Annotated in this window: 56 protein-coding genes and 1 tRNA gene (1 of these 57 only partly in view); 34 read left to right on the forward strand and 23 right to left on the reverse strand. The window is 70.4% G+C overall.

Annotated features, from left to right (window positions below; genetic code table 11):
• The 9 genes from ACFFQA_RS37510 to ACFFQA_RS37550 all read left to right on the forward strand — a co-directional run.
• Positions 1-896: the 3' portion of a cell division protein FtsK gene (locus ACFFQA_RS37510; RefSeq protein ID WP_377862575.1), read on the forward strand. It extends 463 nt beyond the left edge of the window; only the last 896 of its 1,359 coding nucleotides appear in the window; its start codon lies off the left edge, out of view; the stop codon is at positions 894-896.
• A 70-nt stretch (positions 897-966) separates the two neighbouring features.
• Positions 967-1,158, forward strand: coding sequence for a hypothetical protein (locus tag ACFFQA_RS37515; protein ID WP_377862576.1), 192 nt, complete (start codon positions 967-969; stop codon positions 1,156-1,158).
• Positions 1,159-1,163: 5 nt separating this feature from the next.
• On the forward strand, positions 1,164-1,535 hold the full coding sequence (locus tag ACFFQA_RS37520; RefSeq protein ID WP_377862577.1) for a RapZ C-terminal domain-containing protein: 372 nt from the start codon (positions 1,164-1,166) through the stop codon (positions 1,533-1,535).
• Entirely contained in the window at positions 1,535-1,933 is a 399-nt protein-coding gene (locus ACFFQA_RS37525; protein WP_377862578.1) for a hypothetical protein, read from the forward strand. Before ACFFQA_RS37520 ends, ACFFQA_RS37525 begins: the two co-directional genes overlap by 1 nt.
• A gap of 34 nt (positions 1,934-1,967) precedes the next feature.
• Positions 1,968-2,939 (forward strand): hypothetical protein, encoded by a 972-nt coding sequence (locus ACFFQA_RS37530; RefSeq protein ID WP_377862579.1) that lies wholly within the window; start codon positions 1,968-1,970, stop codon positions 2,937-2,939.
• A gap of 81 nt (positions 2,940-3,020) precedes the next feature.
• On the forward strand, positions 3,021-3,257 hold the full coding sequence (locus tag ACFFQA_RS37535; protein ID WP_377862580.1) for a hypothetical protein: 237 nt from the start codon (positions 3,021-3,023) through the stop codon (positions 3,255-3,257).
• A gap of 65 nt (positions 3,258-3,322) precedes the next feature.
• A complete protein-coding gene (locus tag ACFFQA_RS37540; protein WP_377862581.1) occupies positions 3,323-4,654 on the forward strand; it encodes a replication initiator in 1,332 nt (443 codons plus the stop codon).
• The gene (locus ACFFQA_RS37545) at positions 4,647-4,919 is read left to right on the forward strand and encodes a helix-turn-helix transcriptional regulator (protein WP_377862582.1); all 273 of its coding nucleotides are present in this window, start codon (positions 4,647-4,649) and stop codon (positions 4,917-4,919) included. Before ACFFQA_RS37540 ends, ACFFQA_RS37545 begins: the two co-directional genes overlap by 8 nt.
• Positions 4,920-5,122: 203 nt before the next feature.
• Complete coding sequence (locus tag ACFFQA_RS37550) at positions 5,123-6,121, forward strand: tyrosine-type recombinase/integrase (protein ID WP_377862583.1); 999 nt, start codon at positions 5,123-5,125, stop codon at positions 6,119-6,121.
• 71 nt (positions 6,122-6,192) lie between these two features.
• Here the strand turns inward: ACFFQA_RS37550 and ACFFQA_RS37555 are convergent.
• A tRNA-Pro gene (locus tag ACFFQA_RS37555) sits at positions 6,193-6,266 on the reverse strand.
• 244 nt (positions 6,267-6,510) lie between these two features.
• Positions 6,511-6,645, reverse strand: coding sequence for a hypothetical protein (locus tag ACFFQA_RS37560; protein ID WP_377862584.1), 135 nt, complete (start codon positions 6,643-6,645; stop codon positions 6,511-6,513).
• Between the two features lie 94 nt (positions 6,646-6,739).
• On the opposite strand from ACFFQA_RS37560, the gene ACFFQA_RS37565 reads away from it, so the two are divergent.
• Positions 6,740-6,961 (forward strand): hypothetical protein, encoded by a 222-nt coding sequence (locus tag ACFFQA_RS37565; protein ID WP_377862585.1) that lies wholly within the window; start codon positions 6,740-6,742, stop codon positions 6,959-6,961.
• Here ACFFQA_RS37565 and ACFFQA_RS37570 read toward each other — a convergent pair.
• Both ACFFQA_RS37570 and ACFFQA_RS37575 read right to left on the reverse strand, forming a co-directional pair.
• Positions 6,958-7,200, reverse strand: a complete 243-nt coding sequence (locus ACFFQA_RS37570; RefSeq protein WP_377862586.1) for a nucleotidyl cyclase domain-containing protein — start codon at positions 7,198-7,200, stop codon at positions 6,958-6,960. The two genes, ACFFQA_RS37565 and ACFFQA_RS37570, sit on opposite strands and share 4 nt — an antisense overlap.
• 135 nt (positions 7,201-7,335) lie before the next feature.
• The gene (locus ACFFQA_RS37575; RefSeq protein WP_377862587.1) at positions 7,336-8,211 is read right to left on the reverse strand and encodes a DUF3152 domain-containing protein; all 876 of its coding nucleotides are present in this window, start codon (positions 8,209-8,211) and stop codon (positions 7,336-7,338) included.
• A 127-nt stretch (positions 8,212-8,338) separates the two neighbouring features.
• Here ACFFQA_RS37575 and ACFFQA_RS37580 point away from each other — a divergent pair, with 127 nt between their 5' ends.
• From ACFFQA_RS37580 to ACFFQA_RS37590, 3 genes are read left to right on the forward strand one after another with little or no spacing between them, the layout of a single operon-like run.
• Positions 8,339-9,034: a response regulator gene (locus tag ACFFQA_RS37580; protein ID WP_377862588.1), complete on the forward strand. Its 696-nt coding sequence runs from the start codon at positions 8,339-8,341 to the stop codon at positions 9,032-9,034.
• Positions 9,035-9,038: 4 nt separating this feature from the next.
• Entirely contained in the window at positions 9,039-10,850 is a 1,812-nt protein-coding gene (locus tag ACFFQA_RS37585) for a sensor histidine kinase (protein WP_377862589.1), read from the forward strand.
• A gap of 20 nt (positions 10,851-10,870) precedes the next feature.
• Entirely contained in the window at positions 10,871-11,587 is a 717-nt protein-coding gene (locus ACFFQA_RS37590) for an NUDIX hydrolase (RefSeq protein ID WP_377862590.1), read from the forward strand.
• 73 nt (positions 11,588-11,660) lie between these two features.
• Here the strand turns inward: ACFFQA_RS37590 and ACFFQA_RS37595 are convergent, their stop codons facing one another.
• The gene (locus tag ACFFQA_RS37595; protein ID WP_377862591.1) at positions 11,661-12,374 is read right to left on the reverse strand and encodes an NUDIX hydrolase; all 714 of its coding nucleotides are present in this window, start codon (positions 12,372-12,374) and stop codon (positions 11,661-11,663) included.
• Positions 12,375-12,767: 393 nt separating this feature from the next.
• On the opposite strand from ACFFQA_RS37595, the gene ACFFQA_RS37600 reads away from it, so the two are divergent.
• The 3 genes from ACFFQA_RS37600 (at position 12,768) to ACFFQA_RS37610 (ending at position 15,105) form a co-directional block, all read left to right on the forward strand.
• A complete protein-coding gene (locus tag ACFFQA_RS37600) occupies positions 12,768-13,337 on the forward strand; it encodes a 5'-methylthioadenosine/S-adenosylhomocysteine nucleosidase family protein (RefSeq protein WP_377862592.1) in 570 nt (189 codons plus the stop codon).
• Between the two features lie 102 nt (positions 13,338-13,439).
• Positions 13,440-14,237, forward strand: a complete 798-nt coding sequence (locus ACFFQA_RS37605; protein WP_377862593.1) for an SDR family NAD(P)-dependent oxidoreductase — start codon at positions 13,440-13,442, stop codon at positions 14,235-14,237.
• Positions 14,238-14,313: 76 nt separating this feature from the next.
• Positions 14,314-15,105 (forward strand): maleylpyruvate isomerase family mycothiol-dependent enzyme, encoded by a 792-nt coding sequence (locus ACFFQA_RS37610; RefSeq protein ID WP_377862594.1) that lies wholly within the window; start codon positions 14,314-14,316, stop codon positions 15,103-15,105.
• A 21-nt stretch (positions 15,106-15,126) separates the two neighbouring features.
• Here the strand turns inward: ACFFQA_RS37610 and ACFFQA_RS37615 are convergent, their stop codons facing one another.
• From ACFFQA_RS37615 to ACFFQA_RS37630, 4 genes are all read right to left on the reverse strand, one after another.
• Positions 15,127-16,683, reverse strand: a complete 1,557-nt coding sequence (locus ACFFQA_RS37615; RefSeq protein ID WP_377862595.1) for an AbgT family transporter — start codon at positions 16,681-16,683, stop codon at positions 15,127-15,129.
• Positions 16,680-17,639 (reverse strand): CE1 family esterase, encoded by a 960-nt coding sequence (locus ACFFQA_RS37620; protein WP_377862596.1) that lies wholly within the window; start codon positions 17,637-17,639, stop codon positions 16,680-16,682. The genes ACFFQA_RS37615 and ACFFQA_RS37620 overlap by 4 nt, the downstream gene beginning before the upstream one ends.
• Positions 17,640-17,743: 104 nt before the next feature.
• Positions 17,744-18,520 (reverse strand): creatininase family protein, encoded by a 777-nt coding sequence (locus tag ACFFQA_RS37625; protein WP_377862597.1) that lies wholly within the window; start codon positions 18,518-18,520, stop codon positions 17,744-17,746.
• Positions 18,517-19,206 carry a FadR/GntR family transcriptional regulator gene (locus ACFFQA_RS37630; protein WP_377862598.1) on the reverse strand — a complete coding sequence of 230 codons (690 nt, stop codon included), beginning with the start codon at positions 19,204-19,206 and terminating at the stop codon, positions 18,517-18,519. Before ACFFQA_RS37630 ends, ACFFQA_RS37625 begins: the two co-directional genes overlap by 4 nt.
• A 902-nt stretch (positions 19,207-20,108) precedes the next feature.
• On the opposite strand from ACFFQA_RS37630, the gene ACFFQA_RS37635 reads away from it, so the two are divergent.
• Positions 20,109-22,481, forward strand: coding sequence for a transglycosylase domain-containing protein (locus ACFFQA_RS37635; RefSeq protein WP_377862599.1), 2,373 nt, complete (start codon positions 20,109-20,111; stop codon positions 22,479-22,481).
• A 346-nt stretch (positions 22,482-22,827) separates the two neighbouring features.
• A complete protein-coding gene (gene aspS / locus ACFFQA_RS37640) occupies positions 22,828-24,120 on the forward strand; it encodes an aspartate--tRNA(Asn) ligase (RefSeq protein ID WP_377862600.1) in 1,293 nt (430 codons plus the stop codon).
• A gap of 232 nt (positions 24,121-24,352) precedes the next feature.
• Here the strand turns inward: aspS and ACFFQA_RS37645 are convergent, their stop codons facing one another.
• From ACFFQA_RS37645 to ACFFQA_RS37660, 4 genes are all read right to left on the reverse strand, one after another.
• Positions 24,353-24,673: a DUF4326 domain-containing protein gene (locus tag ACFFQA_RS37645; RefSeq protein ID WP_377862601.1), complete on the reverse strand. Its 321-nt coding sequence runs from the start codon at positions 24,671-24,673 to the stop codon at positions 24,353-24,355.
• A gap of 194 nt (positions 24,674-24,867) precedes the next feature.
• Positions 24,868-25,419 (reverse strand): hypothetical protein, encoded by a 552-nt coding sequence (locus ACFFQA_RS37650; protein ID WP_377862602.1) that lies wholly within the window; start codon positions 25,417-25,419, stop codon positions 24,868-24,870.
• Complete coding sequence (locus ACFFQA_RS37655) at positions 25,416-25,781, reverse strand: DUF6114 domain-containing protein (RefSeq protein WP_377862603.1); 366 nt, start codon at positions 25,779-25,781, stop codon at positions 25,416-25,418. The genes ACFFQA_RS37650 and ACFFQA_RS37655 overlap by 4 nt, the downstream gene beginning before the upstream one ends.
• Positions 25,781-26,395 carry a DUF6230 family protein gene (locus ACFFQA_RS37660; RefSeq protein WP_377862604.1) on the reverse strand — a complete coding sequence of 205 codons (615 nt, stop codon included), beginning with the start codon at positions 26,393-26,395 and terminating at the stop codon, positions 25,781-25,783. Before ACFFQA_RS37660 ends, ACFFQA_RS37655 begins: the two co-directional genes overlap by 1 nt.
• A 160-nt stretch (positions 26,396-26,555) precedes the next feature.
• On the opposite strand from ACFFQA_RS37660, the gene ACFFQA_RS37665 reads away from it, so the two are divergent.
• Positions 26,556-26,909: an HflX-like GTP-binding protein gene (locus tag ACFFQA_RS37665; RefSeq protein ID WP_377862605.1), complete on the forward strand. Its 354-nt coding sequence runs from the start codon at positions 26,556-26,558 to the stop codon at positions 26,907-26,909.
• A gap of 72 nt (positions 26,910-26,981) precedes the next feature.
• Here the strand turns inward: ACFFQA_RS37665 and ACFFQA_RS37670 are convergent, their stop codons facing one another.
• Both ACFFQA_RS37670 and ACFFQA_RS37675 read right to left on the reverse strand, forming a co-directional pair.
• On the reverse strand, positions 26,982-27,833 hold the full coding sequence (locus ACFFQA_RS37670) for a class I SAM-dependent methyltransferase (RefSeq protein WP_377862606.1): 852 nt from the start codon (positions 27,831-27,833) through the stop codon (positions 26,982-26,984).
• Positions 27,830-28,771, reverse strand: coding sequence for an NAD(P)/FAD-dependent oxidoreductase (locus tag ACFFQA_RS37675; protein WP_377862607.1), 942 nt, complete (start codon positions 28,769-28,771; stop codon positions 27,830-27,832). The genes ACFFQA_RS37670 and ACFFQA_RS37675 overlap by 4 nt, the downstream gene beginning before the upstream one ends.
• A 30-nt stretch (positions 28,772-28,801) precedes the next feature.
• On the opposite strand from ACFFQA_RS37675, the gene ACFFQA_RS37680 reads away from it, so the two are divergent.
• The gene (locus ACFFQA_RS37680; RefSeq protein ID WP_377862629.1) at positions 28,802-29,374 is read left to right on the forward strand and encodes a helix-turn-helix domain-containing protein; all 573 of its coding nucleotides are present in this window, start codon (positions 28,802-28,804) and stop codon (positions 29,372-29,374) included.
• Between the two features lie 200 nt (positions 29,375-29,574).
• On the opposite strand, the gene ACFFQA_RS37685 is transcribed toward ACFFQA_RS37680, so the two are convergent.
• The 4 genes from ACFFQA_RS37685 to paaI all read right to left on the reverse strand — a co-directional run bounded on the left by ACFFQA_RS37685 (position 29,575) and on the right by paaI (position 32,541).
• Positions 29,575-30,051, reverse strand: a complete 477-nt coding sequence (locus ACFFQA_RS37685) for a VapA/VapB family virulence-associated protein (protein ID WP_377862608.1) — start codon at positions 30,049-30,051, stop codon at positions 29,575-29,577.
• A gap of 225 nt (positions 30,052-30,276) precedes the next feature.
• Positions 30,277-30,873, reverse strand: a complete 597-nt coding sequence (locus ACFFQA_RS37690) for a TetR/AcrR family transcriptional regulator (RefSeq protein ID WP_377862609.1) — start codon at positions 30,871-30,873, stop codon at positions 30,277-30,279.
• Positions 30,866-32,116, reverse strand: coding sequence for a phenylacetate--CoA ligase PaaK (gene paaK / locus ACFFQA_RS37695; RefSeq protein ID WP_377862630.1), 1,251 nt, complete (start codon positions 32,114-32,116; stop codon positions 30,866-30,868). Before paaK ends, ACFFQA_RS37690 begins: the two co-directional genes overlap by 8 nt.
• Positions 32,117-32,166: 50 nt before the next feature.
• A complete protein-coding gene (gene paaI, locus ACFFQA_RS37700; RefSeq protein ID WP_377862631.1) occupies positions 32,167-32,541 on the reverse strand; it encodes a hydroxyphenylacetyl-CoA thioesterase PaaI in 375 nt (124 codons plus the stop codon).
• 120 nt (positions 32,542-32,661) lie between these two features.
• On the opposite strand from paaI, the gene ACFFQA_RS37705 reads away from it, so the two are divergent.
• Complete coding sequence (locus tag ACFFQA_RS37705; RefSeq protein WP_377862610.1) at positions 32,662-33,852, forward strand: thiolase family protein; 1,191 nt, start codon at positions 32,662-32,664, stop codon at positions 33,850-33,852.
• A gap of 34 nt (positions 33,853-33,886) precedes the next feature.
• Complete coding sequence (locus ACFFQA_RS37710; protein ID WP_377862611.1) at positions 33,887-34,744, forward strand: 3-hydroxyacyl-CoA dehydrogenase family protein; 858 nt, start codon at positions 33,887-33,889, stop codon at positions 34,742-34,744.
• Here ACFFQA_RS37710 and ACFFQA_RS37715 read toward each other — a convergent pair.
• The gene (locus ACFFQA_RS37715) at positions 34,729-35,319 is read right to left on the reverse strand and encodes a hypothetical protein (RefSeq protein WP_377862612.1); all 591 of its coding nucleotides are present in this window, start codon (positions 35,317-35,319) and stop codon (positions 34,729-34,731) included. The two genes, ACFFQA_RS37710 and ACFFQA_RS37715, sit on opposite strands and share 16 nt — an antisense overlap.
• A gap of 39 nt (positions 35,320-35,358) precedes the next feature.
• Positions 35,359-36,180 (reverse strand): SGNH/GDSL hydrolase family protein, encoded by an 822-nt coding sequence (locus tag ACFFQA_RS37720; protein WP_377862613.1) that lies wholly within the window; start codon positions 36,178-36,180, stop codon positions 35,359-35,361.
• Between the two features lie 272 nt (positions 36,181-36,452).
• On the opposite strand from ACFFQA_RS37720, the gene paaZ reads away from it, so the two are divergent.
• The 11 genes from paaZ (at position 36,453) to ACFFQA_RS37775 (ending at position 47,462) form a co-directional block, all read left to right on the forward strand.
• Positions 36,453-38,486, forward strand: a complete 2,034-nt coding sequence (paaZ, locus tag ACFFQA_RS37725; protein ID WP_377862614.1) for a phenylacetic acid degradation bifunctional protein PaaZ — start codon at positions 36,453-36,455, stop codon at positions 38,484-38,486.
• The gene (paaA, locus tag ACFFQA_RS37730; RefSeq protein WP_377862615.1) at positions 38,479-39,402 is read left to right on the forward strand and encodes a 1,2-phenylacetyl-CoA epoxidase subunit PaaA; all 924 of its coding nucleotides are present in this window, start codon (positions 38,479-38,481) and stop codon (positions 39,400-39,402) included. Before paaZ ends, paaA begins: the two co-directional genes overlap by 8 nt.
• Positions 39,403-39,481: 79 nt before the next feature.
• Positions 39,482-39,778, forward strand: a complete 297-nt coding sequence (paaB, locus tag ACFFQA_RS37735; RefSeq protein ID WP_377862616.1) for a 1,2-phenylacetyl-CoA epoxidase subunit PaaB — start codon at positions 39,482-39,484, stop codon at positions 39,776-39,778.
• 7 nt (positions 39,779-39,785) lie between these two features.
• A complete protein-coding gene (gene paaC, locus ACFFQA_RS37740) occupies positions 39,786-40,676 on the forward strand; it encodes a 1,2-phenylacetyl-CoA epoxidase subunit PaaC (protein WP_377862617.1) in 891 nt (296 codons plus the stop codon).
• Positions 40,670-41,161, forward strand: a complete 492-nt coding sequence (gene paaD, locus ACFFQA_RS37745; protein WP_377862618.1) for a 1,2-phenylacetyl-CoA epoxidase subunit PaaD — start codon at positions 40,670-40,672, stop codon at positions 41,159-41,161. The genes paaC and paaD overlap by 7 nt, the downstream gene beginning before the upstream one ends.
• 2 nt (positions 41,162-41,163) lie before the next feature.
• Positions 41,164-42,249 carry a 1,2-phenylacetyl-CoA epoxidase subunit PaaE gene (paaE, locus tag ACFFQA_RS37750; protein ID WP_377862619.1) on the forward strand — a complete coding sequence of 362 codons (1,086 nt, stop codon included), beginning with the start codon at positions 41,164-41,166 and terminating at the stop codon, positions 42,247-42,249.
• Positions 42,250-42,300: 51 nt separating this feature from the next.
• On the forward strand, positions 42,301-42,516 hold the full coding sequence (locus tag ACFFQA_RS37755) for an MbtH family protein (protein WP_377862620.1): 216 nt from the start codon (positions 42,301-42,303) through the stop codon (positions 42,514-42,516).
• Between the two features lie 153 nt (positions 42,517-42,669).
• Entirely contained in the window at positions 42,670-44,223 is a 1,554-nt protein-coding gene (locus ACFFQA_RS37760; protein WP_377862621.1) for a serine/threonine-protein kinase, read from the forward strand.
• Positions 44,224-44,262: 39 nt separating this feature from the next.
• Positions 44,263-46,008, forward strand: a complete 1,746-nt coding sequence (gene argS / locus ACFFQA_RS37765) for an arginine--tRNA ligase (protein ID WP_377862622.1) — start codon at positions 44,263-44,265, stop codon at positions 46,006-46,008.
• 108 nt (positions 46,009-46,116) lie between these two features.
• Positions 46,117-47,238, forward strand: coding sequence for a serine hydrolase domain-containing protein (locus ACFFQA_RS37770; RefSeq protein WP_377862623.1), 1,122 nt, complete (start codon positions 46,117-46,119; stop codon positions 47,236-47,238).
• 53 nt (positions 47,239-47,291) lie between these two features.
• Positions 47,292-47,462: a hypothetical protein gene (locus ACFFQA_RS37775; RefSeq protein WP_377862624.1), complete on the forward strand. Its 171-nt coding sequence runs from the start codon at positions 47,292-47,294 to the stop codon at positions 47,460-47,462.
• Here the strand turns inward: ACFFQA_RS37775 and ACFFQA_RS37780 are convergent.
• Both ACFFQA_RS37780 and ACFFQA_RS37785 read right to left on the reverse strand, forming a co-directional pair.
• Entirely contained in the window at positions 47,434-47,949 is a 516-nt protein-coding gene (locus ACFFQA_RS37780) for a metallophosphoesterase family protein (RefSeq protein WP_377862625.1), read from the reverse strand. The genes ACFFQA_RS37775 and ACFFQA_RS37780 overlap by 29 nt on opposite strands.
• Before the next feature lie 98 nt (positions 47,950-48,047).
• The gene (locus ACFFQA_RS37785) at positions 48,048-52,316 is read right to left on the reverse strand and encodes a GH92 family glycosyl hydrolase (RefSeq protein ID WP_377862626.1); all 4,269 of its coding nucleotides are present in this window, start codon (positions 52,314-52,316) and stop codon (positions 48,048-48,050) included.
• Positions 52,317-52,559: 243 nt separating this feature from the next.
• Here ACFFQA_RS37785 and ACFFQA_RS37790 point away from each other — a divergent pair, with 243 nt between their 5' ends.
• Positions 52,560-54,278 carry a YibE/F family protein gene (locus tag ACFFQA_RS37790; protein ID WP_377862627.1) on the forward strand — a complete coding sequence of 573 codons (1,719 nt, stop codon included), beginning with the start codon at positions 52,560-52,562 and terminating at the stop codon, positions 54,276-54,278.
• The last annotated feature ends 295 nt before the right edge of the window (positions 54,279-54,573 follow it).

A 54,573-nucleotide genomic window follows, 5' to 3' on the forward strand; every position in this document is an offset into this window, starting at 1 on the left:
GGGTCTCGGTGGAGAAGGTCCGGCCGCAGATCATCGCCCTGGTGGTGCAGCGCACCGAGTCCTTCACCGAGGTCATCGACGCCCCCGACATGCCCACCGACGCCGAGCTGGTGGACCTCACGGCGCTGTGTGTCGGGGAGACCGAGTACGGCGATGACTTCACCCTCGGTGTGCAGGGCCAGCACGTGCTGGACGCCGGGGCGACCGGGTCGGGCAAGAACTCGCTTGGCTGGTCGCTGCTGCGGCAGATGGCCCCGATGATCCGCGAGGGCTCGGTCCGGGTGTGGGGCGCGGACCCGAAGGAGATCGAACTCGCCCCGGGGAAGGATGCCTTCTACCGCTACGCGGCCGACGAGGAGTCCATCCACGAGATGGTCTCCGAGTATCACGAGGATCTTCGCGACACCAAGGCCAAGCTCAAGGCCGCCGGGCTGCGGAAGTTCACCCCCTCGCCGGAGACCCCGTTCAACCTGCTGCTGGCCGATGAGCTGGGCGCGATCGTCGGCTTCGGCGACATGACCTACCGCAAGGACTACCGGAGCTGGTTCCCGGTCATCGGCACCCAGGGCCGGGCCACCGGACACGGGCTGCTGGGCATGGTGCAGGAGCCGAACAAGGACACCGTCCCGTTCCGGGACCTGTTCACCACCCGGTTGTGCCTGCGCGTGACGGCGGCCCAGCACGTGGACATGGCCCTCGGCGATGACGCCCGTCTGCGCGGTGCTCTGGCTGATGAGATCCCCAACGATCCGGCCACGGCCGGGATCGGCTACGTGGTGCGTCAGCGCTCCCGCACCCCGATGCGCATCCGCCTGTCCTACGTGGACGACGCCGAGATCGAGGAGTTCGTCCGCTACGTCACCGGCGGCCCGTCGCTGCGCGTCGTCGCCGCCTAGGTCTGTTACCCGCCAACGGTTTCCCGGCGCTGCCTGCGCCAACACAATTGCAGAGAGAAGGTGAGGCGTTATGCCCCCGACGGTCATCATCGACGTCAATCGGCGCACGCTGGCGTGGCTGACCAAGGTCGTGGTCACCACCATCCTGACCGGTGTCGTGGCCTACGCCGTGTACGGCTGGGTCGGCGCGGCCGTGGTCGCCGGATCGGTCCTGGTGGTGCTGCTGGCCCTGTGGGGCCTGTACCGGCTGATAGTGCGGTGAGCGCCATGGAGCCGATCCGTCTCCAGTCCTTCGGCTACCGCCACGGACCACCACCGGACGGTGCCGAGGTCATCGACACCCGGCACCTTCCGGTGGATCACGCCACGCTGGCGGGCCTGGCGCACCTCAACGGCCGCCACGCCCGCATCCTGCGGCTGGTCACCGGCGTGCCGGGTGTCCGGGCCTTCATCACCAGCCTGGTCAACCACGCCCTGGCGCTCCCGGCCGATCAGCCTCGCCGGATCGCCCTCGGGTGCGAGACCGGACGGCATGTGTCCCCGGCCCTGGTCACCACCGCGCACCTGCACTTGCGTGCCCGGGGCTACCGCGTGGTCCCGCTGCACCGCGACATCTACACCGGCCGGGGTGAGCGGTGATGCCCGGACGCCGTACCCCCAGCCCCAACCAGCTCGACCTGTTCTTCGAGGCCCCGGAGGAGCTCAAGGTCCGCCCGGCGATCCCGGACATCCGCCCGCCCTCGGGGGTCGGCGGGAAACCCGAGGTCGCCGACGCGGTCCTAGACGGTGTCCTACGCGGCCGGTACGGGCTGATCGAGTCCACCGGCCGCATGGTCGCCCTCGACGGAGACGGCCACTGCCGGATCACCGAGGACGAAGACGTCCTGGAATCCCTTCTCTCCCAAGGCTATCTGCTCCACGGAGACACCGTGTCGGTGCGCCACGGGGCCATCCGGCGCGACGTGGTCTTGCTGCGGCTCTCGCCGACCGGGGAGCTGTTGCACCGCCGCTGGCGGCTGCTGCGCCCCACCCGCTAACCCAACCCATTCACTTGAGAGGAGGTGGACGTCGGTGTCTCGACGTTCCCAGGCCCCGGCCGCGCCGGGGGAGACCCGCAAGGTCGCCAAACTCCGTCAGCAGAAGGCCGAGTCGCAACAGCTCCGGGGCCTGGTGGACGACCCCGACCTCAACGCGGTGAAGATCGAGGCCACCCGCAGACGCATCACCGGCGGCATGTGGTTCTTCCTCGCCCTCGGGCTGGTGTTCACCACCGCCGGGGTCCAGGACTTCCTGGCGGGAGACCGTCAGCTCACTGACCCGGTGTGGTGGGCGGCGTGGCTGGTGGAACCCATGGTCGCCGGGATTCTGATCATGCTGCTGCGGTTCGAGACCGAGGTCATCGCACGCGGGATCGAGGTCAACTCGCCTCGGGTGGACTGGCTCAAACGCATCCTGTTGGGCTCGACGTTGTTCATGAACGTCTACCCCTCGGCGTTCCCGCGTGAGGGGGAGCGTGACAGCGGGATGGTGATGATCCACGCCCTGGTGCCGGTGGTCATGTACCTGGTCGCCGAGATCATGCCCGTGGTCCAACGCCGGATGCGCCAGGCCGTGCTGAAGGGCTATGCCGACGCTGCCCGCGTCCAGGCCGAGGCCGAGGCTGCCGACCAGGCCGCGCCGGTTGAGCAGGCCCGGCCGGTTGATCCGACCACGCCGACCAGGCACGAGGACCAGGCCGACGGGTCCGAAACCGCCGGCCGTTCCGCAGAACGCCCCACGTTCACGGTGCCCCGACAGGTCATCCCGTCGGCCCCGGCAGAGGCGCCCGCGCCCAAGCCTGCGGCCGTGCCCGGTTCGTTGGAGCGGTTCCGGCTCCCGGCCTCAATGGCCGAGGCGATCACCACCAAGGCCACCGAGGTCACTGCCTCCGGCCGTGAGCTGACTCCGGAGGACGTGCGCGCGGTCGCGCGGGTGCCACACACCCTCGCCGAACAGATCGCCGCCGCGCTGCACCGGCCGGTCACCGGCCACGCCTTCAGCTAACCCCCTGACCGCCCCGAGGGCGGGACACCGGCCACCATCACGGCCTGGTGTCTCGCCTTCTTTCCGTTGGGAGACAAGAACATGACCAAACCTGAACAGACTCGCGTGGACGGCCTCGCACCGCTGTTCCTCGCGGTCTCCTGCTCCACCACCCGCCGCCAGGTCTCGGTGCTCCTGGGGACCGCGCTCGGCCACACCCGCTCCCTCGACCTCGGCCTGAACGAGGCGGTGGAGCTGTTCCGGGGCCTGTCGGCGCACCTGCGCTACCTCGGCGTCGACGTCGACGCCCTCTACCCGATCGACGCCATCAACCAGTAGAAGTGGAGGTCTTCCGCGTGGACGCGCCGACTCTTGACGATCGCATTGCCCGCCGCGTTCAGGCGGTGGATTTCCAGTCCTGGAAAGACAAGGTCACCTCCACCGGTGGGTGCCTGCACCCGGTGCGGCTCACCGGGGCGTGGTCGGTCACCGACACCACCACCGGCACCGTGCTGGCCGACCGCTCCGGGCACATCCTCGCCCCGTGCAACAACCGGCGTGCCTCGGTGTGCCCGGCCTGCTCGGACCGCTACGCCGCTGATGCCTTCCACCTCGTAGCGGCGGGGCTCTCCGGCGGCAAGGGCGTGCCCGAGACCGTCACGACCAAGCCGAGGATCTTCGCGACCCTGACCGCGCCCTCGTTCGGCGCGGTGCACGGCCGACGGGTCTCTGGCAACGGCAAGACGATGCCGTGTGGCTGCGGGGGCTTCCACCACCCCGACGACCCGCGCCTGGGGACGCCGATCGATCCGGAGTCCTACGACTACACCGGCTCGGTGCTGTGGCAGGCCAACCTCGGGCAGCTGTGGCAGCGCTTCATCACCGTCCTGCGCCGCTACCTCGCCCGCGCGGCCGGGTTGACCGTCCGGGAGTTCGGCGACCACGCGCGTCTCTCCTACGGGAAGGTCGCGGAGTACCAGCGGCGGGGGCTGATCCATTTCCACGCGGTGATCCGGGTGGACGGACCCGACGGTCCCACCAGCCCGACCCCGAAGTGGGTCACCGCGGAGCTGCTGAACGAGGCGATCGCGACCGCTGCCCGGTCGGCCTGCCTCTCTTCCGGCCGGCCGAACGGGCAGCCCCTGGAACTGCGCTTCGGCTCCCAGGTCGATCTGAAGGTCATCCGCCCCGCCGCCCTCGATGCGTTCGAGGACCCGGCCGGGGAGATCAGCGAATCCCGCCTCGCGGCCTATGTCGCCAAGTACGCGACCAAGGGCACCGGCAAGACCGAAGGCCCGGACCGGCGGATCCGCTCCGAGCTCGACATCGAGCACCTGGTCGTCTCCGAGCATCACCGGCGGATCATCCGCACCTGTTGGGAGCTCGGCGGCATGCCGGAGTACGCCTCGCTGAACCTGCGGAAGTGGGCGCACATGCTCGGCTTCCGGGGCCATTTCCTGTCCAAGTCCCGCAAGTACTCCACCACGTTCAAGGACCTGCGCGAGACCCGCTCCGCCTGGCGGCGGGCCGAGGCCCTGGAACGGCTGGGAGTCACCGAGGACCAGGTCCTCGTCGTGAACCACTGGGACTTCACCGGCATCGGCTACGCCGACGACGCCGAACGCGAGCTGGCCGCCGCGATCGGTGAGCGGGTCCGGGAGCAGCGCAAACGCAAGTACGAGACCGAACGGCGTGACTCCGAGCGGGCCGCCAGGAAGGAGAACGACCATGCCTGAGTTGCGCGGCGAGATTCCCTCGCAGGACGAGACCGGCCAGAGCAGCCTCAATAACGTGAGCCTGCTGACCGGCAGGTGGTTGTCGACAGAACAGCTCTCGGCGATGCTGGGTGTGGACAGCTCGACGTTGCGTCGGTGGCGTACGGCCGAACCGATTCAAGGTCCGCCGTTTGTCAGGCTTACCTCGCGGGTGACTATGTACAGCACGCTCGATGTCGAGAAGTACTTGCGGGGCAAGCGGATTGTGCCGGGGGCTGCCGCATGAGTGGGAAGCTGATCTTGCCGGTCGGGGTCACGCTGACCTCCGACATCGAGGAACGGCCCGGTGCGTCAGGCACGAGCTACCGGGCTCGCGTTCGCTGGCGTGATCCCGTGACTCGCAAGCGCACCTCGCGTTCGGAGACCTTTCCCGCTGTTGAGGAAGCGGAGTCGTGGATCGACAAGCTGAGAGAGCTAGCCGCCTCCGGTGTGGACCCGGCCACGGCCACGAAGACGCTCGCCGAGTACGGGGAAGCCATCATGCCGCTGGCGCTGCGGGGTCTGGAGCCGAAGACGACTGACCCCTACCTCGCTGGCTGGCGCAAGCGGGTGGTTCCCACACTGGGCCATCTCAGCGTGCAGATGGTGACCAACGGGATCGTGGACCGCGCCGTGTACGGCTGGATCGCGGACGAGTGCAGTCGTTCCACGGTGAAGAACAGCCTCGCGATTCTCGTCCGGGTGATGGAGCAGGCGCTCCGAGACGGGCTCGTCGACCGCAATCCGGCCCGGATCACGGGGTGGCAGAAGGAGTTCAAGCGGGCTGAGGACGAGTTGGATGATCCGCGTTCGCTGGCGCTGCCGGACTGGTTCACCTTGAACAGGCTCGCTGACGCCTTGGTGGCGAACTCCGGAAATGAATACGTCGGCTGGGGTGAGGTCGTCATCTTCGGTGCCTGCACCGCTGCCCGAATCGGTGAAGTCTCAGGTTGCCGGGTGGGCGACATCAATACTGATGAATGGACGTGGACGATCCGGCGCCAAACCACGCCTTCGCCTGGTGGTGTTGTCGACAAGGGCACCAAGGGCAAGCGGGCTCGCGTGGTTCCGTTGATCGAGGAGGTCCGAGAGCTGGTTCAGCGGCGAATCGCCTTGACGGATGGAACCCGCGACGCTCGTCTGTTCACCGGTCCTCGCGGTGGACGGATCACCACGGCGGTACTCCGGGATGCCACCGGATGGGACGACGTGGTGACGAAGCTCGGGTTCGAGCACCTTCGTCGACATGATCTCCGGCACACCGGCCTGACATGGATGGCGGACGCTGGGGTACCGGTGCACCACCTACGCAAGATCGCTGGACACGGGTCGCTGACGACCACACAGCGGTACCTGCACCCGGATCGTCAGTCGGTCACCGATGCGGGGGAGTTGCTGTCCCAGCATCTGAGCGGGTCCCAAAGTGGTCCCAAGCTTCGCGTCGTGTAGATCATGAGCATAGGTCGCCGAACACCAAGAAACCCTCTCTGACCTGCGTCGGAGAGGGTTTCTTGTGACCGTCGGGATGACAGGATTTGAACCTGCGACCCCTTGACCCCCAGTCAAGTGCGCTACCAAGCTGCGCCACATCCCGGTCTTCAGCGCTCTCTCAAGCGCTGGGGAAAGACTAGCCCACACCCTGATCCGATTCCTAATCGGGGGGTACTTGGGCGCTGGCCTGCGGAAACTCCGGTGCCGGACGAGGTGGGGTGGATCTTCGGGAAGGAGGGTTCACCAGATCGGGGCGACTCCGGCCGCGAGCGCCGCCAGCGCGAGCATCGCGAACAGCAGGTCGACCGCGATCGGGACGCGGCGGAGCCTCACCCGGGCCACCCGGCTCACGGAGTGACAGCGCTGTTCCCACCAGGTCCGGAGGTCGCCGCGGGGACGGTGATCGCCTGGCGGTGGAGGTTCGCGACCGCCGCGCCCGTGGTGATCGTGAAGGTCGCGAGCACGTCGGGGTCATGTGTCATGGGAGGCACTGGTCTCCAGCTGGTCGGCAAGGCCGCGAGGGTTCGAGCGGACGCCTGATCGCCTGGGCGGTGGCGGCGGGGCGGCTTCGCCGAGATGGACGAACAGGGACAACGTGTTGCCCCGCTGGTCCTGCACGGACACGAAGCCGTAGCCGCGCTCGCCGGTGAGGCGTCGGCCCTGCTGGACGAGGGCGCCCGCTCGCTTTCAGTGGAGGTCGCGGTCGGGATGTGCAGGGGCTCGTTGCGCGCCGAACTGGCTCTGCGACCAGGTGATCTCACGCAGGCCGGAGCCCTTCAGATCGAACTCGCCCGCTAGGTGGTACTTCGCCACCTTCCGGTGGCGATGCCGATCGTGCACTGGCAGTTCTGGATCAGCGAGGTCTCCTGCTGGAGCCTACGAGGCTCTTCCTGTAACCGGACGCCTGCCCGGATGGCGTTGCCGCTGCCGGTGGAGTCGAAGACCGCGAGCACGCACCGCAGGGAAACCGCGTCCTCGACGAGATCAGCGGCCCAGACTGTCCTTTGTGGACTAACTAGTGCACGCGGTAACACCACCTCACCGCCCCCTGGCGCCCTCACCCGTGTGCCCCTCTTTTCGCGTTAAGCCTCCACAACGCGAAAATCCGGCCACGCCAGCTGGCCCACGCGTGTGCGCCACCTCGGGCATCGGGACGACATGCAGGACAGGCGCTAGCCGGGGAAGGGCCACGCGTTCGCGGCGCACCGCTTGCCGTCGCGGGGAACCCTGGTGCCCTGGTTGGTCCCCGCCGAGATGTCGGCGACCTCGTCGTTGGCGGTGCTGAAGGTCTGCTGCATCATCACCGGTGCCGCGGCGCCGTCGGCGTGGCACACCTCGTGGCCGTTGCCGAACGCGTGGCCGACCTCGTGGTTGACCATGTACTGCCGGTAGGCCGCCAGATCGCCCTTGAAGGCGACCGCGCCCCGGACCCACCTGGCCGCGCTGAGGAAGACACCGCCGCTCGTGCGGCAGGACACGTCGACCGGGATCTCGAAGCCGCACGTGGCCCGCGCGGTCTCCTGCGACACGAGCCGGATCCGGACGCTGGGTGTACCGGAGTCGATGCGCCGCACCGAGATCCTGCCCCCGCCGGCCCAGCTCCTCGGGTCCTCCAGCGTCGCCTGCACCGCGCGACCGAACTCGATGTCGCCCTCGGGCAGCTGCACGCCGTTCTCGATCTCGACGGTGTAGGTGTAGAGCCTGCCCTGGCCGACGCGCTCCGACGTGCCCGGCACCACCCGCCAGCCGCCCTCGCCTCGCGCCGGGATCGTCGGACCGTCCGGCAGAGCGGCGGAGCCGGAGCCCTCGGCGGGCGGTGGTGGCACCGGAACGGGTGGCATCGACGGCAGCGAGCCCGCGGGACCGATCGGCCGGAACTGGTCGACCGGTTCCGTTGTGGACGGTGCGGTCGAGACGGTGGACGTGGCACCAGGTGCCGACACGCTGTCGGCGGGTCCTTCACACGCGCTGACCGACATCCCCACGGCCAGGACGAGTGCGACGCAGACGGAGCCCGCGAGACGGGGGCGAAGGTGTGCTGTGCTCATGCCATCAAGGTGTGCGGCAACTATGAAGAACCTGTTGGCTCGCTGCTTGACTTCGGTGATCGAGGCGAACTGTGAAGAACCCGTTGCGTCCGCTGAAGGACGCGGTCCGCTGCTGCATACTGCGCTCATGGGCGCGCACATTCTGGTCGCCGAGGACGACGTCAACCAGGCGGAGCTGGTCCGGCGTTACCTTGAGCACGACGGGCACTCGGTCGTGGTCGTGCACGACGGGCGGGCCGCCATCGACGAGGCACGGCGGCGCGGACCGGACCTGCTGATCCTCGACGTGATGATGCCCAAGGTCGACGGGCTGGACGTGTGCCGGGTGCTGCGCGCGGAGTCCGACGTGCCGATCGTGCTGCTCACCGCGCGCTCGGTCGAGGACGACGTGCTGCTGGGCTTCGACCTCGGCGCGGACGACTACATCACCAAGCCCTACCGGCCGAGGCAGATGGTGGCCAGGGTGCGCACGATCCTGCGCCGCGCCCGCGTCTCGCGCACCAGCGGCGCCACCGTGCTGCGGGTGGCGGACCTGGTGATCGACCCGATCCGGCACGAGGTGACCCGCGGCGGGGAGGTGGTCGAGTGCACACCAGCTGAGTTCCGTCTTCTGTCCACTTTGGCCGGTGAGCCGAACCGGGTTTTCTCCCGTAGCCAGCTCGTCGAGGGCTGCTACGGCATCGACGGCTACATCACGGCGCGCACCATCGACGTGCACATCATGAAGCTGCGCAAGAAGATCGAGCGCGACCCGCGCAAACCCGAGTACCTGCTGACGGTCTACGGCATGGGCTACAAGCTGGTCGACCGGAAGCGGGGCTGAGCCGGTGGCGCGCAGGCACAACCTGCTCGTCCGGTTCTTCGCGATGTCCGTGGTGATCGCCGCGTGCTCCATCGCGGTGACCGCTTGGCTGGCCAGCGAGGCGACCAGCAACAGCATCCAGCAGGAGCGGGGCGACGCCCTGGCCACCGACACCATGATCTACGACCGGCTGCTCGGGTACGCCGCGGCCAACCCCACCTGGGCCGGGGTGCCGGAAACCGTTGCGGCGCTGGCGACGCAGACCGGACGCCGGATCGCACTGACCGTCGGGGACAGCGTGGTCGCCGACTCCGGTGGCCCGGACGCGCCGCCACTGCCCGTCCGGCAGAACGCCATCGTGGACCCGCTCAACGTCGACCAGAACCTCCGGGGCGGTACGTCGGCGGATCCGATCGACCCCCGCGCGGTCGGACCATTTCGGCTCTCGCCCTCCGAGTCCGAGAAGATGCGCGTGATCGCGGAGAACCGCGCGGGGTGCGACCGGCAGGACGGCAGCACCGTCACCGTGGTGGTGGACCCCAGCGGACGCCCCAGGGTGGTCGCGGACGGCAGGCAGCAGAAGCAGAAGCGGCCGATAGGCAGCGCTTGCTTCGTGCCTGAGCCCGATCCGTTGACGGCGACGACGACAACGGAGATCGAGGCCAGCAAGCGGCTCGCCGAGCTGCTCCGCGCCTGCCTCACCCGGGTGAGCCCACCCGTCGTCCTGCCCGACTGGTGGCCCCAGCCTGCGCGGGAGGCCCACTGGTACCTGAACGCGCCGCCGCCGGGGCCGCAGGCGCCGCAGGTCACCCGCTGCGTGGAGAGCTCGCGGCGGGAACAGCTGACCCCCTACGTCGCCCCTGCCGCGCGGCTGTTCCTCACCGCCCCCGCCAAGGCCGCTGGTCCCGACCTGTCCACGGCCGGGCTGCCGCGGATCACCCTGGCCGCGCTGGGCGTGCTCACGGTCGCGGCGGTGGCGGCCTGGCTGGTCGCGGCGCAGCTGGTGCGGCCGATCAGGGCGGTGACCTCGGCTGCGGGCCGGATGGGGGAGGGGGACCGCGCGGTCCGGGTGACCGGCGTGGGCAAGGGCGAGCTCGGCGAGCTGGCGGCGGCGTTCAACACGATGTCGCAGCGGCTGGAGGACACCGAGCGGCAGCGCAAGGAGATGGTCAGCGACATCGCGCACGAGCTGCGCACCCCGCTCGGCAACATCACCGGTTGGCTGGAGGCCACCCAGGACGGCATCGCCAAGCCCGACCCGGAGCTGATCGCGATGCTGCTGCGCGAGGCGTTCCAGCTGGAGCACATCGTCAACGACCTCCAGGACCTCGCGCAGGCGGACGCGGGGACGCTGCGGCTCTACCCCGGCCCGGTGGACGCGGCGGACCTCGTCGAGCAGGTCACCGCGGCGCATCGGACGCAGGCCGAGGAGAAGGGCGTGAGCCTGCGCGCGGACGCCGCGGGCCCGCTGGAGCTCGTCGCCGACCCGACCCGGCTGCACCAGGCGTTGAGCAACCTGGTCAGCAACGCGGTGCGCTACACCCCGGAAGGCGGTCGGGTGACCGTCCACACGCGACAGGAAGGCGAGCACGTGCTGTTCGAGGTCGCCGACACCGGAGTCGGGATCAGCGCCGAGGACCTGCCGCACGTGTTCGACCGGTTCTGGCGGGCGGAGAAGTCGCGTAGCCGCAGCACCGGCGGCAGCGGTCTCGGCCTGGCGATCACCCGGCAGCTCGTGCGGGCGCAGGGCGGGACGGTCTCGGTGACCAGCGAACCGGGCCGGGGCAGCACGTTCCGCATCCTGATGCCCGTCGGCCCCGACTTCCTGTCGGAGTGACAAGAGGATAGCCTCGCGGGGTGACGAGGACACGTCGTGCCCGGCTGAAGGTCACGGTCGCAGCGGACCTGGTGATCCTGACCATCCGGGACGGACGGCTGAACGTGCTTGTGGTGGAACGCGCCAACGAGCCGTTCGCCGGCGAGCTCGCCCTGCCAGGTGGCTTCCTGCGCGGCGGGGAGAGCCTGGACGACACCGCGGCGAGGGAGCTGGCCGAGGAGACCGGGATGGACGCCGCCTCGCTGCACCTGGAGCAGGTCGGGGTGTACTCCGCGCCGGACCGGGACCCGCGCGACCCGAGGGTGATCGCCTCCGCGTACCTGGCCATCGCGCCCGACCTGCCGTTGCCCACCGCCGGATCGGACGCGCGTGCGGCGACGTGGCTGCCGGTGGAGCGGGTGCGGGAGACGGGCCTGGCCTTCGACCACGACGAGATCCTGCGCGACGCGGTGGAGCTGGCCAGGGTCAAGCTCCAGTTCACCACCTTGGCGACGGCCTTCTGCGGCGCGGAGTTCACCATCGGCGACCTCCGCGAGGTCTACGAGGTCGTGTGGGGCGTCCAGCTCGACAAACCCAACTTCCACCGCAAGGTCACCGACGCCGAAGGGTTCCTGGTGGCAACTGGTGGCAAGCGGCCCACTGTCAACGGGCGGCCCGCCGCGCTCTACCGCGCTGGCCCGGCGCGGGAGCTGACCCCGCCGATGATGCGGCCGCGCCGCGCGACGCAGTCAGCATGACAATTGGCTGTGCTGAGCTTTGATGTCGTTACGACATTAAGCTGGCCTGGTGGCGTGCGAGGAGACGACGGGCCTACTTCGGCCGCGCGGAGCGCAGGATCGCCGGGTGCAGCAACGTGGCGGGTCCCCTGCGGTAGAGCGCGGCGGGGCGGCCGCCCTGGCGCGTCGTCTGCTCGCCGGTGGGGATCAGGAAGCCCTCGACGCCGGTGACCTTGCGGTGGAAGTTGCGCGGGTCCAGCTCCTCGCCCCAGACGATCTCGTAGACCTGGCGCAGGTCGGTCACGGTGAACTCCGGCGCGCAGAAGGCCGTCGCCAGCGTGGTGTACTCCAGCTTGGCGCGGGCGCGTTCCACCGCGTCGGCGACGATCGCCTTGTGGTCGAAGGCGAGCAGGGTGCGCTTGCGCAGCGCCTTGTCCACCGGCAGCCAGACGGCCGCGTCGGCGTCGCCGCCCGCGGTGGGGGAGGGCAGATCCGGGACGAAGGCCAGGTAACAGACGGTGACCACGCGCCTGCGCGGGTCGCGGCCGGGGGTTCCGTAGGTCCGCAGCTGTTCCAGGTGCAGTCCCTCCGGCCGCAGCCCGGTCTCCTCGGTGAGCTCGCGGGCCGCCGCCGCGTCGATGTCCTCGCCCGCGTCGGCGAGGAAGCCGCCGGGTAGGGCGAGCATGCCGCGGTAGGGCTCGATTCCCCGCTCCACCAGCATGATCTGGAGCGCGCCCGCCCGCACTGTCAGCACCGCCAGGTCGACCGCGACGGCGACCTCGGGGATCGTCCAGGTGTGCTCAGCCATGCCCGTCACTTTCGGTTGCCGTCGGGATGACGAGAGTCCGCCCGCGCTCCAGCCGTACGTCGCCGCCAGCATACCGCCGTCCTTGGGGTGCAAGCCTGTCTCGACTATCTGTCACATTGACGAGAAATGGGGACTGTGGTTGGCACCGATCCCTTCCGGGACCGTTTGTTCCGTCACGCAAGGGAAAACCCCGTCCACCTGGCCCGTCACCACGTGGGAGTGAGCCGGTGATCGTCATCCTGGCCGCGCTGGAAGTGGAGCTCCGGCCGGTACCCAGTTCGACGTCGGCGCGCCGAGATCCCATCCCCGGCGCCGGAAAGCCGTGGCCGCCACCGGGATGGGGAACCTGACGGCGGCTCCCTGCTCCGGCCGCACTCGTGGGAGATGCCGCACATGATCGAGCAGGCGGCGCGGCGGCTGCCGAGGACGAACGAGTGGCACGGACTGCTGCCAGCGGAGGGCAGGGCGCTCACGCCCGCGGTCCACTTCGAACCGATCGCGGCGGGTGATGTCGTGCTGAACTCGCGTACATCGCCTGTGGCGGAACGGCTTCGGCGCAACTACAACGACGCGGTCGCGGTGGACATGGAGGACGCGGAGTTCGCGAAGGCCGGTCACCTCAACGAGTGGATTCCTCTGGCGGCGGTGCGAGGTATCAGCGACGTGGCCGGTGGGGAGAGGGCGAAGACCGACGACGAGGCCGACGACGGCAGCGAGGAGTCGAACCGCCCGCCGTCGCCCCGGATCCACAACACCAGCATCGCGAAGGGCAAAGCCCAGGTCGGGCAGCAGAGCGGTGTCAACTTCGGCGCTTTCTACCAAGGGCGTCACCGTGCCGGAGGTGACGCGGAGGGGTTGCTGGCCGACTTGCTGCGCAGCGGGCGCGGCGGCACGGAACTCGCCTACTACTGCGCGCTCGCTGAACGTCCAGGGAAAGGGAGTCCTCGGTTCCGGTCGGTGTGATCGTCCGCAATGGACGGTCCTGGGGGTAGGCACATTCGTGTTAGTACCGGACACGAATGTGCCTTCTTCCTTCCTGAGCAAGGGAAAACCAGAATGAAGGACATGAAGAACGTGATCATCTCCGGCGGCACGGACGGCATGGGGCGCGCGACCGCCCTGCGCCGCCTCGAACGCGGCGACGCCGTCACCGTGATCGGCAGCAGCGAGGCGAAGGGGCGCGCGCTGGTCGACCACGCTGCGAACCCGAACCTCCGGTTCCTGCGCGCCGACCTGTCGTCGGTCGCCGAGGTCGAGCGGGTCGTGCGGCAGGTGTCCGAGCTGCACGAGTCCGTCGACGCGCTCGCGTTGTTCGCCAACCGGGTCAACGCGAAGCGGATCGAGACGCCCGACGGCCTGGAGTCCACCTTCGCCCTGTACTACCTGAGCCGGTACCTGCTCGGGCATCGCCTTCGCCCCCTGCTCGACGCGAGCCCCGCGCCGGTGGTCATCAACGTGGCGGGCGTCGGCACCACGGCAGGACGGATCCACTGGGACGACCCGCAGCTGACCTCGAACTACGGCCAGGTGCGCGCGCAGCTCCAGGCGGGCAGGGCCAACGACCTGCTCGGCGTCGCGTTCTCCGGCCGTGCGCGTTATGTGCTGTACCACCCCGGTTTCACCCGGAGCGGCCTGGACGGACACGAGAACCCGTTGGTGCGCGGCGCACTCCGGCTGCTGGGGAGGGTGTTCGCCCGTCCGGTGGAAGAGGCGGTTCGTCCGATCGTGGAGTGGATCGACATTCCGCCCGGGGCTCCGCTGACCGCGGTCGATCGGGGAAAGCCGGTTCCGCTCTCACTGAAGACCCTCGACCCCGATGACGCCGCTCGGCTGGCCGCCTACACGCAAACCCTTGTGCGATGAGGGCATCGCTGAAGCGAATTCCACCCAAGCTCGCTGTGAGACGGTCTTTGTCGGAGGTGCCGGTTACGGTCGTGGCATGAGTCGTTTGAGCTTCGAACGCTACTGCGCCGAGATCATCGCGCAGACCGATCTGCTGGCCACCAGCATCAAGGACGCCGACATGTCCGTGCCCGTGCCCAGTTGTCCCGGCTGGAACGTCGGACAGCTGGTGCGGCACCTCGGCGGTGGTCAGCGCTGGGTCGAGACGATCGCGCGGACGAGGGCCACAGAACCACCGTCGGACACGAACTTCCGTGACCTCTCCGCTTGTGCGAACGAGGACCCGGAGGCACTGGTGCCCTGGCTCGTCGAGTGCGGGGCCGGGCTGGAGGAGGCGCTGCGAGAGATCGGCCCCGACGCCGAGGTGTGGACGCCGCTTCCCGGGCACAGGTCGCGGTTCTTCGCCCGCCGCTTCGCGCACGAGACGCTGGTCCACCGTGCCGACGCCGAGCTCGCACTCGGCATCGAGTTCACGGCCGCGACCGACGTCCTGCTCGACGCGGTGGACGAGTGGCTGGAGCTGCTGGCGCTGCCGCAGATGTTCGAGTTCCACCCGGGGATGCGTGAGCTGCTCGGGCCCGGGCGGACGCTGCACTTCCACGCCACCGACACCCCGGAGGAGGCCGGGGCGGAGTGGGTGGTCGACCTCACCGGTGAGCTGATCCAGTGGCGGAGCGCACACGAGAAGGCGGCCGTCGCGGTGCGCGCACCCTTGGCCGACCTGCTGCTGGTGCTCTACCGGAGGCGACCCGCTCGCAGCGCGGGAGTCGAGGTCATCGGCGACGCCGAGCTGCTCGACTTCTGGCTGGAGCGGGTCGGCTTCGGGTGATCGGCCGGTGGCCCGCGGGTGTCACCGTGACGGAACTCCCGGACCCCACGGGATGCCCAGCAGCCACCACGCGAAGAACAGCAGGGTCCACGCGGTGGTCATGGCGATGGCCAGCGGCAGCGTGTAAGAGGCGAGCGTGCCGATGCCCGCCTTCTTCCGGTAGCGCTGCATGAAGCCCAGCGCCATCACGAAGTACGGGCTCATCGGTGTGATCGCGGTGGAGCCGGAGTCGGCGATCCGGAACAGCGCCTGGGCGGTCTCCGGGGACACGTCGACCAGCATCAGCATCGGCACCAGCACCGGAGCTGCCATCGACCACATGGCCGTTCCGCTGGTGACCATGATGTTGACCAGCGTCAGCACCACGAGCACCAGCAGGAACACCACCGCGATCGGCAGACCGCTGGTGCGGAACACCTCGGCGGCACGGACCGCGAGCACATCGCCGAGGTGGGTCCACTCGAAGTAGGCCAGGAACTGGGCGATGGCGAAGAACAGCACCAGGACCGGGGCCATCTGGCGGACGCCCTCCGCCATCAGCTTCGGCACGTCGGCGGCCTTGGTGATCGAGCCGGACCGGGCGCCGTAGACGATTCCGGCCGTACCGAACAGGAACGCCACGACCGCGGCGATCCCGTCCAGCAGAGGGGAGTCCACCAGGCTGCCGCCCTCGCCGCGCAGCGGAGAGGAACCGGGCAGCACCGCCAGGGTCAGCGCCACCAGCGCGAGGACGATGACCAGCAGCGCGCGGCGCAGCGCCGACCGCTCGCGCTTGTCGATCACCAGGTCGCCGAGGTCGGTGAGGTCGGCGTCCGGATCGGGATCCAGGTCCGGGCGCTTGCTGAGCACGAACCTGGTCACCAAGGTGATCACGATGGCCAGCAGCAGAGAGGAGGCGATGTTGAAGAACCAGTTGCTCAGCGGCGACACGGTCACCTCGGGCCCGATGATCCGGGCCGCGGCCGTGGTGATCCCGGCGAAGATGGCGTCGTTGGGGGTGGGAACCGGGCTGGCGTCGTAGCCGGAGGCGATGGCCGTGTACGCCACCACGATGCCCAGGATCGGCGACCGGCCCACCGCGCGGAAAGCCAAGCCACCCAAGGGAACCAGGATGACGTAGGCGGCGGCCGACGCCACGTGGGCGACCGTTCCGGCGAACGCCACGGCGAAGACCACCCAGGACGCGGGCACCCTGGACAGGCCAAGGCGCATCAGGGCGGTCAGGAAGCCGCTGCGCTCGGCAACGGCGACACCCATGATCACCACGACGATCGTGGCCATCGGCGGGAACGTGGCGAAGTTCTCCACCATGGTCGACAGCGCCATGGCCAGCCCGTCCCCGCTGAGCAGGTTGCGCACGACCACGGTCTTGCCGTCACCCGGCGAGACCACCGACACACCGAACCCCGCCGCGATCGCGCTGATCACGGCCAGCACCAGGGAGAGGAGCCAGAACAACCAGAACGGATGCGGCAGTGCGTTGCCCGCTCGCTCGATCACCCCCATGGCGCGCACCAGGCGCGGCAGCTTGGCCGGGGGAGTGTCCGGAGCGGGGCTGCCCTGTGCGGGAGTGCTCATCGGCTCACCCGACCGGTAGAGGGTGCGCCGGGGAGACGGTGGGCGCGGAAGAAGCGCCAGATCAGCTCGTGCGCCTCGATGGTCTGCGTCGTGCGACCACCGCCGCTGTAGCTGTCCGCGCCCGGCCAGGTGTGGCCGCCACCGGCGACCGCGACGTGCTCGACCTCGGCCCCGCGCGCGCAGCCGATCCACCGGGAGATCGTGATGTCTGGACGGATCTCCTTCCGTGGCAGGGAGATCCGGCAGCGGTCACGCGCAGCCCACTGCTCCGTCCAGTCCCGGATCGGCGGCAGGCCGCGGTCGGCGTCGCCGTCGTAGGGGATGGTGACGTCCGCGGTGCCGTGGAACCCGATGACCGGGACAGGGCGGGAGGGCCGGCACTCGCGGCCGGTCGGGTAGAACGCCCCGGCGACCGGCGCGATCGCGGCGATCCGGTCGGCGGCCTCGCACGCCAGCAGGGCGGCGAAGCCCCCGCCGTTGGACTTGCCGGTGGCGTAGACCCGGCGCGGGTCGACGCACAGGCTGGTTTCGAGCGCGTCGAGCAGGTCACGGGTGAATGCCACGTCGTCCACACCGGGGGCCGCGTAGGGAGCGCCCTGCCACGCCTGGCGGTTGCCTTCGCCGGTGCCGACGACACCGTTGGGGTAGACCAGGATCGCGGGCAGCGTGGACAGTGCGGAGAACTCCTCGGTCCCCGCTCCCGTGTTGCCGCGACCGTGGAAGGCCAGCACCACCGGCCAGGCGCGCCGGTCTCGATAGCCGTCCGGCAGGTGCAGTTGGTAGGTGCGGTCGCGGCCGCCGCTGGTGATGTGGTGCAGCGCGCTGGTGTTCGCTGGCTGTGGGGCGGGCCGGTCGCAGCGTTCGGCGCCGGGCCGTGGTGCCGCCGTGGCCGTGCCGGGCAGTCCGGCCGCCATCGCGATCAGGGCGAGGCCCGTTGCGAGCAGGCGTGTCTTCATCGCTGTCCCTTTCGTCGGCTCTGACGAGGACGCAGGAGGTGGTGCTGGCGCGCTCGGCCGGCGCGGGCGCGGTGGCGCTCGCGCGGACGGCGGGGTTCGCCGGGCTAGGCGGTCGGCCAGGCCCTGACGAACTCGGCGATCCTGCGCACGACGGCGTCCACAATGGACTCTCCGTCGGCCGCGGTCGCCCTGCGGGGATCGCCCAGCACGCCGGTGGCGCTGAGCCGGTCGTAGCGGAGGGTGAGGGTGGGGTGACCGCCCCTTCTGGACAGTCGTGCCGTCGGGTCGAGCTCGGCGAGCGAGGTCGTGCCCGCGACCAGGCGGTCCGGGTGGACCAGGTGCGGGGCGAGGAAGAGCATCTGCGCGGTCTCCGCCTCACCGGAGTGGCCGTGCACCTCGCCGACCCCCATCCCGGCCACCGCCTCGGCGGCGAGCGCGGTCACCGGCGTCCACGCGAACTCCAGGTCGGGGTGGGAGACCAGCAGGTCCTGCGCGACCGTGGTGAGGCTGGCGTTGTTGCCCCCGTGCCCGGTCACCACGAGCACCCTCCGCCAGCCGTGCCGGTGCAGGCTGTCCACGTACTCGCGGACCACGGCCGCGAAGGTCGTCGTGCTCAGGGTGATCGTGCCCGCGAAGCCGATGTGGTGCGGCGAGACGCCGAGCGGCAGCGACGGCCCGACCACGGCGAGGCCGTCCACCTCGGCGGCGACGCGGTCGGCGACGTGCTCGGCGCGGACGAGGTCGGTCGACAGGGCCATTCCCGGGCCGTGCTGCTCGAAGGCGCCCGCCGGGATGATCACCAAGGGGCTGTTCTGCACCGCGGACGCCGCCTCTTCCGTGGTCAGCTCGGCCAACCGCCGCACGGTTCCCCGCCCGCTCACGACTCGCCGCCGGGGAGGTCGGCGGCCAGCACCGCCGCGCGGATCGCGCTCAGGTGATCGCGGGTGAGCCGCTCGGCCGCGTCGGCGTCGCCGTCGCGCACGGCCGCGCAGATCTCGACGTGCTCGGCGTGGTCGCGCACGCGGTCGTCGTACTGGTGCCGGATCGCCACCTGTTCCCGCGACCGCGTGTGCAGCAGCGCCTCCACGGTTTCGCGGAGCAGGCCGTTGCCGCTGGCCTCGGCCAGCGCGACGTGGAAGTGCAACGCCGGACGGACGTCGCCGTCCGGTGGCTGCAAGGCGTTCGCGCACGCCGACTCCAGCCGCAGGACCGCGTCGGCGGTCCTGGCCCGCGCGGCGGCGGCCGCGATCGCGGGCTCCAGCACCAGCCGCGCGTCCACCAGCTCCAGCACCGAGTCGCGGTCGATCCGGGGGCGGTGCGGGTTGGCCATCAGCCGCCGGTCGATGCCGGGGCCGACGTAGGTGCCCGAGCCGTGCCGCAGCTCCACCACGCCGGTCGCCTCCAGGCGTCGCAGCGCCTCGCGCACGGTCGGCGTGGTGACGTCGAGCCGTCGCGCCAGGTCGCGGGAGGAGGCCAGCGCCTCGCCCGGCCCCAGCCGCTCGGCGCGGATGATCCCGACGATGTCCTCGGCCAGGCGCTCGGACAGGGTCTGCTCGGCTCGACTCATAAAGTGACTAAATCACTTGATCTCTCATCCGGTCAAGCCCAGTACCGAGGGCGCATTTGTCTCCTTTCTTGTTTTGCCGTCTTTACCTGTCCGCGTTTCGACTGAATTCCTCGAACTCGGGCAACCTTTCACCGCTTCGCGGCCCAGCCGCGCTGGCCTGGGCGTCCGTCGCCGGACGAGCCCGGGACAAGACGCGTCTTGACGATGTGGCAGGCTTTTTGCGCTCACGTTCGACGGCGACGTGTAGGTGGAGGTCTGTCTGTGTCCCGGGCCGCGGTCAGGTACTGGGCGGCGTCGGTTGTGGAGGCTGAGGCGTGAACGACGAACGCAACCGGGGTGGTCACCCGGGTCGCCGGAGCGAGTCCGGTCCCGGTCCCGAGCGCCCCACCGAGAGCACCGGCTTCTGGACCCCGGAATGGGACGACGCAGACGCCGACACGCCCCCACCGCCGCCCCCCAGCCGTCCCCAGGGCGGCCCGCAGCGTGGCGTTCCCCCCAGAGGAGCGCGGCAGGCCGGACCACCCCCGGCGGGGCCCGGCCCGCGCGGGCAGCAGGGACCCCAGGGGCAGGGACCCCAGGGCCAGGGGCAGCAGCGCCAGGGGCAGCAGGGCCAGGGACAGCAGGGCCAGAACCGGCCGCCGATCACCCCACCGAGGGGCAACCCGGCCGGGCCCCCGCCCGGCGGCAGACCCATGGGGCCGCCGCCAGGTAGACCCGGCGGACCCCAGGACCCCGCCCAGACCAGGCACATCCCCAACGGCCCCGGCGCGCACCCCGGCGATCCCGCCACCAGCAAGCTGCCCGGCGCCCCCCAGCGCGGTTTACCGAACGGGGGGCCCGGCGGTCCCAGTGGCCCCGGCAGACCCCCGGGGCCGGGCGCCCAGGTGCGCCCGGGTGGCTTCGTGCCGCGAGTGCCTCCGCGCCGCGACCCTGCCGACGCGCCGACCGAGATGATCCAGGCCCAGACCGAGGTCATCGCCCCGGTCGAGGAGGACGACTACCCGCGCGAACCGCAGCTGCTGACCCATCGGGAGCCGCTGCCGGGCGACGACGACTACGAGCACCACGGTGACGGCTACGACGACGACCGGGACGACGACGAGCTGACGGAGGAGGAAGAGCGCGCGCTGCGCAAGAAGAAGATCTGGCGCCGCGTCCGCCGCACCTGCTACGTCGCCGGCGCGCTGGCGGTCATCGGGCCGATCGTCGCCTTCGTGATCACTTACTTCCTCGTCTCGGTGGAAGCCCCGAAGGACGTCATCGCGAGGCAGGAGAAGACGGTCACGCTCTACTACTCCGACGGCGAGACGGAGCTCAGCAAGCTCGTGCCGGAGGGCGGGACCCGTGCGTACGTCTCGCACAACGATGTGCCGAAGATCGTCCGCGACGCCATCACCGCGAAAGAGGACTCGTCCTTCTACACCAACCCCGGCTTCGACGTCATCGGTATCGCGCGTGCCGTGCTCAACCAGATCAGCGCCGGCATCGGTGGTGGCTCCGGCATCAGCCAGCAGTACATCAAGGTGTCCACCGGGGAGAAGGACAACTCCTACGCTCGCAAGTGGAAAGAGCTCGTCAAGTCGTTCAAGATGAACAACGAGCAGAGCAAAGAGCAGATCATGGAGGGCTACCTCAACATCATCCCGTTCGGGCGCGGTGCCATGGGGATCGATGCGGGCTCTCGCGCGCTGCTCGGCAAGAGCGTCAAGGAGGTCACCGACCCGGCGGAGGCCGCGCTGCTGGCGACGGTGATCCAGGCGCCGTACCGGCTCGACCCGGAGAAGGAGCGCGCGGGCACCGAGAAGAAGTGGCGCGAGGAAACGCTCCGGCGCATGGCCGAGAACGGTTACATCACCCAGGAACAGGCGAAGACCCTGCCGTTCCCGAAGACCATCCCCCGCGCCCAGGCGATGAAGCGCAACCCGGTCTCCGGCCCCAGCCTGCACATCCAGGAGCAGGTGCTGGCCGAGCTCGAAGCCGCGGGCTACGGCGACGACACGCTCAAGCGCGACGGCCTGAAGGTCGTCACCACGATCGATCCCGCTGCGCAGAAGGCCGCCGAGCAAGCGGTCGCGAAGTACATGAAGAACAACAAGGAGGGGTTGCGCAGCGCACTGACCGCGATCAACCCCGAAACCGGTGGCGTCATCGCCTACTACGGCGGTGAGAACGGCACCGGCATCGACTACGCCTCGTCGTTGCAGGAGCCGGGGTCGTCCTTCAAGCCCTTCGTCGCACTCGCCGGGCTCAGGAAGGGCATCGGCCTCGGCAGCGTCTACGACGGCACCTCGGGCATCGAGATCCTCGGGCGCAAGGTCAACAACTCCGGGAACAAGAGCACCTGCGGCCCGCAGTGCTCGGTGCGCGACGCGATGACGCAGTCGGTCAACACCGTCTTCATGAAGATGGCCGCCGACCTGACCACCATGAAGGTCGCCGAGGCCGCCTTCGCCGCCGGTATCCCCACGGAGATCCGCAAGGGCGAGCCGCTGCTGCTGGGCAAGAACGGCGCCAGCCCGGACCTCAACATCGCCATCGGTGGTGGCGCGACCCGGGTCCGGCCCAGGGACATGGCCAGCGCCTACGCGACCTTCGCCGCCGACGGCACCTACCGCAAGCCGCACTTCGTCAAACGGGTCTTCCGGGAGGGCAGCAACGAGACGGACCGGTACAACGAGTCGGTCGTGATCGGCCCCCAGCAGACGCTGGACAAGAGCGACAGCGAGAAGAACGTCGACCTGGCGCGCAACGTCACCGCGTCCATGATCGACGTGGCGAGGTCCTCGAACCTCTCGCTGGCGAAGAACCGTCCCGTCGCCTCGAAGACCGGCACCCACGAGCTCGACAAGACCGACAACGCCAAGGCGTGGATGGTCGGCTACACCCCGCAGGTCTCCACCGCGGTGTGGGTCGGCAGGGACGGGTTCGAGGCGATCCGGGGCGACTGCTGCGGATCCCGCAACCACCCGATCTACGGCAAGGACGAGCCGGGGCACATCTGGAAGGAGTTCATGGACTCCTACCTCGGCAACCAGCCGGTCAAGCAGTTCCCGAAGCCCAACCCGATCGGCCAGTTCGACGACCCGGTGACGACCACGACCCAGCCGAGCACCACCACGACGCCGCCCTCCTCGACGGCGCCGTCCGAGCTGAGCGGCACTCCGGCGACCACGACGTCCAAGAGCTGCGTGCCCACCTGGCTCAACCCGTGCACGTCCTCGACGTCCAAGCGCCCAACGACGACGACACCCCCCGACGAGGGTGACGGCGGCTAGCACCGTCCACAGTGGACGTGTCGGGATAATCGGAGGCGCGGTGCGCCGAGCGGCCTTACGCTGCTCGGCAACGCGTTGACGGAGACGAGTAGCCAGGGACCACGCGAGCCGGAGAGAGCCGCCGGCAGCTGGGAAGGCGGCCTCGCGCCCCATGGTGAAGACCCTCCCGAGTGCGGGGAGGAACGGCGGCCGGGACCCGGTCGCCCCATGCCCCGCCGGCCGGCCCCCGTGACCGGGCCGCGACGAGTCCGCCCCCGGTCCGTCCGGGGGCGGAGAAGGTGCGGTGGTACCGCGAGTCCCCTTCTCGCCCGCACTCCCAAGGGATCGCACACACACGAGGAGTGTGATGATCTCTCGTTCCCTCGCCGCCGACCTGCCCGCGCGAGCCGGCGAGCACGTCAGGATCGCAGGCTGGGTGCACCGCCTGCGACAGTTGAAGTCCGTCACCTTCGTCGTCGTCCGGGACCGCTCCGGACTGGCGCAGGTCGTCCTGCCCGGTGCGGAGACCGCCCTGCCGACGGAGGAGTCCGTCGTCGAGGTCGCCGGGCTGGTCTCGGCGAACCCGAGGGCCCCTGGCGGGGCCGAGATCGTCCGGCCGGTGATCACCCCGCTCGGCGAGCCCGCGCGGCGGCCGGTGTTCGACCTCTACCGGCCGACCGTGGCCGCGTCGCTGCCCACCGTGCTGGACAACGCCCCGCTCGCGCTGCGGCACCCGAGGCTGCGCGCGCGGTTCGAAGTCGCCTCGGCGGGGGTGGCCGGGTTCAGGTCCACATTGGACGAACTGGGTTTCACCGAGACCCACACGCCCAAGATCGTGGGCTCGGCGACCGAGTCCGGCGCGAACGTCTTCGGGATCGACTACTTCGGCCGCCGCGCCTATCTCGCCCAGTCGCCGCAGTTCTTCAAGCAGGCGCTGGTCGGTGTGTTCGAGCGGGTCTACGAGGTGGGGCCGGTGTTCCGCGCGGAGCCGCACGACACCACCAGGCACCTCGCCCAGTACACCAGCCTGGACGCGGAGATCGGGTTCATCACCGACCACCGCGACGTGATGGCGTTGCTGCGCACCACGATCGCGGGCATGGTCGAGGCGGTCAGCGTGCGGGCACCCGCCGCCGCGGAGCTGCTCTCCGTCGCGCTTCCCGTTGTGCCGGAGGAGATTCCGGCGGTCCACTTCGCCGAGGCCCAGGAGTTGCTTGCGCGGCACACGGAGTGGGACCCGCGTGGGGAGCCCGACCTCGCACCCGCGCACGAGCGGTGGCTGTCGGAGTGGGCGTCGCGCGAGCACGGCTCGGAGTTCCTGTTCGTCACGGGGTACCCGATGGCGAAGCGGCCCTTCTACACCCATCCCGACCCGCTGCGCCCCGAGTACTCCAACAGCTTCGACCTGCTCTTCCGTGGCGTGGAACTGGTCACCGGGGGACAGCGGCTGCACCGGCACTCCGACTACCTGGCCGCGCTCGACGAACGCGGCCAGGAACCGGAGTCCTATGTGGACTACCTCGACGTGTTCGCGGGTGGCATGCCGCCGCACGGTGGTTTCGCCATCGGGCTGGAGCGCTGGACGGCGCGCATGCTCGGCCTGGCCAACATCCGGGAGACCACGCTGTTCCCACGCGACCTGCACCGACTGCGCCCCTAGCGCCCGTCGCCCGTCGTCCCGTGCCGCCGCCCCCCGCGCCCCCATGCACGCATGGACCGGCTGGCGTGGTCGAGTTTTCGCGTTTTGTCACCTTGTTGCGCGAGAGAGCGTTCCCAATTCGCATTAAGGCTACAAAACGCGAAATGAGGGGCGCGGGGGGTGAGGGTGCCCGGGGGTGGTGAGGCGGGGACCAGGGGGTGGTGGGGTGGTGTTATCGCGTGCAGGACAGGGCCTAGTCGGACAGGCCCTCGCCGCGGTCGGCCAGTTCGGCGAGCACCTGGGCGTGGCACGGCAACGGCACGCACCAGCAGCCGAGCCTGCGGCCGCGCAGGCCGGGCAGGAGTGCCAGCAGCTCGGGGCGCTCCAGCAGCCACTCGCGGTAGCGGGCCATCACCTCCTCGCGGGTTCCGTCCCTGCCGGGCCGGAACGGGTTCGCCAGCGGGGAGCCCGCGAGCTTCCAGCCGCCCCGGTGCATCGGCCTGCCGACGTAAACGACGTCGGCGAAGTCCGGGTCGTTGAGGTGGCCCTTGAGGTTCACGACCGTGGTGGCCATCGGTGTCCTCCTGAACGGGGTGGGCGGCGCGCGCAGCCCACCCCACGGTCGGTCAGCTTCGTCTCGCACGGGCCCACTGGGCGGATGCCCGGCGCAACCCGTACCGCACGGGTACCCACCGTTGTACGGGCTGTGTCCTGCAAGTCCTCGGAGTTTCCTCGAACGGGACACACCGGCGAGGTGCAGGACGTGGCTCAGTCGCCGGTGACCTCGCGCAGTGCGGCGGTGCGCGCGGTGACGGTCACACCGTCCACGGTCACATCGGTCAGCTTCACGTAGGGCAACGGCAGCGGCGGCACCGGGAGCCCGCCGCCGAGGGTGATCGGGATGAGCCCGAAAAGCTTGCCGGACAAGGAGGTCGCCTGGAGCTCCACCGTGCCCAGCTCGGCGTCGGCGACCCGGAACTCGGTGCGCCCACCTGCTGTCACCAGGGTGGCGTCGACGATCTTCAGCGAGGTGGCGTCCATGCTGACGGTGACGCCGAGCGCCGGGGTGACCGACTTCGCCGTCACCGAGCTGGCCCGCAGCCGGTTGGCCGCCGGGCGGGACCGGGCCTGGGGCGCGGGGGACTGGGTCAGGCACGCGGCGAGGATGTCCGCGGCGAGCCGTTCCTCGGCGCTGCCCTGCTCCGGGACCGCCTTCGGCAGCCGGTCGGGCGCGCAGCCGGGCGCCGGTTCCGCGTGCCCCGGCACGGTGGTGGCCACCAGCAGCAGCACGGTGAGCCGGGTCAGCCCGCGCGGCCTCATCCCGGCTCACCGGACTGCCAGGCCAGCGCGAGGGAACCCGCGACCAGCGCCAGCACCATGCCGACCAGGAAACCGCCGAGGTTGGCCACCAGGTAGGCGACGAACGCCAGCAGCAGCACACCCGCGCCGATCACCCGTGCCCGGTGCGGGTACCGCCACAGCGCGACCCCGCCCGCGATCAGGCCGATCGCGGTGAGCAGCGAGCCGACCCCGCCGATGCCCTGGACGAGCAGGAACTCGTAGCCGGTGATCGGCAGCAGCGCGATCTCCACGCCCGCGGCGACCGCGAGCAGCCCGGCGGCGAACGGCCGTCCGCCGCACCAGGCGGCGAAGCGCCGGTCGGGAGCGCTCGGCGCGCTCATCAGAAGCACTCCTGACGGCCCGGTCGCACCGAGATGGTCAGGCCGGTGAGCCGGAAGGTGCCCGCGGTGGTGGTGCTGGCGTTCGCCTTCAGGTCGGTGATCACGATCCGCTCGGCCTGGTGCGCGTAGTCCCCGGCCCGGCCGCTGATCCCGGTGCCCCGGTCGATCCGGGCCGCGTCCACGCCGAGCGTCAGGTTCGTCGCGGTGGCCTCCGCGTGCATCTCGGTCAGGTTCAGCACCAGGTTGCGCGCCTCGACCGGTTTGTCCCGGCCCGCCTCGGCGCGCAGGGTCACCGCGCCGACCGGGGTGGGCACCAGCGCCGAGAAGCACAGTCCGCTGACGGTCGCCGTCCCCATCCCGGTCACCGCCATGGGTGAGCGGCCGGACTCCTGGCCCAGGCCGACGAACTGCGCGAAGCCCTTGCCCTCCACGCGTTTCGCGGAGAACTTGAAGTTGGCCCCGGACAGCGCGAACGAGGTGGGCAGGGCCGCGCTCGCGGTGGCGACGACCAGCCCGCCCGCCAGACCGGTGCTGATCGTGACGATCAGCGCGAACCGCGACCAGCGGGTTCGGCCACCGGGGCGGGAGGGTTGGGCCGGCGTGTCCTCGGTCATGGAGATCTCGCAGACAGGCTTGGGAGGCAACGGAAACCGCTGCATCCTAGGCCCACCGGGACCACTCGTGGTCCGGCCACCCCTCCCAGGGTGGCATCTGCAGCGGCGATCACCGGAAAGTGTGGTCCGGCTACGCTGCGACCATGACGGAGCCGCGGCTGTGACGGAGCTGGGCGGAGTCCCCGTGGTGCTGGTGGGGCTGTTCTCCGCCAAGCGCAAGGACCACGAGGCGGTCGTGGACGACCTCTCGCGCCGGGTGACCGCTCGGGGTGGGAGTGTGGTGGGGCGGGTCGTCCAGCGGCGCGGGGTGTCGGCGGGCGGGGTGGCGAAGCTGGACCAGCCCCTGTCGCGCCGCACCGTGGTGAGCGAGGGCAAGGCCGCCGAGATCGCCGCGCTGGTGGCCGAGACCGAGGCGGATCTGGTGGTCTTCGTGAACGACCTGACCGCCCGTCAACGCGAGGTGCTCCAGGAACGCCTGAGCGCCAAGGTGATCAGCGCCGCCGAGCTGACCTGACCCGCTCCGCGCGCACGCCAGCCGCCACGCATCCCCCGCTGGACGGGGAACGCGTGGCGCGCTCGCCCCAGGTCACCGCGTGGTCGCCAGGTAGATCGTCCTGGCGCCCAGCACGAACACGTCCGGCCGCCGCGGCACACCCGCCTCGTCCTCCGGGTCGAGCAGCCGGGCCAGCGTCGCGTTGTCCTCGTCGGACAGGCGTTGCGCCGCGAACTTCGACCAGTTCTCGATGGTGGAGCGGATGTAGGAGCGCTTGTCCCCGTCGACCGGCGCGGGGTGGTCGACGAGGAACGTGCGCGTCCCGATGTGCTTCATCCCGGCGCGGTCGAGCAGCGCCGGCCAGTCCTCGACCACGGCCACCTTGTCCGGCAGCTCCGCGCGCATCTCGTTGAAGCTGAGGTCCACCGCGGCGTCCAGCCTGGACTGCAGTCCGGGCTCGCCGATGCCGATGTCGCGCGGCAGGAAGCGGAACGGCAGGCCGCCCTCCATCAACGCGAGCACGCCGCCGGGCCGCAGCAGGCCCGCGAGCTCCGCCAGCGCCGCCTCCTGGTCGCCGAGGTGGTGCAGCACCTGGCCGATCCAGACCACGTCCGCGCTGCCGAGATCGCCGATCTCCTCCGGCAGCTGGGCGAGGCGGGTCCCGATCGGGACGCCGAGCCGCTGAGCCCGCGCTCTCGCCCGCTCCAGCAGCGCGGGAGCCCCGTCGACCGCGACGACCTCCGCTCCGGGGTGCAGTCCGGCCAGCAGCGAGCTCGCGACGCCGGGGCCGCTGCCGATGTCGAGCACGCGCTCAGGGGTGGCCTGAAACCCTTGGAGCCACTGGAAAGCCTGCTCCAGCAGCGGTGACATGACCTCGGCGTCCCGCTCCAACACCTCACCCCGGTTGTCCCAGTCGAGGTGGTCGTGGTGCTTGTGTCCACTCACAGCCCGTGCACCCTTCTGTCGAGTGTCGCCTCAGCGAGAACGAGGTCGTTGTTGAGGGTCATCGCGGCCTTGGCGCCCTGCGCGGCCGCGATGACCACCTGTGCCATCGGGTCCACGACGTTGCCCGCCGCGTACACCCCCGGCACGGTTGTCCGCCCGTCGGCGGTGTGCTCCGCGCCGAGCTGCCCGAGCAGCCCGTCGTTCACGGAGAGCCCTGTGGGGACGAACAACGCCGAGCGCGCGACGTGCGAGCCGTCCGCCAGCTCGACGCCGACGAGCTTGTCGTCCTCCACCAGTACCTTCACCACGTCGCTGTCGACGACGCGGATGCCGCGCGCCAGCAGCTTCGCCCGGTCCGGCTCGTCGAGCCCGGAGCCGAAGAACACCACGTCCGCCGACCACTGGCGCACCATCAACGCCTGGTGCGCGCCCCGGGGGTCGGTGCCGAGCACGCCGAGCGGCTGGTCCCTGACCTCCCACCCGTGGCAGTAGGGGCAGGCCGCCACGTCGGCGCCCCACCGCTCGCGCAGCCCCTCGACCTCGGGGAGCTCGTCGCGCAGACCGGTGGTCACCACCAGGCGGTGCCCCGCCACCTCGCTGCCGTCGGCCAGCCCCACAACGAAACCGGCGCCCTCGCGGCGCACGGACTCGGCGCGTCCCGCGCGGACCTCCGCGCCGTAGCGGGCGATCTCCTCCCGCCCCACCGCGAGCAGCTCGCCCGGCGGCATCCCGTCGCGGGAAAGGAAACCGTGCATGTGCGCTGCGGGCTGGTTGCGCGGCTCACCCGCGTCGACCACCAGCACCCGCCTGCGCGCCCGTGCCAGCACCAGCGCGGCGTTCAGGCCGGCCGCTCCGCCGCCGACCACGACCACGTCGTACATCTCGACCACCTCCGCGACCCACACTGCGCCGGAGGCGGCACTATTGACAAACTTCATTGCTGAAACTGCAATAACGGAATGGATCCGATGGAAGCGGTGCTGAACGAGGTCGGCCCTCGGCTCAAGCGGGTGCGCAAGGAACGCGGGGCGACCCTGTCGGCGCTGTCCAGGGCCACCGGGATCTCGGTGAGCACGCTGTCCCGGCTGGAGTCCGGGCAGCGCCGCCCGAGCCTGGAGCTGCTGCTGCCGATCGCCCGCGCGCACAAGGTCCCGCTGGACGAGCTGGTCGGCGCGCCCGAGGTGGACGACCCGAGGATCAAGCCGTCGCCGGTGCGCAGCGGAGGCATGACGATCTACCCGCTGACCCGCCAGCCCGGCGGCCTCCAGGCGTACAAGATGGTCATCCCGCCGCGCCGGAACACCCCCGAGCTCCGGACGCACGAGGGCTTCGAGTGGTTCTACGTGCTCAGCGGCCGTCTCCGGCTGGTCCTCGCCGACCACGACGTGGTCATGCGGCCGGGGGAGGCGGCGGAGTTCGACACCCGCGTCCCGCACTGGTTCGGCTGCGCGGACGAGCGCCCGGTGGAGATCCTGAGCCTGTTCGGCCCGCAGGGCGAGCGCATGCACCTGAGGACGAAGCCCAGGTCCGGCCGGTCCTGATCGCGCTCTCGCGCCCCCGTGCCGCCGACAGAAAGGAGCACCGCACACCGACTGGTGTGCGGTGTCCTGGGTGCGACCGGGCAACGGCCGGTTGCCGGACGTCGCGGTCACGCGTCGCTCGCTGACGTCGTCACAGCCGTCGTTCGACGTGTTCCGGTGACGGGGGAGAATTCGCCGAGAGCCGGAACCGGCGACGTGGGTTACCTGTGGCTCCACCTGCCCGAACCGCCTGCCTCCAGCACGCCGATGCCCCCGGCCGCACCGTTGAACTGGCCGACCGGTGTACCACCCTGGTTGAACCAGTTGATTTGCAGGATGCCACCGCCGGAAATGATTCCTTGCACGTGCACGGAGGTGACGTTGCGGAAGAACTCGTCCCAGGACCGGTAGGCCGTGTACAGGAAGCCCACCGAGCTGCCGAAGTAGGCGGGCCCGCCCCAGATGGTGGTGTCGTACTGCCAGGGCTGGCCGTCCGGCTCGCACGTCACCTTGCCCCAGATCGCGATCTTTGCCGACGCGGTCGCGCCGGTCGGCGCGGGGACGGAGGAGCTGACGAGGTCTTCCAGGAACTTCTGGATCTCGCTGGCGTCCAGCCTGCGCCCGAGGCTGTGAATCGTGGCCGCGCGCAGAGCGGGATGCGTCGGGCTCAGTTCACTCGGGCTCAGTGCTGCGGTCATGGTGGCTCTCCTTGCCCATGAGGAAAAGATTAGTGTGCGGCCACCATGATGTTTCCATTATTGCTTCAACGTGAAGTCCCTGTGCGGGTGACAATGCATTCCGGCAATTGTCGCAAGGAGCTGCTCGGGTGAACCGATAATCGACCGTCTTTGAACCGCTGATGAACTTCGCCGACTTTGCCGGGTCAATTCTTCGCGGTATTCCCCGCTCCCGGAGTGCCGGGTTCAGTGCACACGCAGCCCGGCGAAGGCGATGGTGCAGACCGCGTCGGCGAGGGCGTCGGCGTCGATGCCGCCGCGCGGGCGGTACCATTCGATCAGCGAGTTGACCATGCCGAAGAGCAGCCTGCTGGTGACCGCGGGGTCGATGTCCGCGCGCAGGTCGCCCTCGGCCGCCGCCTGGGTGACCAGTTCGGTGACCAGGTGGTCGAACTCCCGTCTGCGGGCCAGCGCCGCGCGCTCGACCTTGGTGTTGCCGCGCACCCGCAGCAGCAGCGTCACGAACGGCAGCCGCTCCACCAGCACCGCGACGCTGCGCCGCACCACGTGTTCGAGGCGGTCGATGGCGCGCCCGTCCAGCGAGCGCGGCTCCTCGGTGACCGCGAACAGCCCGTCCAGTGCGCGGTCGACGGCCAGCCGCAGCAGCTCCTGCTTGCTCGGCACGTGGTGGTAGATCGCGGACTTGGTGATGCCGAGCTTGCGGGACAGCTCCTCCATGCTGGTGCCGTCGTACCCGCGCTCGTTGAACAGCTTCACCGCGACGACCAGCAGCGACTCCAGGTCGTAGCCCGGCCGCCCGCGCCGGGCGCCCGGCTCAGCCATCACGTCGCCTGTCGATCACCCGACGGAGCTTACCGACCGAACGCTCCAAAGTGGACGGCTCGACGACCTCGACGTCCACCGTGACGCCGACGCCGTCCTTGATGCCGCGCAGCAGCTCGGTCGCCGCGCCCGGCTCGGTGACGCCCGGCTCGGACTCCACCCGCACGGTCATGTGGTCCATCCGGCCGCGCCGGGTCAGCACCAGCTGGAAGTGCGGGGCCAGGCCGCGGGTGCGCAGCACGACCTCCTCGATCTGCGTCGGGAAGACGTTCACCCCGCGCAGGATGATCATGTCGTCGCTGCGGCCGGTGACCTTCTCCATCCGGCGCATCGGGCGCGCGGTCCCCGGCAGCAGCCGGGTCAGGTCGCGGGTGCGGTACCGGATGATCGGCAGCGCCTGCTTGGTCAGCGAGGTGAACAGCAGTTCGCCGTGCTCGCCGTCGGGCAGCACCTCGTCGGTGAACGGGTCGACCACCTCGGGGTAGAAGTGGTCCTCCCAGACGTGCAGGCCGTCCTTGGTCTCGACGCACTCGCTGGACACGCCGGGCCCCATCACCTCGGAGAGTCCGTAGATGTCCACCGCGTGGATGTCCATCCGCTGCTCGATCTCGGCGCGCATCTGCTCGGTCCACGGCTCCGCGCCGAAGATGCCGACCCGCAGCGAGGACGAGCGCGGGTCGATGCCCTGCCGGTCGAACTCGTCGAGCAGCGTCAGCATGTACGACGGCGTCACCATGATGATCTCGGGCCGGAAGTCGGTGATGATCTGCACCTGGCGCGCGGTCATCCCGCCCGATGCCGGGATCACCGTGCACCCGAGGCGCTCCGCGCCGTAGTGCGCGCCGAGCCCGCCGGTGAACAGGCCGTAACCGTAGGCGACGTGCACCTTGTGCCCGGGACGCCCGCCCGCCGCGCGGATGGAGCGGGCCATCACCTCCGACCACGTGTCGATGTCGCGTTCGGTGTAGCCGACCACGGTGGGCTTGCCGGTCGTGCCGCTGGATGCGTGCAGCCTGCGCACCTGCTCGGTCGGCACCGCGAACATGCCGAACGGGTAGTTGTCACGGAGGTCGTTCTTGGTGGTGTACGGGAACTTCGCGAGGTCTTCGAGCCCCCGGCAGTCGTCGGGGTGCACCCCCGCCTCGTCGAACTTCCTCGTGTAGAAGGGGACATTCGCGTAGGCGTGCCGAAGAGTCCACTGCAGACGTTCGAGCTGGAGCGCCGCGAGCTCGTCCGCCGACATCCGCTCGGCGGCGTCCAGGCTCGCGGGGGCGGGAGCGGAACCGAGTCGCGTCACTGCTGTCCTCCGATCACCCTGCTGCGGCCACGGAACTCGGCGATGAGCTTGTCGCCGTTGCGCACGGAGACGTCGTAGATGCCGCTGCGGCCGTAGCGGGCTCGTTCCGTGGCGACGGCGGTCAGCACGTCGCCCTCCTTGGCGCTGGCCACGAAGCTGATGTCTGCCCCGGCCGCGACGGTCACCGGTCCGTGACCGTTGCAGGCGAAGGCGAAGGTCGAGTCGGCGAGCAGGAACACGTAACCGCCGTGCGCGATGCCGTGCCCGTTGACCATGTCCGAGGTGATCCGCATCCGCGCGCTCGCGTGCCCTTCCCCCGCGGCGAGGATCTCGATGCCCGCGGCGCGAGAGGCGTTGTCCCCGGCGAACATCCGCCGGACCGGTTCGGGCACATCAGGCTGTGACACTCGCTGACCCACCTTGCTGACTGACCGACTGTTCGGTTAAGAATGTGGACGCGACTTCAGGGTGTCAAGAGCGAAGGGGCCCGCATGTCCGAGGTGTTCCTTGTCGACGGCGTCCGCACTCCGCAGGGGCGCTACGGCGGGGCGCTCGCCACCGTCCGCCCTGACGACCTCGCCGCGCTCGTGGTGGGCGAGGTGGTCCGCCGCTCGGGCGTGCCGGCCGACGCGATCGACGAGGTGATCCTCGGCGCCGCCAACCAGTCCGGCGAGGACAACCGCAACGTGGCGCGGATGGCCGTGCTGCTGGCGGGACTGCCGGATCGGACCCCGGGCTACACGGTGAACCGGCTCTGCGCCTCCGGCCTGACCGCCGTCACCTCGGCGGCACAGGCGGTGCGCGCCGGTGAGGCGGACATCGTGGTGGCGGGTGGTGTCGAGTCGATGACGCGCGCGCCGTGGGTGATGGCCAAGCCGGGCACTCCGTGGGCGCGGCCGGGCGAAGTCTTCGACACCTCGCTGGGCTGGCGCTTCACCAACCCGGCCCACGACGCCGAGACCACGCTGTCGATGGGCGAGACGGCCGAGGAGGTCGCCGCGCTCGACGGCATCACCCGTGCCGACAGCGACGCTTTCGCGCTGCGCAGCCACCAGCGGGCGATCGCGGCGATGGACGCGGGCCACTTCGATGCCGAGCTGGTCCCGGTGTCGGTGAAGTCGCGCTCCGGCACCACCGAGGTGACCGCCGACGAGGGACCGCGCCGCGAGACGACGCTGGAGAAGCTGGCTAGCCTGCGCACCGTCTTCCGCGAGGACGGCATCGTGACGGCAGGGTCGTCCTCGCCGTTGTCCGACGGCGCCTCCGCCGTCGTGGTGGCCAGCGAGGAAGCGGTCCGGCGGCACAACCTGACCCCGCGCGCCCGGGTGGTCACCGGAGCGAGCGCGGGCGTCTCCCCGCACATCATGGGCATCGGCCCGGTCCCCGCCACGGAGAAGGCGCTGGCGCGCGCGGGCTGGGGAGTGGGCGATCTGGACGCGGTGGAGCTGAACGAGGCGTTCGCGGCGCAGAGCCTCGCGGTCATCCGCCGCCTGAAGCTGGACGAGGACCGGGTGAACGCCGACGGCGGCGCGATCGCGCTGGGCCACCCGTTGGGCTCTTCGGGAGCGCGCCTGGTGGTGACGCTGCTCGGCCGCATGGAACGCGAGAGCGCCCGTCGCGGCCTGGCGACCCTCTGCGTCGGGGTCGGCCAGGGCGCCGCCCTCCTCGTCGAACGCGTCTGATCCCCGGCTGTCAGGACGAAACGGAGGAGTAGCGGTGGGTACTGAGGCGCCCGAGGTGGTCGGCGTGATCGGCGGCGGGCGGATGGGGGCGGGCATCGCCCAGGTCTTCGCCGCGGCCGGGGCCGGGGTCACCGTCGTGGAGAGCTCCGCCGACGCGGTCGCCGCGGCCAGGGACCGCATCGCGACGGGGCTGCGGCGGGCGCACGAGCGCGGCAAGCTCGACGGCGAGCCCGCCGACGTCCTCGACCGCGTGCTCTTCGTGACCGAGGTCGGCGGGCTGCCGAAGAGCGCGGAGCTGGTCGTCGAGGCGGTGCCGGAGACGCTCGCTCTCAAGCTCGACGTGCTGACCGCGGCCGAGGCGGTCGTCGGCGACGGCACGGTGCTGGCGACCAACACCAGCTCGCTGTCGATCACCGAGCTCGGCGCGGCACTGGCCCGCCCGCAGAACTTCCTCGGCATGCACTTCTTCAACCCGGTCCCGGCCTCCACGCTGATCGAGCTGGTCAGCGGCCCGGAAACGGCTTCGGTCACCACGCGGCGCGCCCTGCGGTGGGTGCACGCGCTCGGCAAGACGGAGGTCCTGGTCAAGGACTCGCCGGGCTTCGCGACCAGCCGCCTCGGCGTGCTGCTCGGGCTGGAGGCCATCCGCATGCTGGAGGAGGGCGTCGCCGACGCGGAGTCCATCGACCGCGCCATGGAGCAGGGCTACCGCCACCCGATGGGCCCGCTGCGCTCCACGGACCTGGTCGGGCTGGACGTCCGGCTGGCGATCGCGGAGTACCTGCACAAGACCCTGGGCGAGCGCTTCGCCCCACCGGCGCTGCTGCGCGAGAAGGTCGCCCGAGGCGAGCTGGGCCGCAAGTCCGGCCAGGGCTTCTACACCTGGGACTGACCTTCTGGCTCCGGGGTGAACTGGAAGAAGGTGTCCGCGTCGTCGGACGGGTAGGACAAACCGCTGGCGTCGATGACGTCCCGCAGCCGTGCCGCGGCCGCTCCGGCTGAACGCACGTCCTCCAGCTGTACGTCGATGCCGGTGAAGTCCAGCCAGGCCTCCACGGAGAGGGGATCGAGTGCGTCCTCGAAGCTGTCGCTGTCGAAGACCCTCGCCGAGGCGCGGATCCTGGAGCCGCGCTGCTCGTGGATCTTCAGCTCGACCTCCTCGTAGAAGAGGTGGTAGCCGAGGTAGGCGCTCGCCTCGACCGGCTCCCCGGACTCCGTGCACTCCACGGTCTGGCCCGCCATGTCGCGCCAGCTCGTCACGGGAAGGGGAACCGAGTCGACGGTCAGCGTCACCGCGGAGCTCTCGCTCTCCCCTTCGAGCACCACTTCTGGGTAGAAGGTGAAGCACCAGGTCAAACAGGGCGCTGAGCCGTTCCCCTGGTTCTCGGACAGGCGGCCGCTCCACTCCCCGTCCGAGGAGGGGACCGGCTTGTTCACGTGCGGGCAGGCGTTCGTCTCATCGTGCACGGCGGAGAGTTTGGCAGCACCCCCTGACAGGTTCGGGTGCTACGAACGGCCCGCCTGACGAACCACGAGATCGGCCACGGCCGCCATGCCCGCAGGCGTTGGGTGATAGCCGACGCGTCCCTGGCCGGGCTGGTACTTCTCCATCCACGGGCTCGGCGAGCAGGCGTCGTGAGTTGCGCTGGCGGACGCGGCGTCGACCACGGAGGCCTTCGTCTCCACGGCGGCTCGTCGGGTGGCGTCCCTGAGGCGGCTGGCGACGCCGCGCTCGAAGTCGACCTGTGCGGGGGTGAGCGGCACGCCGGTGCACGCGGGGCCGGTGCGCGGGAGCACGGTCAGGTAGTTGACCAGCAGGACCTTGGCGCGGGGCGCCTTCTTCCGCACCGCGGTGACGACATCGCCGATCTTGGTGTGCACCGTCTTGAGCGCTTGGTCGATCGCTGCCGGGTCGACGGCGGGGCACTGCGCACCGCCGCTGGTCTGGCAGGAGTAGGCGAAGAGGCTGCCGACGTAGTTGACGTCGTTGCCGCCGATGGTGACGGTGACCAGCTTGGTGTTCGCGGTGACCGCGTCGACCTGGGGTGGCTGGCCGTGCTGCGGCGTGGTGAGCAGGTTCGCGGTGGTGGCGCCGCTGCACGTGGCGTCGGTGAGTGCCAGGTGGAGCTTGGCTGCCACCTGGCTGGCGTAGTTGTTCGCCGACCGCCCGCAGGCCGGCGGGCTGCCCGGCTTGCTGGGCGGGATGCCCGGCCCGGCGGCGAAAGAGCTGCCGAGCGCCACGTACTCCGCGCCCGAGGGGACAGTCCAGCCGGACACGGCCATGGACAGCGCGACGACGGCCCCGAGCACGTGAGTCACCCCAGTCATGGCGGCAGCCTAGGCCAGAACCCTGGCTGGTGGGACCCGCCGCTGCCCCTGCCCCTCATCTCGCGTTATGGAGCCTTAACGCGAGATGAGAGCGCTCTTTCGCGCATCAAGGTGACAAAACGCGAGAACCCTGACCGCGCCGGCCAGGCCACGCGCGCACGGGGGTACGACGGGCCCCTGGCTGGTGGGGCTCGCCGCTGCTACCGTAGCCGGAGAACCTGAACGAACGGTCGGTAAGTCCTGGTACGCATCATCGAGGAGGTCGGTCGTCGATGGCCCCGCTGCGCAGTTACGTCTCCGGTGGTTGGTTCACGCCCACTGAGGACGGCTCGCCGTTGCACGACGCGGTCACCGGTGAGCAGGTCGCGAGCATCTCCAGCAAGGGCATCGACATGGCGGCCGCACTGGAGCACGGTCGCCGGGTAGGTGGGCCCGCGCTGCGCGAGCTGACCTTCCACCAGCGCGCCGCGTTGCTGAAGGCGCTCGCGTCCCACCTGCGGGAGCACCGCGACGAGCTGTACGCGCTCTCCGCGCGCACCGGCGCCACCCGCACCGACTCGATGGTCGACATCGACGGCGGCATCGGCGTGCTCTTCGGCTACGGCAGCAAGGGGCGTCGCGAGATGCCCAACGACACCGTCTACATCGACGGCAACGTGGAGCCGCTGAGCAAGGGCGGGACGTTCCTCGGCCAGCACATCTGCACTCCGCTGCGCGGCGTCGCGGTCCAGATCAACGCGTTCAACTTCCCCGTGTGGGGGCCGCTGGAGAAGTTCGCGCCCGCGTTCGTCGCCGGGGTCCCGACGCTGGTCAAGCCCGCCAGCCAGACCGCGTACCTGACCGCGCGGCTGGTCGAGCTGATCATCGAGTCCGGGCTCCTCCCCGAGGGCACCCTCCAGCTCGTCAGCGGCGGCGCGGGGGACCTGCTGGACCACCTCACCGAGCAGGACCTGGTCTCCTTCACCGGCTCCGCCTCCACCGCGCAGCTGCTGCGCGCGCACCCCCGGATCATCGGCAACGCCGTGCGGTTCAACGCCGAGGCGGACTCGCTGAACTGCTCGATCCTCGGCCCGGACGCGAAGGCGGGCACGCCCGAGTTCGACCTGTTCGTCAAGGCGCTGACCACCGAGATGACCGTCAAGGCCGGGCAGAAGTGCACCGCGATCCGCCGCGCCTTCGTCCCGGCCGAGCTGATGGACGACGTCGCCGAGGCCGTCAGCGCGCGGCTGGCGAAGGTCAAGGTCGGCAACCCCGCGAGCGAGGGCGTCCGGATGGGCGCGCTGGCCGGGCTCGAACAGCGCGAGGAGGTTCGGCGCTCGCTCAAGGCGTTGATGGAGGTCGGCCGTCCCGTCTTCGGCAGCCCGGACCACGTGGACGTGATCGACGCCGATGCCGAGCGCGGCGCGTTCATGTCGCCGATCCTGCTCCGCGTCGACGACGCCGAGCACGCCCAGCCGCACGAGGTCGAGGCGTTCGGCCCGGTCTCCACGCTGATGCCCTACACCTCCACCGAGCACGTGATCTCCCTTGCCGCACGCGGAAAGGGCAGCCTCGTCGGCTCCGTCGTGACCGGCGACACGGGCTTCGCCTGCGACGTCGTGCTCGGGGTCGCGCCGTGGCACGGCCGCCTGCTCGTGCTGGACACCGACAGCGCGAAGGAGTCCACCGGCCACGGTTCGCCCATGCCGCACCTGGTGCACGGTGGTCCAGGCAGGGCCGGTGGCGGCGAGGAGATGGGCGGCATCCGGGGCGTCCTGCACCACATGCAGCGCACCGCGATCCAGGGCAGCCCCAAGGTTCTCACCGCGGTCACCAACCGCTGGGTGACCGGCGCCGACCGCAACGACGACGGCGCGCACCCGTTCCGGAAGTCCTTGGCGCAGCTGCGGATCGGTGACACCGTGGTCGCGGGGCCTCGGCTGGTGACCCAGGAGGACGTGGACCACTTCGCGGAGTTCACCGGCGACAAGTTCTACGCGCACACCGATCCCGAAGCCGCCGCGGCGAACCCGTTCTTCGAGGGCATCGTGGCGCACGGGTACCTGGTGGTGTCGCTGGCCGCCGGACTGTTCGTCGACCCGGCGCCCGGTCCCGTGCTGGCCAACTACGGCTTGGAGAACCTGCGGTTCCTCACGCCGACCTACCCCGGTGACGAGCTGACCGTGACGCTGACGGCCAAGCAGATCACGCCGCGCCAGGACGCCGAGCACGGCGAGGTGCGCTGGGACGCCGACGTGACCAACCAGAACGGCGAGTCCGTCGCGAAGTACGACGTGTTGACGTTGGTGGCGAAGAACGATGGATGACCAGGAACTGCTTGAGCACTTCGAGCGCACCGTCCAGCGGGACCAGCGGATCGAGCCGAGGGACTGGATGCCCGACGGCTACCGCAAGACGCTGATCCGGCAGATCGCGCAGCACGCGCACTCCGAGATCATCGGCATGCAGCCGGAAGGCGCGTGGATCACCCGCGCGCCCTCGTTGCGGCGCAAGGCGATCCTGCTGGCGAAGGTGCAGGACGAGGCGGGCCACGGGCTCTACCTCTACGCCGCGACCGAGACGCTGGGCGTGGACCGCGCCGAGCTGACCGAGAACCTCATCGAGGGCAGGCAGAAGTACTCCTCGATCTTCAACTACCCCACGCCGAGCTTCGCCGACGTCGGCGTGATCGGCTGGCTGGTGGACGGCGCGGCCATCTGCAACCAGGTGCCGCTGTGCCGGACCTCCTACGGGCCGTACGCCCGGGCGATGATCCGGGTGTGCAAGGAGGAGTCCTTCCACCAGCGCCAGGGCTACGAGCTGCTGATGACCATGATGCGCGGCAGCTCCGAACAGCGGGACATGGTGCAGGACGCGGTCAACCGCTGGTGGTGGCCGTCGCTGATGATGTTCGGCCCGCCGGACGGCGACTCGCCGAACACCGCGCGCTCGATGGCGTGGCGGATCAAGCGCCACACCAACGACGAGCTGCGGCAGAAGTTCGTTGACATGACGGTGCCGCAGGCGGAGAAGCTCGGCGTGACACTGCCGGACCCGGAGCTGAGGTGGAACGCCGAGCGCGAGCACTACGACTTCGGTGAGCCGGACTGGGCGGAGCTCAAGCGGGTCATCTCCGGAGGCGGCGAGTGCAACGCCGAGCGCGTCGAGCACCGCCGCAGGGCCCACGAGGACGGCGCCTGGGTCCGCGAGGCCGCCGTGGCCCACGCCGCGAGGCGGTCATGACGGCCATTCGCGGGCTTATGGACGTGTTCAGAGCCCCGGAGAGGTCCATAAGCCCGCGAATGGCGAAGGAAGGTGCAGTGTGAGTGAGCAGCGCAGGGCGGCATGGCCGTTGTGGGAGGTCTTCGTGCGCGGGCGGCGCGGGTTGAACCACGTGCACGTGGGCTCGCTGCACGCGGCCGACGCGCAGATGGCGGTGCACAACGCGCGCGACCTCTACACCCGCCGCAACGAGGGCGTGAGCATCTGGGTGGTGCCCGCCGAGGCGATCACCGCGTCCAGCCCGGACGAGAAGGACCCGATGTTCGCGCCGAGCGGGGACAAGGTCTACCGGCACCCCACGTTCTACGACATCCCCGACGACGTCCCGCACATGTGAGGCACACGTGAACAACGCCTACGACGGGCTGAACGAGGAGCACGGGGACGACGCGCGCTGGGCGTACGGCACCGGCTTCGCCGACGAGCTGTCCGGAGTGGACAGGGCTTTTCCGTCCACAGTGGACAAGAGCGACCTCGCGGCGTACGCGCTGATGCTCGGCGACGACGCGCTCGTGCTGGCACAGCGCACCAGCGAGTGGTGCTCCCGCGCGCCGGAGCTGGAGGAGGACGTCGCGCTGGCCAACATCGCGCTCGACCTGCTCGGCCAGGCGCGGTTGCTGCTGACGCGGGCCGGTGAGGCGGGGGAGCGGCCCGCCGAGGCCCCGGAGCACGTGCCGGACGAGGACGCGCTGGCGTACTTCCGCACCGCGGAGCGGTTCCGCAACGTGCGCATGGTCGAGCTGGCCAACGGCGACTTCGCGGACACGATCGCGCGGCTGCTGTTGTTCTCCTGCCAGCGGTTGGCGCTGTTCACCCGGCTCTCCGCCTCCGCCGACCCGGTGCTCGCCGCGGTGGCGGCCAAGGGGGTCAAGGAGCTCGCCTACCACCGCGACCACGCCGCGCGCTGGACGATGCGCCTCGGTGACGGGACCGAGGAGTCCCGCCGCCGGATGATCGCCGCGCTCGACCGCGTGTGGCCGTACCTGGACGAGCTGTTCACCGCGCACCCGGTCGAGCAAAGGCTTGCCGCACAAGGCGTCGCCGTTGATCCGGCCGATCTCCGGTCCGAAGTGGACGATGTGCTGGACCAGGTCCTCGTCGCCGCGACGCTGACGCGGCCGAAGGCGGCGACGGCACCGGGCGGTGGTCGCGACGGCAGCCACACCGGTGTGCTCGCGGAGATGCTGTCGGAGATGCAGGTGCTCGCGCGCGCCCTGCCGGAGGCCACATGGTGACCGCTCGCGAGGTGGTGGGCACGGTCACCGATCCCGAGCTGCCGATGCTGTCCCTCGTGGACCTCGGCGTGGTGCGGGACGTCCGGGACGAGGACGGGCGCGTGGTCGTGGTGATCACGCCGACCTACTCGGGCTGCCCCGCCTTGGTGGAGATGCGCGAGGACCTGCTGAACGCCTTGCGCACCAACGGTTTCGAGGACGCCGAGGTGCGCACCGTGCTCAGCCCGGCGTGGACGACGGACTGGATGACCGAGGACGGCCGCCGCAAGCTCGCCGAGGCCGGGATCTCCCCGCCCGGCCGGATCGGTCCGCGTCCGGCGGGGCCGGTGCCCCTGCGCCTCGACCCGCCAGCACCCCGCCTGGCCTGCCCGCGGTGCGGCTCCGCCGACACCGAGGAGCTGTCGCGGTTCAGCGCCACCGCGTGCAAGGCGCTGCACCGCTGCCGCTCCTGCCGCGAGCCGTTCGAGTACTTCAAGGAGATCTGACCGTGGCCGCACCGACTCTGCACCAGCCCCGGCAGCGCCCCGGGTTCCACCGCCTGCGCGTGGCCGAGGTGGAGCGGTTGTGCGACGACGCGGTCGCGGTCACCTTCGCCGTCCCCGGTGAGCTGGCCGAGGTCTTCGCGTTCCGCCCAGGCCAGTCGCTGACGCTGCGCCGCGTGGTCGACGGCCGCGACGAGCGCCGCTCGTACTCGATCTGCGCCCCGGCGGGCGCGCTCCCCAGGGTCGGCGTGCGCGAGGTGCCCGGCGGGCTGTTCTCCTCCTGGCTCGTGCGCGAGGTCAAGGCGGGCGACGAGATCGACGTGCTGCCCCCGACCGGCTCGTTCACCCCGGACCTGGACGTGCCCGGCCACCACGTGCTGGTCGCGGCGGGCTCCGGCATCACCCCGGTGCTCTCCATCGCCGCGTCCGTGCTGCGGCACCCCGACGCGCGCGTGACCGTGCTCTACGGCAACCGCCGGTCCGGAACGGTGATGTTCGCCGACGAGCTGGCCGACCTGAAGGACCGCCACCGCACCCGCCTCGAACTGGTGCACGTGCTCTCCCGCGAGGCCCGCGAGGCGGAGCTGTTCACCGGGCGGCTCGACGAGGCCAAGCTGCGCGCGCTGCTGCCAAGGCTCGTCGAGGTCGCCGATGTGGACCACTGGTGGCTGTGCGGGCCGTTCGGCATGGTCACCGACGCGCAGCGGCTGCTGGCGGAGCTGGGCGTACCGGAGGAGCGGGTGCACCAGGAGCTGTTCTACGTCGCCGATGAACCAGTGCTCACCCGGCACGAGGAGCCCGTGGTCGACGGTCCGAGCAGCAAGGTCACCGTGGTGCTGGACGGGCGCTCCACCGAGATGACCCTGCCGAGGGACACGCCGATCCTCGACGGCGCGCAGCGCGCCCGTCCGGACCTGCCCTTCGCGTGCAAGGGCGGGGTCTGCGGCACCTGCCGGGCGAAGGTCGTGCTCGGCGAGGCGTCGATGCGCCGCAACTTCGCCCTGGAGCGCTCCGAGGTCGATGCCGGGTTCGTGCTGACCTGCCAGACGGTCGCGGTCTCCGGAGAAGTCACAGTCGACTTCGACGCCTGATCAGGCACAGTGTGTAGGCGAGCAAGCACGAGACCGAGGAGAACGCGCGCCATGACCAACCCATTCGAGGACCCGGACGGCCGTTACCTGGTGCTGGTCAACGACGAGGGACAGCACTCGCTGTGGCCGTCGTTCAGCGAGGTGCCCGCAGGCTGGACGGTCGCGCTGGCCGAGACGGGGCGCCAGGAGTGCCTGGACTACATCGAGGCCAACTGGACCGACATGCGTCCGAAGAGCCTCGCAGAGCGGATGGACGGCGGCTCCTGAGCCACCCCGTGCCGCGGTGCGGAGTGCACCCGTCACTCGTCGTAAGCCGGACGGTGAGTGGCGGGTTTCGCGTTTGTGCAGGCAGCCAGGGCCCTTCAAGACGGTCGTACTCATTCGATAGTGTGTAGCGGTTGTCTCAGGGGCAGCCATGTGGTGGGCGCACGCGCCCGGTTGAGGAGTGATGCCGGTATCGACGAGGGACACCTCATCGCCGGCCATTACCGGCTGGTCTCCAAGATCGGCTCAGGTGCGATGGGCGTCGTGTGGCGGGCGAGGGACGAGCGCCTCGACCGCATGGTCGCGGTCAAGCAGCTGCTGGTCCAGCCCGGGCTCAGCGCCGAGGAGACCGACAACGCGCGCCGCAGGGCGATGCGCGAGGGCCGGATCGCCGCCCGGTTGCAGCACCCCAACGCGATCACCCTGTACGACGTCGCCGAGCACAACGGCGACCCGTGCCTGGTGATGGAGTACCTGCCCTCGAAGAGCCTCGCCGAGATCCTGGCCGACCGCGGCCCGCTGCCGCCGCGCGAGGTCGCCGCCATCGGCGCCCAGATCGCCGCGGCGCTCTCCGCCGCGCACACCGTCGGCATCACCCACCGCGACCTCAAGCCCGGCAACGTGCTGATCACCGACACCGGGGTCGCCAAGATCACCGACTTCGGCATCTCCCGCGCGGTCGGCGACGTGCAGGTGACCAGGACCGGCATGCTCGCGGGCACCCCCGCCTACTTCGCGCCCGAGGTCGCCCGCGGCAACGACATCGGCGGCCCCGCGTCGGACGTGTTCTCCCTCGGCGCCACCCTCTACGACGCGGTCGAGGGCCAGCCGCCGTTCGGCACCTCCGACAACCCGCTCGCCCTGCTGCACGCCGCGGCGGCGGGCAACGTCGCCCCGCCCCGCCAGGCGGGCCCGATGACGGCGCTGCTGATGGGCATGCTGCGCTCCGAGCCGCAGGACCGGCCGAACATGGCCCAGGTGGGCACCGCGCTCGCCGGACTCGCCGCGGGCAGGACCCCGGTGATGCCCGCGAGGGTCGGCACGCCGGCCGCCCGCACTCAGAAGGTCGACGCGGGCGGGCACATCCCGCCGCCGCCGCGCCCCGCGGCGAGCTACGGCACCCACCAGTCGACGCCCAGCCCGGCCGCCGCGCCGACCCGCTCCAAGCAGCAGCCCGCCAAGCGCAAGCGCTCGCCGGTCCTGCTCGTCCTGGTGCTCGTCGTGCTGGTCGGCGGCGGTGGCTACGCGGCCTACCGGTACCTGGACCAGCGGCCGAGCAACAGCTCCGGCAGCAGCGGTTCCGGCAGTGGTTCCAGCAGCACGGGCGGCTCCGGCAGTGGCAGTTCCGGTTCCACGCCGTCCACGACCCAGGCCCAGGCGACGACCACCGCACCGGACGGCACCGTCGACCTCGGCCAGGCGGGCCAGCTGGTCGTCAACTACTACAGCGGCAGCGACAACATCCAGGGGATGTGGGACATGCTCACCCAGGGCGCGCAGGCGGGCTGGGGCAGTCGGGCCGAGTTCGACAACTACTGGAAGCAGTACCCGCGGATGTACTCCAACACCGCGCGCGGCGCCGGTCAGGACTCGGACAAGGCGTACCGGGTGTCGATCAACGTCACGTACTCGCCCGGCCGCACCGAGCAGAAGATCGTCCGGGTCACCAGGGTGGGCGGGCAGCTCAAGATCGACTCCGTCGCCCGCTGATTCGCCCCTGGCCGAAATCCGGCTGCGCGCGCGGGCAAGATGGTGGGTGTGAACACCGACATCGGTCTGGAGCTCGGCGCGCGGGTCGCCGGGGCGTTGCAGGAAGCGCTGGACGTGCGCGTCTCCCCGGCGGAGGCGCTGGTGCGCCCCTCCGCCGCCGGGCGTGGCGCGGACTACCAGTGCAACGCCGCGATGAGCCTGGGCAAGAGGCTGGGCCGCCCGCCGCGCGAGGTCGCCGAGCTGATCGTCGCCCACCTCGACGCCGCCGACATGGTCGAGCCGCCCGAGGTGGCCGGTCCCGGTTTCGTGAACTTCACCCTGCGCGCCGAGTGGCTGGCCGCCCGCGCCGCCGACCTGCTCGCCGACCCGCGCCTGGGGGTGCGGCCCGTCACTGAGCCAGGGCGCTACGTCGTGGACTACAGCAGCCCCAACGTCGCCAAGGAGATGCACGTCGGGCACCTGCGCTCCTCGATCATCGGCGACGCGATCGCGCGGATGCTGGCCTTCGCCGGGCACGAGGTGATCCGCCGCAACCACCTCGGTGACTGGGGTACTCCGTTCGGCATGCTCATCGAGCACCTCGCCGAAGTCGGTGCCGGTGCCGGTGCCGAGCTGTCCATCGGCGACCTCAACGGCTTCTACCAGCAGGCGCGCAAGAAGTTCGACACCGATCCCGGCTTCGCCGAGCGCGCCCGCCTCCGGGTCGTCGCGCTGCAGAGCGGGGACGAGGCCACGCTCGCGCTGTGGCGGGGGCTGGTCGCGGAGTCGGAGCGGCACTTCGACAAGGTCTACGACCTGCTCGGCGTCCAGCTGACAGCCGCCGACAACTACGGCGAGAGCTTCTACAACCCGATGCTGGCCGACACCGTCGCGGAGCTGGAGGCCAAGGGGCTCACGGAGGTCAGCGACGGTGCGGTCTGCGTCTTCCCGCCCGGCTTCACCAACCGGGACGGCGAGCGGCTGCCGCTGATCGTGCGCAAGTCCGACGGCGGCTACATGTACGCCAGCACGGACCTCGCGGGTGTCCGCTACTGGACGCGGGAGCGCGGTGCGACCGACCTCGTCTACGTCGTGGGAACCCCGCAGGCCCAGCACTTCCAGATGGTGTTCGCCGCTTCGGCGTCGGCGGGCTGGCTGGACGCCGGGCACCGCGCGGTGCACGTGAACTTCGGCTCCGTGCTCGGCGAGGACGGCAAGATGCTGCGGACCCGCGTCGGCGGCACGATCAAGCTCTCCGACCTGCTGACCGAGGCCGTCGAGCGGGCGCACGCGGTCGTCGCCGAGCGCAGCGAGCTGCCGGGGGAGCGGCGCGGCGAGGTCGCCAAGGCGGTCGGTGTCGGGGCGGTCAAGTACGCCGACCTCTCCAGCGACCGCGAGAAGGACTACGTGTTCTCGTGGGACAAGATGCTGGCGCACGAGGGGAACACCTCGGTCTACCTCCAGTACGCCAACGTCCGGGTGCTCGCGCTGCTCGCGAAGGCCGGAGTGTCCACTGTGGATGCTCCGGTGCTGGTCACGCACAACGCCGAGCGGGCGCTGCTGATCAAGCTGCTCCAGCTGCCCGCCGCGCTCAACAGCGCCTTGGAGGGTTTCGCGCCGCACCGGCTGTGCACCTACCTCTACGAGACCGCCGTGGCCTTCTCGTCCTTCTACGAGAACTGCCCGATCCTCAAGGCGGAGTCCGAGGAGCTGCGCCTTTCCCGGTTGGTGCTGGCGGGGCTGACCTCGCGCGTGCTCAGCAAGGGACTGGAGCTGCTGGGCATCGAGGCGCCGACGAAGCTGTAGACCGGGGGACAGCCCCACCTCGGTTCGGAGGACAACCACAACGATCATCGCGTCACCACGGGGAACAGTGGCTCGTGTAGCCGAGTAACCCCGCGGAGGTTGACGACGATGACGTACTCACGGCGAGCGTTCACGGCCGGGCTGGCGGCGGTGCTGCTCCTGGGCACCGCCGCGCCCGTGCTGGCCGACAACGGCAGGCCGAACGCGCTGCAACAGCGCTTGGACCTGCTGACCACAGTGGACGGTGTGCCGGGAGCCACGGTCCACGTGCGTGACCGCAACGGCAGGACGACGACGCTGACCTCCGGGACCGCTGAGCTCGGCACCGGCCGCCCGATGGTCGGCGCCGACGGCACGTATCGGATCGGCAGTGTCACCAAGACGTTCCTCGCGGTCACGCTGCTCCAGCTGCGCGTCGACCTGGACTCGCCGGTCGAGCGCTACCTGCCAGGAGTCGTGCGGGGCAAGGGTGAGGGCGCCGCGCTCGACGGCCGCCGGATCACCGTCCGCCAGCTCCTCCAGCACACCAGCGGAATCCCCGAGTACAGCCGCTTCTTCGACTGGAGCAAGCCGTTCCCCGACGACCCCACCGGCTACCTGGACCTGGCCCTGGTGCGCAAGCCGACCGGCGCGCCGGGGGAGAACTGGTCCTACTCCAACACCAACTACCTGCTCGCCGGGATGATGGTGGAAAGGCTCACCGGCAAGGACTTTCGCGGGGTGACCGAGGAGCGCATCATCAAGCCGCTCGGCATGGCCAGGACGTACTGGCCGAAGAAGACCGAGTACGGCCTGCGCGGCGAGCACGCCCACCACTACGGCGTGCACCCGGCCGACCCGGCTGCCGGAGTGGTCGACATCACGCGGTTCCCCGGTTACGAACTGGGCGCCAGCGGAGGGCTCGTGTCCACTCCAGCCGACCTGGCGAGATTCTGGCGCGGCCTCGATTCCGGCCGCCTGCTGCCCCTGTCCGTGGTGCGGTCGATGAGCGCCGACCTGCGCCCCGTTCCCGGTGAGAAGTTCTCCTACGGCATCGGGATCGGCTCCATCCCGCTGACCTGCGGAGGAGCCGCGCTCGCACACAGCGGCGACGTGCCGGGCATGACCACGCTGAGCGGACGGGACCTTTCCGGCAGGCAGGTGACGGTGTTCCTGACCGCCAACACGAACAGCCCGGACCGCGACAGGCACCTGTCCGAGGTCTTCGACGCCGGGTTCTGCGCGCGCTGACGTGCTGAAGATCTACCGGGGGGAAGATGACCTGGCGCGCATTATCGGGGACAATGCGTGAGGTGAACGTCAAGAAGGTCCTGACTCTCGCCGCCATCGCGCTCGTGGTCTACCTGTTGCTCAACGACCCCCAGGGCGCCGCTGGCGGCGTCCAGAACGTCCTCGGCTGGCTCCGGGACGCGGCGCAGTCCGTGATCACCTTCGTCCAGCGCCTGTTCGTGTGACCTCGCGCAGCCGCACGTCGGTGAGGCCCCGCTCGTCGACGGTCGCGGTGATGTAGGTGCACGCCGGCTGCCGCCTGCGGTCGGTCGGCGAACCCGGGTTGAGCAGTCTGATCCCACCGGGAGTCGTTGTGTCCCAAGGGATGTGACTGTGCCCGAACACCAGCACGTGCACGCCGGGGAAATGCGCGTCGCACCGCTGTTCGCGGCCTTTGGCCGGGCCGGTGTCGTGCACGACGGCGATCCGCAGCCCGCCGACCTCCACGTGCGCCACCTCGGGCAGGCGGGAGCGGATCGCCGCGTCGTCGTTGTTGCCGTGCACCCCGGCGAGGACGGTGGCGCGGTCGGTCAAGGCGTCCAGCACCGCCTCCTCCACCCAGTCACCGGCGTGGATGACGAGATCGGCTTCGTCGACCTCGCGCCACACCTGGTCGGGCAGGGCACGGGCCCGGTGGGGCACGTGGGTGTCGGAGATCATCAGCACGCGCATGCCCCCAGAGTGCCCAGCCGGGCGCGCGGTCATTCGCGCACGCACGACGAAGGCCCCCGGCGCTGGTGCACCGGGGGCCTTCGTGATCAGTCAGCGGTTCACAAACCCTGGCACTGGCCGGAACGCGGACCGCTGCCTGCGACGGGCAGACCGTTGTTGGACGGGTCGGTCGCGTTGCCGGAACAGGTCACCGGGCCGACCACCGTGCTCGCGGCGACGACTGACGCGCCGGAGTTGTTCACCAGCGACAGCGGGCCGGTGACGCGCGCGGTCTCCACGCCGACCACACCCGTGCTGCCGGTGATGTCGACCGGGCCGGTCACGTGCGTGCCGAGCAGCACGACGTCAGCCGCGCCCGTCGCGCGGACCGGGCCGATGATCCGGCCGCCGTTGGCGTAGACCGAGGCGCCCGCGGCGATGGTCACCGGGCCGGTGATCGTCGCGTCGTTGAGGCACACCACACCGCTGAGCATCTGCGGTTCGGACCGGCTGCCCGTGATCGTCGTGGTGCACTCCGCGCGCGGCTTGCTGAGGAACTCCACCTCGGACAGGGTCGCCGTGCCGGTGAGCTCGACGCGGTACCAGGTGTAGTGGCCCGGCTTGGCCAGCTTGAACGCCCTGGTCTGCTGGCGGGACGGGAAGGTCTGGTCCTTGCGTTCGTCCACAGTGGTCCAGGTCTTGCCGTCGTAGGAGCCCTTCACCACCCAGCCCTTGGCGTCCGCGCCGTCCTTGCCGGAGGTGAGCGTGTAGAACTCCACGCGCTCCGGCGCGGTGGCCTGGAGCTGGACCCAGCTCGTGGCGGCCTGGGTCTGCGACGAGTTGTCGCTCAGCGCGGCCGGGTTGGCGGACGCGGTGACCGTGCCCGCGGTGTCGCGCAGCGGGCGCGGGACCTCGCCGCCGGTCGTGATCGACTGCGGTGCCGCGTCCGGACCCGTGCCCCAGGACGAGGGGTTCGGGCCCATGTCGAACTCCAGCGTGCCGCCGCGCGCGATCAGCTCGTGCGGCAGGGAGGTCTTGTCCCACTTCTGGCCGTTGACCTTCAGGCCCTGGACGTAGATGTTCTTCGCGCTGTTCTTCGGCGCGGAGACCACCAGCTTCTTGCCACCGCCCAGGTTCACCGTCGCCTTGGTGAACAACGGCGAACCGATCGCGTAGGCCGGGCTGCCCATCTGCAACGGGTAGAAGCCGAGTGAGCTGAAGATGTACCAGGCCGACAGCTCGCCGTTGTCCTCATCCCCGGCGTAGCCCTGGCCGATCTCGCTGCCGAGGTAGAGCCGCGACAGGATCTCGCGCACCTTCTCCTGGGTCTTCGACGGCTGACCCGCGTAGTCGTACATGTACGGGATGTGGTGCGAGGGCTGGTTGCTGTGACCGTACTGGCCCATCCGGACGTCGCGCGCCTCCAGCATCTCGTGGATCACGCCGCCGTAGGAGCCGGGGAAGCCGGCCGTCTCCGGCGTGCTGAAGAACTGGTCCAGCTTCTTCGCCAGACCCGCGCGCCCGCCGTAGAGGTTGGCAAGTCCCTGCCCGTCGTGCGGAACCGTGAAGGCCATGTTCCAGGCGTTGGTCTCGGTGTAGTCGTGGCCCCACTCGCGGGGCTCGTACTTGTCCGGCGCGACCCGCCACTTGCCGTCGGCGGTGCGGCCTTGGAAGAAGCCGACCGACTTGTCGAACATGTTCACGTAGTTCTGCGCGCGGTTGAGGAAGTACTCGTGGTTCTCCAGGTACTCCTTGCGCCGCGGGTCGTTCGGGCTCGCCTTGTCGTACAACGCCTTCGACATCGTCGCGATGCCGAAGTCGTTGACGTAGCCCTCGATCGCCCACGACATGCCCTCGCCCGTGGTGGTCGGGGTGTAGCCGAGGAAGATCGAGCTGTCCAGGCCCTTGCGGCCGACGTTGGCGTTCGGCGGGGTCACCGTGGCGTTCTTGACCGCCGCGTCATAGGCGGCCTGGACGTCGAAGTTGGTGACTCCCTTGAGGAACGCGTCGGAGAACGACACGTCGGAGCTGGTTCCGGTCATCAGGTTCGCGTAGCCGGGGGAGGACCAGCGGGAGACCCAGCCGCCCTCCTTGTACTGCTGCACGAAGCCCTCGACCATCTCACCGGCCTTCTCCGGCGTCAGCAACGAGTACGCGGGCCACGTCGTGCGGTAGGTGTCCCAGAAGCCGTTGTTGACGTAGATCTTGCCGTCCACGATCTTCGCGCCGGTCTGCGTCGCCGTGTCCTGGCCCGCCGCCGGCGCGACCGGACTGGCGTGCTTGTGGACCGGAGCAGCCGCGGTGCCGACGTTCTCGTACCCGGAGTTGGGGTAGAGGAACAGCCGGTAGAGGTTGGAGTACAAGGTGATGAGCTGGTCCTCGCTCGCGCCTTCGACCTCGATCACCTTGAGCTTGTCGTTCCACGCCCGCTGCGCGCGGTCGCGGACCGAGTCGAAGGTGTCGGTGGCCGAGACCTCCAGCTCCAGGTTCTTCTTGGCCTGCTCCACACCGATCAGCGAGGTGGCGATCCGCATGGTGACCGTCTTCGCCTGGGTGGTGTCGAACTTCAGGTAGCCGGTGACGTTGTCCCGCCCGGCGCCGGTGAGCTTGCCGCCGCCCGCGACCGGCTTGTCGAAGGTGGCGTAGACGAACAGGCGAGTGCCCCCTGTTGACAGTCCGCTCTTGACGTCGGAGTAGCCGCTCACGACACCCTTGGCGGTGTCCAGCGTCAGCCCGCCGTTGTTGTTCACGTTGTCGAACAACAGGTTCGACTCGTTGCCGGTGAAGGTGAAGCGGAACAGCGCCGCGTGGTCGGTCGGCGCGATCTCGGTGCGCATGCCGTTCTCGAACGTCACGCCGTAGTAGTGCGGCTTGGCGATCTCGTTCTCGTGCTTGAACGGCAGTGCGCGGGCGACGCGGTCGATGTTCGGCGCGCCCGCCTGCGGGAAGACCTGGAAGGTCTGCCGGTCACCCATCCACGGGCTGGGCTCGTGGCTGGTGGTGAACGCCTGCAGCGACGGCAGGTTCTGCGCGTTGTTCGCCTTGTGGTAGTCGTAGAGCCAGCTGATCGAGCCCGCGTTGGTCATCGGCGTCCAGAAGTTGAAGCCGTGCGGGACCGCGGTCGCCGGGAAGTTGTTGCCCCGCGAGAAACCACCGGTGGACTGCGTGCCGCGCGTGGTCAGCACGTAGTCGCTCGGGCTCGCGTAGCTCTTCTTCTCGGCGGCGCCGATGCGGATGTCGTCGAACCAGCCCGCGAAGTTCGCCGGGCCGACGGGGTTGTCGTAGGCGACGAGGACGCGCTTGATCGTCTTGCCCGCGGCGACCGCGCCGATGTTCGAGCGCAGCTTGTTCCACTGGTTGGTGTACAAGGACTTCGACGCGCCCTGGCCCTTCGGCGAGAGCTCGAAGCCGTACTGGTCCTTGGCCCCGAGACCGCTGAGGTAGGTGCCGTCGGAGAACGCGAGGTCCACGGCCGCGAAGGTGCTGGGGTACTTCAGGTCGTCCGGGACGAACTGCGGGAACAACAGGTAGGACAGCTCGGTGTCCGGCTTCACCGCGACGTCGACGTCGAAGACCTTGTTGTAGGAGTAGCCGCGGTCCTTCGCCACGTGCTGACCCAGGAACTGCAACGCCTTCACGCCGGTGTAGCCCGCGTTGGCCTTCGCCGCGTAGCCGCCGTTGGGGCCCTTGCCGATCCGGCTGCGCATGTTCGGCGCGGGCTCGGAGCTGGCCTTCACCGCGAGCTGGATCTCGGAGAACTGGGTCGCCGCACCACCGTTGTTGGCGCTGATGTCGAAGCGGAAGTGCTTGTGGGCGGCGGTGTTCGCCAGCTCGTACTTCTTGGTCTCGAACCGCTTCGGGAACGCCTGTCCACTTTGGACGTCGAGGTCGGACCACGCCTTGCCGTCCTGAGAGCCCTGGAGCTTCCAGTTCTTCGGGTCCCGCTCCGGCGCGTCGTTGGCGGAGGAGACGGCGTAGCTGGTGATCGCCACCGGCTCGGAGAGGGTGAGCTCCAGCCAACCGGTGCTCGCGAAGGTCAGCCACTTCGAGTTGACGTTGCCGTCGACGAGGTTCTCCTTCACCTCGCCGCTGCCCGCGTTCTCGCCGCTGGCCCGCACCTCGGTGACCTTGTCGGTCACGTTGCCGGGGATGCTGACCCCGTCGTTGCCGTTGACCCCGCCCGCCTTCGGCGTGCCCGAGGCGTCGGTCTCGACGGTGTCGGTCCACGTCGGCTGCGGTTCACCCGCCTCGAACGAGGAGTAGAAGTCGGGAGCCGCCGGTGCGGCCAGCGCGGCCTGCCCACCGGTCGTCACCACTGACAGGGCCACCGCGGCCGCCGTGGTCAGCACGGCCGCCTTCCGTGATCGTCTCGCCCACCTGTGCGTCATCGAGCCAGAGCCTCCGCATTGGGTTCCGCACGTCGCCGAGGGCCCATGACCGGCGGGCACATCGGCGTGACCTCGGGTCAGCACACTTGTGCGTGACATCGTTGTCAAGAAGTTCGTGCCCCCTTGTCCGAAAACATGTCCGCGCGCGGCGTCTGCGCTGCTCCGAGCGTTGCAGTCACCTCGGCCGGGGTGACTGACCTGACTGAGTTGGGGATCGCGAGGCGCTGAGGGCAGTATTGAGGCGTGCAAGCGAGCGAACCGCCACGCCGCAGGCGCGCGGCCACTCGGCACTCCTCAGCAGGCCATGCCGCCAAGCCCGAGGCCAAGACCCCCGCCAAGACTCCGGTCAAGGCCCGGTCCAAGTCCGAGGCCAAGCCCCGAGCCGGGGCGAAGACCCCGGCCAAGCGCAAGGCCAAGCCCCAACCCAGGCCCGAGGTCAGGACCGGCCATGGCCACGGGCACGGTCATGGGCACGGCCACGGCCCGGTCGCACCGGCGTCGCGACGGGTGCGCATCCTGCTCGCCATCCTGCTCGTGCCGTGCGCGCTGGCCACGGTGATCGGCGCGCTGGTGCTCTACCCCTTCGGCCACGACCAGGCCACCGGCACCCGGGTCGGTCTCAACCAGGTCCCGGTGCACGGCGAGGTCACCGTGGCCAGGGCCGGGCCGTGCGGTGGCGTTGAGGGTGGCGGCCAGTGCCTGTCGCTGACCGTCAAGCTCGCCGACGGCCCGGCGGTGGGGCGTGCCGTCACCATCGAGGGAACGCCGATCGAGCCGAGCACCCCGCGCTTCGCCGTCGGCGACCAGGTCGTCCTCGCCTACGCGGGCCAGGGCACCGACCCCAACTCCGGCGGTTCGTACCAGGTCGTGGACTTCCAGCGCGGCCTGTCGCTGGGGGTGCTCGCCGCGTTGTTCGCCCTCGCGGTGCTCGTGCTCGCGCGGTGGCAGGGGCTGGCCGCCCTCGGCGCGCTGGCGCTGAGCTTCCTGGCGCTGGTGTTGTTCGCGCTGCCCGCGATGCTGGCGGGCAAGGACCCGCTGACCGTCGCCGTGGTCACCGGCGGGCTGATCATGTTCGTCGCGATGTACCTCACGCACGGGATCACCGCGCGCACGTCCGTCGCGGTGCTCGGCATCCTGGGCAGCCTCGGCGTCATCGGCCTGCTCGGCTTGCTGTTCAGCGCCGCGGCCAAGCTCACCGGGCTCGACGAGGACACCGCGAACCTGATCAGCATCCTCGGCCACGGGATCGACGCGCGCGGCCTGCTGATGGCGGGGATCGTGATCGGGGCGCTCGGCGTGCTCGACGACGTGACCGTCACGCAGGCCAGCGCGGTGTGGGAGCTGAGGCTGGCCAACCCCGCGCTCAGCTGGCGCAAGCTCTACGCGGCGGGGCTGCGGATCGGCCGCGACCACGTCGGCTCGGCGGTGAACACGCTGTTCATGGCCTACGCCGGGGCTGCGTTGCCGATGATGCTGGCCTACTCGTTGTCCGGGCGCAGCTTCAGCGACCTGGTCACAGCGCAGGCGGTCGCGCAGGAGGTGGTGCGGACCCTGGTCGGCAGCATCGGCCTGGTCGCGGCCGTCCCGGTGACCACGCTGCTCGCCGCGCTGGTGGCCGTCCGGGAGCCGGTCGCCGAACCCAAGCCCGAACCCGAGCCGGAGCCCGATCCCAAGCCCGTGCCGGAGCGCCAGCCGGAGCCCGAGCCCAAGCCGGAGCCCGAGCCCAAGCCGGAGCCGGCGCCGAAGGCGCCCGAGGACAAGCCGCTGCCGCGCCGCCCGGCCCGCAAGGCCCCGCCGGAGAACGCCAGCGAGATCACCACGCCGATCAGCCGTCCGGTCGCCGTGACACCACCCGTGCGCTCCCGGCAGCAGCGGCTCGACGCGCCCAGAGGCAGTCACCCGACGGGCGAACCGCCCCGCCGACCCCGGACGCCCGAGCGCCACGATCCCGGCCGCCAGTGAGAACGCCCCGACTCCGCTGACCGACAGCTCGTACGGCCCCGCCCGGCACCGCGCCGCGGGGTGCACGTGGGCTGGCGCGTCCGGGTTTTCGCGTTTTGTCACCTAATTGCGCAAGAGAGCGCTCCCAAATCGCGCTATGGCTACAAAACGCGAAGGAAGGGGTCGTGGGGCGGGCTCGGGCGGACGAGCGGGGGCGAAGGGGGAGAGGGAGGGGGCGAAGGAGGAGAGGGGAGAGGGCGAAGGAGGAGAGGGGAGAGGGCGAAGGAGGAGAGGGGAGAGGGCGAAGGAGGAGAGG

Origin of the sequence: Allokutzneria oryzae (assembly GCF_042429765.1) — a bacterium.
Taxonomy (GTDB): Bacteria; Actinomycetota; Actinomycetes; order Mycobacteriales; family Pseudonocardiaceae; genus Allokutzneria; species Allokutzneria oryzae.

Bases quoted from the DNA above. Each gene is read 5' to 3' on its own strand.
- ACFFQA_RS37520 (WP_377862577.1), top strand. From the start codon at position 1,164: ATGGAGCCGATCCGTCTCCAGTCCTTCGGCTACCGCCACGGACCACCA.
- paaI (WP_377862631.1), bottom strand. From the start codon at position 32,541: ATGTTCGCCGGGGACAACGCCTCTCGCGCCGCGGGCATCGAGATCCTC.
- paaK (WP_377862630.1), bottom strand. From the start codon at position 32,116: ATGTCGGCGGACGAGCTCGCGGCGCTCCAGCTCGAACGTCTGCAGTGG.
- ACFFQA_RS37610 (WP_377862594.1), top strand. From the start codon at position 14,314: ATGAGTCGTTTGAGCTTCGAACGCTACTGCGCCGAGATCATCGCGCAG.
- ACFFQA_RS37525 (WP_377862578.1), top strand. From the start codon at position 1,535: ATGCCCGGACGCCGTACCCCCAGCCCCAACCAGCTCGACCTGTTCTTC.
- ACFFQA_RS37535 (WP_377862580.1), top strand. From the start codon at position 3,021: ATGACCAAACCTGAACAGACTCGCGTGGACGGCCTCGCACCGCTGTTC.
- ACFFQA_RS37770 (WP_377862623.1), top strand. From the start codon at position 46,117: ATGACGTACTCACGGCGAGCGTTCACGGCCGGGCTGGCGGCGGTGCTG.
- ACFFQA_RS37600 (WP_377862592.1), top strand. From the start codon at position 12,768: ATGATCGAGCAGGCGGCGCGGCGGCTGCCGAGGACGAACGAGTGGCAC.
- ACFFQA_RS37680 (WP_377862629.1), top strand. From the start codon at position 28,802: ATGGAAGCGGTGCTGAACGAGGTCGGCCCTCGGCTCAAGCGGGTGCGC.
- ACFFQA_RS37655 (WP_377862603.1), bottom strand. From the start codon at position 25,781: ATGAGCGCGCCGAGCGCTCCCGACCGGCGCTTCGCCGCCTGGTGCGGC.
- ACFFQA_RS37515 (WP_377862576.1), top strand. From the start codon at position 967: ATGCCCCCGACGGTCATCATCGACGTCAATCGGCGCACGCTGGCGTGG.
- aspS (WP_377862600.1), top strand. From the start codon at position 22,828: ATGATCTCTCGTTCCCTCGCCGCCGACCTGCCCGCGCGAGCCGGCGAG.
- ACFFQA_RS37575 (WP_377862587.1), bottom strand. From the start codon at position 8,211: ATGAGCACAGCACACCTTCGCCCCCGTCTCGCGGGCTCCGTCTGCGTC.
- ACFFQA_RS37690 (WP_377862609.1), bottom strand. From the start codon at position 30,873: ATGGCTGAGCCGGGCGCCCGGCGCGGGCGGCCGGGCTACGACCTGGAG.
- ACFFQA_RS37775 (WP_377862624.1), top strand. From the start codon at position 47,292: ATGCGTGAGGTGAACGTCAAGAAGGTCCTGACTCTCGCCGCCATCGCG.
- paaA (WP_377862615.1), top strand. From the start codon at position 38,479: ATGGATGACCAGGAACTGCTTGAGCACTTCGAGCGCACCGTCCAGCGG.
- ACFFQA_RS37645 (WP_377862601.1), bottom strand. From the start codon at position 24,673: ATGGCCACCACGGTCGTGAACCTCAAGGGCCACCTCAACGACCCGGAC.
- argS (WP_377862622.1), top strand. From the start codon at position 44,263: ATGGTGGGTGTGAACACCGACATCGGTCTGGAGCTCGGCGCGCGGGTC.
- ACFFQA_RS37605 (WP_377862593.1), top strand. From the start codon at position 13,440: ATGAAGAACGTGATCATCTCCGGCGGCACGGACGGCATGGGGCGCGCG.
- ACFFQA_RS37580 (WP_377862588.1), top strand. From the start codon at position 8,339: ATGGGCGCGCACATTCTGGTCGCCGAGGACGACGTCAACCAGGCGGAG.
- ACFFQA_RS37785 (WP_377862626.1), bottom strand. From the start codon at position 52,316: ATGACGCACAGGTGGGCGAGACGATCACGGAAGGCGGCCGTGCTGACC.
- ACFFQA_RS37660 (WP_377862604.1), bottom strand. From the start codon at position 26,395: ATGACCGAGGACACGCCGGCCCAACCCTCCCGCCCCGGTGGCCGAACC.
- ACFFQA_RS37615 (WP_377862595.1), bottom strand. From the start codon at position 16,683: ATGAGCACTCCCGCACAGGGCAGCCCCGCTCCGGACACTCCCCCGGCC.
- ACFFQA_RS37545 (WP_377862582.1), top strand. From the start codon at position 4,647: ATGCCTGAGTTGCGCGGCGAGATTCCCTCGCAGGACGAGACCGGCCAG.
- ACFFQA_RS37565 (WP_377862585.1), top strand. From the start codon at position 6,740: ATGGACGAACAGGGACAACGTGTTGCCCCGCTGGTCCTGCACGGACAC.
- ACFFQA_RS37780 (WP_377862625.1), bottom strand. From the start codon at position 47,949: ATGCGCGTGCTGATGATCTCCGACACCCACGTGCCCCACCGGGCCCGT.
- ACFFQA_RS37755 (WP_377862620.1), top strand. From the start codon at position 42,301: ATGACCAACCCATTCGAGGACCCGGACGGCCGTTACCTGGTGCTGGTC.
- ACFFQA_RS37720 (WP_377862613.1), bottom strand. From the start codon at position 36,180: ATGACTGGGGTGACTCACGTGCTCGGGGCCGTCGTCGCGCTGTCCATG.
- paaD (WP_377862618.1), top strand. From the start codon at position 40,670: ATGGTGACCGCTCGCGAGGTGGTGGGCACGGTCACCGATCCCGAGCTG.
- ACFFQA_RS37675 (WP_377862607.1), bottom strand. From the start codon at position 28,771: ATGAAGTTTGTCAATAGTGCCGCCTCCGGCGCAGTGTGGGTCGCGGAG.
- ACFFQA_RS37705 (WP_377862610.1), top strand. From the start codon at position 32,662: ATGTCCGAGGTGTTCCTTGTCGACGGCGTCCGCACTCCGCAGGGGCGC.
- paaZ (WP_377862614.1), top strand. From the start codon at position 36,453: ATGGCCCCGCTGCGCAGTTACGTCTCCGGTGGTTGGTTCACGCCCACT.
- ACFFQA_RS37595 (WP_377862591.1), bottom strand. From the start codon at position 12,374: ATGGCTGAGCACACCTGGACGATCCCCGAGGTCGCCGTCGCGGTCGAC.
- ACFFQA_RS37560 (WP_377862584.1), bottom strand. From the start codon at position 6,645: ATGACACATGACCCCGACGTGCTCGCGACCTTCACGATCACCACGGGC.
- ACFFQA_RS37650 (WP_377862602.1), bottom strand. From the start codon at position 25,419: ATGAGGCCGCGCGGGCTGACCCGGCTCACCGTGCTGCTGCTGGTGGCC.
- ACFFQA_RS37630 (WP_377862598.1), bottom strand. From the start codon at position 19,206: ATGAGTCGAGCCGAGCAGACCCTGTCCGAGCGCCTGGCCGAGGACATC.
- ACFFQA_RS37685 (WP_377862608.1), bottom strand. From the start codon at position 30,051: ATGACCGCAGCACTGAGCCCGAGTGAACTGAGCCCGACGCATCCCGCT.
- ACFFQA_RS37620 (WP_377862596.1), bottom strand. From the start codon at position 17,639: ATGAAGACACGCCTGCTCGCAACGGGCCTCGCCCTGATCGCGATGGCG.